The organism is Rhodococcus sp. NPDC057529 (assembly GCF_042802055.1).
Lineage (GTDB): Bacteria > Actinomycetota > Actinomycetes > Mycobacteriales > Mycobacteriaceae > Rhodococcus_F.
In genome coordinates this window covers 223,564-279,891 of the sequence record NZ_JBHVEY010000007.1, presented here as the reverse complement: position 1 = coordinate 279,891, position 56,328 = coordinate 223,564, and the positions used below count along the sequence as shown (strand labels likewise).

The 56,328-nt window shown below is 67.7% G+C and carries 53 protein-coding genes, 1 tRNA gene and 1 other RNA gene (2 of these 55 cut by a window edge); 26 read left to right on the top strand and 29 right to left on the bottom strand.

Annotated features, from left to right (window positions below; all coding sequences use genetic code 11):
• A protein-coding gene (locus tag ACFU5V_RS16310; RefSeq protein ID WP_378700562.1) for a type IV toxin-antitoxin system AbiEi family antitoxin domain-containing protein crosses the window boundary here: on the bottom strand, window positions 1–57 show its 5' end (the start). It extends 774 nt beyond the left edge of the window; the window shows 57 of its 831 coding nt (coding positions 1–57); the start codon lies at window positions 55–57; its stop codon lies beyond the left edge, outside the window.
• Window positions 58–260: 203 nt separating this feature from the next.
• On the opposite strand from ACFU5V_RS16310, the gene ACFU5V_RS16305 reads away from it, so the two are divergent.
• Complete coding sequence (locus ACFU5V_RS16305; RefSeq protein WP_378700560.1) at window positions 261–707, top strand: SRPBCC family protein; 447 nt, start codon at window positions 261–263, stop codon at window positions 705–707.
• Window positions 704–1,036 (top strand): ArsR/SmtB family transcription factor, encoded by a 333-nt coding sequence (locus ACFU5V_RS16300; RefSeq protein WP_378438071.1) that lies wholly within the window; start codon window positions 704–706, stop codon window positions 1,034–1,036. Before ACFU5V_RS16305 ends, ACFU5V_RS16300 begins: the two co-directional genes overlap by 4 nt.
• Before the next feature lie 126 nt (window positions 1,037–1,162).
• Here ACFU5V_RS16300 and ACFU5V_RS16295 read toward each other — a convergent pair whose 3' ends face one another.
• The 5 genes from ACFU5V_RS16295 to ACFU5V_RS16275 all read right to left on the bottom strand — a co-directional run bounded on the left by ACFU5V_RS16295 (window position 1,163) and on the right by ACFU5V_RS16275 (window position 4,785).
• Window positions 1,163–2,620 (bottom strand): MFS transporter, encoded by a 1,458-nt coding sequence (locus ACFU5V_RS16295; protein WP_378700558.1) that lies wholly within the window; start codon window positions 2,618–2,620, stop codon window positions 1,163–1,165.
• A gap of 84 nt (window positions 2,621–2,704) precedes the next feature.
• Window positions 2,705–3,277, bottom strand: coding sequence for a TetR family transcriptional regulator (locus tag ACFU5V_RS16290; RefSeq protein WP_378438067.1), 573 nt, complete (start codon window positions 3,275–3,277; stop codon window positions 2,705–2,707).
• A complete protein-coding gene (recR, locus tag ACFU5V_RS16285) occupies window positions 3,274–3,882 on the bottom strand; it encodes a recombination mediator RecR (protein ID WP_005248644.1) in 609 nt (202 codons plus the stop codon). The genes ACFU5V_RS16290 and recR overlap by 4 nt, the downstream gene beginning before the upstream one ends.
• A 9-nt stretch (window positions 3,883–3,891) precedes the next feature.
• Complete coding sequence (locus ACFU5V_RS16280) at window positions 3,892–4,209, bottom strand: YbaB/EbfC family nucleoid-associated protein (RefSeq protein WP_218028832.1); 318 nt, start codon at window positions 4,207–4,209, stop codon at window positions 3,892–3,894.
• A 141-nt stretch (window positions 4,210–4,350) separates the two neighbouring features.
• Entirely contained in the window at window positions 4,351–4,785 is a 435-nt protein-coding gene (locus ACFU5V_RS16275) for an SRPBCC family protein (protein WP_378438064.1), read from the bottom strand.
• A gap of 248 nt (window positions 4,786–5,033) precedes the next feature.
• Between ACFU5V_RS16275 and ACFU5V_RS16270 the strand changes: the two genes are divergently transcribed.
• Both ACFU5V_RS16270 and ACFU5V_RS16265 read left to right on the top strand, forming a co-directional pair.
• Entirely contained in the window at window positions 5,034–6,485 is a 1,452-nt protein-coding gene (locus tag ACFU5V_RS16270; protein WP_378700722.1) for an FAD-binding oxidoreductase, read from the top strand.
• Complete coding sequence (locus tag ACFU5V_RS16265; RefSeq protein ID WP_378700556.1) at window positions 6,482–7,783, top strand: class I SAM-dependent methyltransferase; 1,302 nt, start codon at window positions 6,482–6,484, stop codon at window positions 7,781–7,783. The genes ACFU5V_RS16270 and ACFU5V_RS16265 overlap by 4 nt, the downstream gene beginning before the upstream one ends.
• Window positions 7,784–7,806: 23 nt before the next feature.
• On the opposite strand, the gene ACFU5V_RS16260 is transcribed toward ACFU5V_RS16265, so the two are convergent.
• From ACFU5V_RS16260 to ACFU5V_RS16240, 5 genes are all read right to left on the bottom strand, one after another.
• A complete protein-coding gene (locus tag ACFU5V_RS16260) occupies window positions 7,807–8,856 on the bottom strand; it encodes a type IV toxin-antitoxin system AbiEi family antitoxin domain-containing protein (protein WP_378700554.1) in 1,050 nt (349 codons plus the stop codon).
• Window positions 8,857–9,010: 154 nt separating this feature from the next.
• Entirely contained in the window at window positions 9,011–11,152 is a 2,142-nt protein-coding gene (locus tag ACFU5V_RS16255; RefSeq protein WP_378700552.1) for a 3-hydroxyacyl-CoA dehydrogenase NAD-binding domain-containing protein, read from the bottom strand.
• Window positions 11,153–11,181: 29 nt separating this feature from the next.
• Entirely contained in the window at window positions 11,182–12,396 is a 1,215-nt protein-coding gene (locus tag ACFU5V_RS16250; protein WP_378700550.1) for an acetyl-CoA C-acetyltransferase, read from the bottom strand.
• A gap of 191 nt (window positions 12,397–12,587) precedes the next feature.
• Window positions 12,588–13,958 (bottom strand): MFS transporter, encoded by a 1,371-nt coding sequence (locus ACFU5V_RS16245; protein ID WP_378440943.1) that lies wholly within the window; start codon window positions 13,956–13,958, stop codon window positions 12,588–12,590.
• 143 nt (window positions 13,959–14,101) lie between these two features.
• Complete coding sequence (locus ACFU5V_RS16240; RefSeq protein WP_378700548.1) at window positions 14,102–14,914, bottom strand: hypothetical protein; 813 nt, start codon at window positions 14,912–14,914, stop codon at window positions 14,102–14,104.
• 126 nt (window positions 14,915–15,040) lie between these two features.
• On the opposite strand from ACFU5V_RS16240, the gene ACFU5V_RS16235 reads away from it, so the two are divergent.
• The gene (locus tag ACFU5V_RS16235; RefSeq protein ID WP_378700547.1) at window positions 15,041–16,009 is read left to right on the top strand and encodes a LysR family transcriptional regulator; all 969 of its coding nucleotides are present in this window, start codon (window positions 15,041–15,043) and stop codon (window positions 16,007–16,009) included.
• Window positions 16,010–16,064: 55 nt separating this feature from the next.
• Here ACFU5V_RS16235 and hutH read toward each other — a convergent pair whose 3' ends face one another.
• The 5 genes from hutH to ACFU5V_RS16210 all read right to left on the bottom strand — a co-directional run bounded on the left by hutH (window position 16,065) and on the right by ACFU5V_RS16210 (window position 23,553).
• On the bottom strand, window positions 16,065–17,612 hold the full coding sequence (hutH, locus tag ACFU5V_RS16230) for a histidine ammonia-lyase (RefSeq protein WP_378700545.1): 1,548 nt from the start codon (window positions 17,610–17,612) through the stop codon (window positions 16,065–16,067).
• 260 nt (window positions 17,613–17,872) lie between these two features.
• On the bottom strand, window positions 17,873–18,547 hold the full coding sequence (locus ACFU5V_RS16225; protein WP_378700543.1) for a response regulator: 675 nt from the start codon (window positions 18,545–18,547) through the stop codon (window positions 17,873–17,875).
• Complete coding sequence (locus tag ACFU5V_RS16220) at window positions 18,544–20,487, bottom strand: sensor histidine kinase (RefSeq protein WP_378700541.1); 1,944 nt, start codon at window positions 20,485–20,487, stop codon at window positions 18,544–18,546. The genes ACFU5V_RS16225 and ACFU5V_RS16220 overlap by 4 nt, the downstream gene beginning before the upstream one ends.
• 44 nt (window positions 20,488–20,531) lie before the next feature.
• Complete coding sequence (locus ACFU5V_RS16215; protein WP_378700539.1) at window positions 20,532–21,230, bottom strand: hypothetical protein; 699 nt, start codon at window positions 21,228–21,230, stop codon at window positions 20,532–20,534.
• Window positions 21,231–21,306: 76 nt separating this feature from the next.
• Window positions 21,307–23,553: a DNA polymerase III subunit gamma and tau gene (locus ACFU5V_RS16210; protein ID WP_378700537.1), complete on the bottom strand. Its 2,247-nt coding sequence runs from the start codon at window positions 23,551–23,553 to the stop codon at window positions 21,307–21,309.
• A gap of 210 nt (window positions 23,554–23,763) precedes the next feature.
• Here ACFU5V_RS16210 and ACFU5V_RS16205 point away from each other — a divergent pair, with 210 nt between their 5' ends.
• Complete coding sequence (locus tag ACFU5V_RS16205; RefSeq protein ID WP_378438600.1) at window positions 23,764–25,110, top strand: ammonium transporter; 1,347 nt, start codon at window positions 23,764–23,766, stop codon at window positions 25,108–25,110.
• Between the two features lie 6 nt (window positions 25,111–25,116).
• Here the strand turns inward: ACFU5V_RS16205 and ACFU5V_RS16200 are convergent, their stop codons facing one another.
• Window positions 25,117–25,710, bottom strand: a complete 594-nt coding sequence (locus ACFU5V_RS16200; protein WP_378700534.1) for an HhH-GPD-type base excision DNA repair protein — start codon at window positions 25,708–25,710, stop codon at window positions 25,117–25,119.
• A gap of 78 nt (window positions 25,711–25,788) precedes the next feature.
• Window positions 25,789–27,021: an enterochelin esterase gene (gene fes / locus ACFU5V_RS16195; RefSeq protein ID WP_378700532.1), complete on the bottom strand. Its 1,233-nt coding sequence runs from the start codon at window positions 27,019–27,021 to the stop codon at window positions 25,789–25,791.
• 74 nt (window positions 27,022–27,095) lie between these two features.
• On the opposite strand from fes, the gene fepB reads away from it, so the two are divergent.
• Both fepB and ACFU5V_RS16185 read left to right on the top strand, forming a co-directional pair.
• Window positions 27,096–28,106 carry a Fe2+-enterobactin ABC transporter substrate-binding protein gene (gene fepB / locus ACFU5V_RS16190; protein ID WP_378700530.1) on the top strand — a complete coding sequence of 337 codons (1,011 nt, stop codon included), beginning with the start codon at window positions 27,096–27,098 and terminating at the stop codon, window positions 28,104–28,106.
• An 86-nt stretch (window positions 28,107–28,192) separates the two neighbouring features.
• The gene (locus ACFU5V_RS16185; protein WP_378438593.1) at window positions 28,193–29,020 is read left to right on the top strand and encodes a DUF1206 domain-containing protein; all 828 of its coding nucleotides are present in this window, start codon (window positions 28,193–28,195) and stop codon (window positions 29,018–29,020) included.
• Between the two features lie 51 nt (window positions 29,021–29,071).
• Here ACFU5V_RS16185 and ACFU5V_RS16180 read toward each other — a convergent pair whose 3' ends face one another.
• Window positions 29,072–30,370, bottom strand: coding sequence for an aminotransferase class I/II-fold pyridoxal phosphate-dependent enzyme (locus ACFU5V_RS16180; protein ID WP_378700528.1), 1,299 nt, complete (start codon window positions 30,368–30,370; stop codon window positions 29,072–29,074).
• A 43-nt stretch (window positions 30,371–30,413) separates the two neighbouring features.
• Window positions 30,414–30,508, bottom strand: an RNA gene (gene ffs, locus ACFU5V_RS16175) — signal recognition particle sRNA small type.
• Between the two features lie 125 nt (window positions 30,509–30,633).
• On the opposite strand from ffs, the gene ACFU5V_RS16170 reads away from it, so the two are divergent.
• From ACFU5V_RS16170 to ACFU5V_RS16155, 4 genes are all read left to right on the top strand, one after another.
• A complete protein-coding gene (locus ACFU5V_RS16170) occupies window positions 30,634–31,128 on the top strand; it encodes a hypothetical protein (protein WP_378700526.1) in 495 nt (164 codons plus the stop codon).
• A gap of 59 nt (window positions 31,129–31,187) precedes the next feature.
• Window positions 31,188–31,275: transfer RNA gene (locus ACFU5V_RS16165), tRNA-Ser, on the top strand.
• Window positions 31,276–31,486: 211 nt separating this feature from the next.
• Window positions 31,487–32,446, top strand: coding sequence for an alpha/beta hydrolase (locus ACFU5V_RS16160; protein ID WP_378700524.1), 960 nt, complete (start codon window positions 31,487–31,489; stop codon window positions 32,444–32,446).
• Window positions 32,447–32,530: 84 nt separating this feature from the next.
• Window positions 32,531–33,214 (top strand): YoaK family protein, encoded by a 684-nt coding sequence (locus ACFU5V_RS16155; RefSeq protein ID WP_378700522.1) that lies wholly within the window; start codon window positions 32,531–32,533, stop codon window positions 33,212–33,214.
• Here ACFU5V_RS16155 and ACFU5V_RS16150 read toward each other — a convergent pair.
• Complete coding sequence (locus ACFU5V_RS16150; protein ID WP_378433012.1) at window positions 33,189–33,704, bottom strand: hypothetical protein; 516 nt, start codon at window positions 33,702–33,704, stop codon at window positions 33,189–33,191. The genes ACFU5V_RS16155 and ACFU5V_RS16150 overlap by 26 nt on opposite strands.
• Before the next feature lie 155 nt (window positions 33,705–33,859).
• Here ACFU5V_RS16150 and ACFU5V_RS16145 point away from each other — a divergent pair, with 155 nt between their 5' ends.
• Genes ACFU5V_RS16145 through ACFU5V_RS16135 form a run of 3 tightly spaced genes read left to right on the top strand, consistent with a single transcriptional unit; the run spans window position 33,860 to window position 36,813 of the window.
• Complete coding sequence (locus ACFU5V_RS16145; protein WP_378700520.1) at window positions 33,860–34,669, top strand: helix-turn-helix domain-containing protein; 810 nt, start codon at window positions 33,860–33,862, stop codon at window positions 34,667–34,669.
• Window positions 34,666–35,226 (top strand): TIGR03086 family metal-binding protein, encoded by a 561-nt coding sequence (locus tag ACFU5V_RS16140; RefSeq protein ID WP_378700517.1) that lies wholly within the window; start codon window positions 34,666–34,668, stop codon window positions 35,224–35,226. Before ACFU5V_RS16145 ends, ACFU5V_RS16140 begins: the two co-directional genes overlap by 4 nt.
• A 48-nt stretch (window positions 35,227–35,274) precedes the next feature.
• On the top strand, window positions 35,275–36,813 hold the full coding sequence (locus ACFU5V_RS16135; RefSeq protein ID WP_378700515.1) for a metallophosphoesterase: 1,539 nt from the start codon (window positions 35,275–35,277) through the stop codon (window positions 36,811–36,813).
• On the opposite strand, the gene ACFU5V_RS16130 is transcribed toward ACFU5V_RS16135, so the two are convergent.
• Window positions 36,797–37,384 carry a TetR/AcrR family transcriptional regulator gene (locus ACFU5V_RS16130; protein ID WP_378700513.1) on the bottom strand — a complete coding sequence of 196 codons (588 nt, stop codon included), beginning with the start codon at window positions 37,382–37,384 and terminating at the stop codon, window positions 36,797–36,799. The two genes, ACFU5V_RS16135 and ACFU5V_RS16130, sit on opposite strands and share 17 nt — an antisense overlap.
• A gap of 53 nt (window positions 37,385–37,437) precedes the next feature.
• Here ACFU5V_RS16130 and ACFU5V_RS16125 point away from each other — a divergent pair, with 53 nt between their 5' ends.
• Window positions 37,438–38,106, top strand: coding sequence for a lysophospholipid acyltransferase family protein (locus tag ACFU5V_RS16125; protein ID WP_378700511.1), 669 nt, complete (start codon window positions 37,438–37,440; stop codon window positions 38,104–38,106).
• Here the strand turns inward: ACFU5V_RS16125 and ACFU5V_RS16120 are convergent.
• Window positions 38,090–38,671, bottom strand: a complete 582-nt coding sequence (locus ACFU5V_RS16120) for a TetR/AcrR family transcriptional regulator (protein WP_378700509.1) — start codon at window positions 38,669–38,671, stop codon at window positions 38,090–38,092. The genes ACFU5V_RS16125 and ACFU5V_RS16120 overlap by 17 nt on opposite strands.
• A gap of 83 nt (window positions 38,672–38,754) precedes the next feature.
• Between ACFU5V_RS16120 and ACFU5V_RS16115 the strand changes: the two genes are divergently transcribed.
• The 3 genes from ACFU5V_RS16115 (at window position 38,755) to gluQRS (ending at window position 40,993) form a co-directional block, all read left to right on the top strand.
• Window positions 38,755–39,333 carry a dihydrofolate reductase family protein gene (locus ACFU5V_RS16115; protein ID WP_378700507.1) on the top strand — a complete coding sequence of 193 codons (579 nt, stop codon included), beginning with the start codon at window positions 38,755–38,757 and terminating at the stop codon, window positions 39,331–39,333.
• A 79-nt stretch (window positions 39,334–39,412) separates the two neighbouring features.
• Window positions 39,413–40,024 carry a TetR/AcrR family transcriptional regulator gene (locus ACFU5V_RS16110; protein WP_378433021.1) on the top strand — a complete coding sequence of 204 codons (612 nt, stop codon included), beginning with the start codon at window positions 39,413–39,415 and terminating at the stop codon, window positions 40,022–40,024.
• Between the two features lie 12 nt (window positions 40,025–40,036).
• A complete protein-coding gene (gene gluQRS, locus ACFU5V_RS16105; protein ID WP_378700505.1) occupies window positions 40,037–40,993 on the top strand; it encodes a tRNA glutamyl-Q(34) synthetase GluQRS in 957 nt (318 codons plus the stop codon).
• On the opposite strand, the gene ACFU5V_RS16100 is transcribed toward gluQRS, so the two are convergent.
• Complete coding sequence (locus ACFU5V_RS16100) at window positions 40,962–41,549, bottom strand: DUF4190 domain-containing protein (protein WP_378433044.1); 588 nt, start codon at window positions 41,547–41,549, stop codon at window positions 40,962–40,964. The genes gluQRS and ACFU5V_RS16100 overlap by 32 nt on opposite strands.
• A gap of 207 nt (window positions 41,550–41,756) precedes the next feature.
• On the opposite strand from ACFU5V_RS16100, the gene ACFU5V_RS16095 reads away from it, so the two are divergent.
• The 3 genes from ACFU5V_RS16095 (at window position 41,757) to ACFU5V_RS16085 (ending at window position 44,323) form a co-directional block, all read left to right on the top strand.
• Complete coding sequence (locus ACFU5V_RS16095) at window positions 41,757–42,764, top strand: hypothetical protein (protein ID WP_378700503.1); 1,008 nt, start codon at window positions 41,757–41,759, stop codon at window positions 42,762–42,764.
• Between the two features lie 144 nt (window positions 42,765–42,908).
• Window positions 42,909–43,478 carry an RDD family protein gene (locus ACFU5V_RS16090; protein ID WP_378700501.1) on the top strand — a complete coding sequence of 190 codons (570 nt, stop codon included), beginning with the start codon at window positions 42,909–42,911 and terminating at the stop codon, window positions 43,476–43,478.
• A gap of 116 nt (window positions 43,479–43,594) precedes the next feature.
• On the top strand, window positions 43,595–44,323 hold the full coding sequence (locus tag ACFU5V_RS16085; protein WP_005248717.1) for a queuosine precursor transporter: 729 nt from the start codon (window positions 43,595–43,597) through the stop codon (window positions 44,321–44,323).
• Between the two features lie 43 nt (window positions 44,324–44,366).
• Here the strand turns inward: ACFU5V_RS16085 and tgt are convergent, their stop codons facing one another.
• Window positions 44,367–45,611, bottom strand: coding sequence for a tRNA guanosine(34) transglycosylase Tgt (gene tgt, locus ACFU5V_RS16080; RefSeq protein WP_378433026.1), 1,245 nt, complete (start codon window positions 45,609–45,611; stop codon window positions 44,367–44,369).
• 106 nt (window positions 45,612–45,717) lie between these two features.
• Here tgt and ACFU5V_RS16075 point away from each other — a divergent pair, with 106 nt between their 5' ends.
• Window positions 45,718–47,601, top strand: a complete 1,884-nt coding sequence (locus tag ACFU5V_RS16075) for a sulfatase-like hydrolase/transferase (RefSeq protein WP_378700499.1) — start codon at window positions 45,718–45,720, stop codon at window positions 47,599–47,601.
• A 5-nt stretch (window positions 47,602–47,606) separates the two neighbouring features.
• Window positions 47,607–48,848, top strand: coding sequence for a hypothetical protein (locus ACFU5V_RS16070; protein WP_378700497.1), 1,242 nt, complete (start codon window positions 47,607–47,609; stop codon window positions 48,846–48,848).
• Window positions 48,849–48,890: 42 nt separating this feature from the next.
• Here ACFU5V_RS16070 and ACFU5V_RS16065 read toward each other — a convergent pair whose 3' ends face one another.
• The 4 genes from ACFU5V_RS16065 to ACFU5V_RS16050 form a co-directional block, all read right to left on the bottom strand.
• A complete protein-coding gene (locus tag ACFU5V_RS16065) occupies window positions 48,891–50,840 on the bottom strand; it encodes an ABC transporter ATP-binding protein (RefSeq protein WP_378700495.1) in 1,950 nt (649 codons plus the stop codon).
• Entirely contained in the window at window positions 50,837–52,570 is a 1,734-nt protein-coding gene (locus ACFU5V_RS16060) for an ABC transporter ATP-binding protein (RefSeq protein WP_378700493.1), read from the bottom strand. The genes ACFU5V_RS16065 and ACFU5V_RS16060 overlap by 4 nt, the downstream gene beginning before the upstream one ends.
• 95 nt (window positions 52,571–52,665) lie before the next feature.
• Entirely contained in the window at window positions 52,666–55,017 is a 2,352-nt protein-coding gene (locus ACFU5V_RS16055; RefSeq protein ID WP_378700491.1) for an MMPL family transporter, read from the bottom strand.
• 50 nt (window positions 55,018–55,067) lie between these two features.
• The gene (locus ACFU5V_RS16050) at window positions 55,068–55,670 is read right to left on the bottom strand and encodes a TetR/AcrR family transcriptional regulator (RefSeq protein WP_378700489.1); all 603 of its coding nucleotides are present in this window, start codon (window positions 55,668–55,670) and stop codon (window positions 55,068–55,070) included.
• Window positions 55,671–55,907: 237 nt separating this feature from the next.
• On the opposite strand from ACFU5V_RS16050, the gene ACFU5V_RS16045 reads away from it, so the two are divergent.
• Entirely contained in the window at window positions 55,908–56,072 is a 165-nt protein-coding gene (locus ACFU5V_RS16045) for a hypothetical protein (protein WP_378700487.1), read from the top strand.
• A gap of 136 nt (window positions 56,073–56,208) precedes the next feature.
• Window positions 56,209–56,328, top strand: partial view of an aromatic ring-hydroxylating dioxygenase subunit alpha gene (locus tag ACFU5V_RS16040; RefSeq protein WP_378700485.1) — the start only. The gene runs 951 nt beyond the window's last position; only the first 120 of its 1,071 coding nucleotides appear in the window; the start codon lies at window positions 56,209–56,211; its stop codon lies beyond the right edge, outside the window.

Below are 56,328 nucleotides of genomic sequence, written 5' to 3'. Positions count from 1 at the left end.
CGTGGTGACGACGCCGTCCTGGGCGTCGAGTAGTGCTTGCCAAGTGTCGTGTTCCATGCCGGAAACGGTGTCGGCCCGCCCCGACACGGATCGGTCCTGCAGACCCAGTTATCCACAGGCTGTGCATAACCCGGGTGAGTGGCAAAGCGTCACGGGGCACACTTTGCCGCTCACGTATCAGCGCAACCGGACAGTTGCATAAAGTGAGCGACATGTGCAACCATAGAGTTGCAGAAAAGCCCGCGAGGAAGGTGGCCGTCATGGACGCATCGAGCAGCATCACCCGGACCGTTGTCGTGAACGCCCCGAGATCGGCGGTGTGGGCGGCGATCACGGATCCCGACAAGATCAGTCAGTGGTTCGGGCAGCGCACGTCGCTCGATCTCAGCGTCGGCGGCGAGGCCGCGTTCACGTGGGACGAGCACGGCACCGCCCGCGCCGTCGTGACGGAGGTGGACGAACCGAACGCGTTCGGCTTCCGCTGGGCCGCCGACATCGACGCCGACCCGGTGATCGGCAACTCGACTGTGGTGCGGTTCACGCTGTCCGAGCACGCCGCAGGCACCGAACTGACGGTCGTCGAAACCGGATTCGACACCCTCGACCGCGACGTCGCCGACCAGAAGCGGGCCCGCGAGGCCAACGTCCAGGGCTGGCACGCCGAACTCGACGAACTGGTCGCGTACCTGCACGGCGTGAAGGCATGACGGTGGGCACGTATGCCGAATTGGCCTCGGTGTTCGCGGCGCTGTCCGACGAGACTCGCTGGGAGATCCTGGCCGAGCTGGGGCGATCAGACCAGTCGGCGTCGTCGCTGGCCACGCGGCTTCCGGTGTCGCGGCAGGCCATCGCGAAGCACCTGACCGCGCTGCAGGCGTGCGGGCTGGTCGAGTCGGTGAAGGTGGGCCGCGAGATCCGCTACCGCGCGCTGGGCGCCGAACTGAACAAGACGGCGCGGACGCTGGAGCGGATCGGGGCCGAGTGGGACCGTCGACTGGCGGCGATCAAGGCGATCGCGGAATCGATGGAGGAGTAAAGACCCCCAGACAGGGGTTCGGCCGGGAATGCTTCTGCATTCTCGGCCGGATCTCTGCTTCTCGAGTTTTCTCTGCTCACAGGTACATTTCCTCGATCCGCATCACTGACGATACACGCGAGTGATCTACGTCACAAGGGGTTCCATCGGACTTTTCTTCGCCCGATCGTGCCCGGGCAGGGCCAGGGACACCGTGAACACCAGGACCGCCAGCACGGCGCACACCCCGTAGGCGATCGAGAATCCGGCGGCGGACGCGACCCCGCCCACCATGCTCGCCGCCAGGACGGTCGCGACGACCGCGCTGCACGTGGTCGTGCCCATCGTCCGCAACAGCACGTTGACGCCGTTGGCCGCCGCCATCTGCGTGGACGGCACCGCCCGGACGATCAGCATCGGCAGCGTGCTGTACACCAGCGCCGTTCCGATGGCTGCGACGGCGAGCGCCGCGATCACCAGCCACAGCTCCTTGTGCGGCACGGTGTGCAGTGCGTAGCCGAGCACGAGGAAGATCGCCCCCGACAGAATCGTCACCTTGGATCCGTAGCGCTCGGACACCCGAGCGCCGACCTGCGCGAAGACGATCATCGACAGACTCGTCGGGAGCTGGCACACCGCGGCCTGGAGAATCGTCAGGCCGTAGCCGGCGTCGCCGCGGGGCGCCTGCAGCAACTGGGTGGTGATGAGCGCGTTCCCGTAGAACGAGAACCCGACGAGCAGCGCCATGACGTGGGGCAGCAGCACCGACCGACGCGCCGACACCCGCAGGTCCACGAGCGGGTTCCGGTTGCGCAGCTGCTGATATCCCCACAGCGCGAACAGGAACACCGCGGACCCGAACATGCCGAGCACCGCGGGACTTCCCCAGCCCCACGAGCTGCCCTGGGTGATCGGGACGAGCAGGCAGACGAGCGCGGCAGTGAGACCGACGGCGCCGACCCCGTCGAACCGCCCGCCCGACCGCACCTCCGACTCGCGGATGAACAGGGCGGCGGCGAGGGTGACCCCGAGCCCGATTGCCGCGACGACCCAGAAGAGGACGTGCCAGTTGGAGTATTCGGCGACGGCGGCCGCGAACGGCAGTCCGAGGGCGGTGCCGATCCCGAGCGTCGAACTCATCATGGCGATGGCGCCGTTGACCTTCTCGCGCGGCAGTTCGTCGCGGAGGATCGAGATTCCGACCGGGATGACGGCGGCGCCCGCCCCCTGCAGGCCCCGCGCGAAGATCAGGACGGCGATGTCGGACGTCACGGCGCAGATCAACGCGCCGATCGTCATGAAGGCGAACGCGACGAGAAGCATCCGCTTCTTGCCGACCATGTCGGCGAGCCTGCCGAAGATCGGGGTGATGACCGCGCCGACCAGGAGTGTGGTGGTGATCAGCCAGGACACCGCTGTCTGACTCGCGCCGGTGAACATCGGCATGCTGGGCAGGAGGGGCACCATGACTGTCTGCAGGACGGCCTGGAACACACCCGCGAACGCGAGAATCGGGAAGAGGTAACGCGATCCGTCGGCCGGCGCGGGTTGCGCGCCCGGGTGATCCGCGAGCGCCGAGAGCGGGCGGGGCAACGAGATCGTCAAATGTCACCCCTCGCGCAGCTGGTAAATGATTGTTCACCACATTAGGTGAACAATCATTTACCCCGCAAGCCGGACAATCCGCCCTCAGCCGTCGAGCAACTCCTGCACCAGCGGGGCGTAATGCGCCACCACCTCGTCGGGCGTGCCCGTCGCGTGCTCCTGCATCATCTTGCGGCGCATGACGGCGAGGCCCGTCAACATCGACATCACCAGTTCCGCGCGCAACCGGCCGTCCGGTCCGGGCAGCCGCTCCGCCAGCGTGTCGATCATCTGCGTCGAATAGTTGGCCCGCAGCTTCCGGCTGCCCTCCTCGCTCGGCCCGCTCATGAAGAGGATGTTCAGCGACAGCGGCTTGTACGGTTCGAGCGGCCGCGCGAACATCGACACCATCCGCTCACCGAGGCCGTCCAGCGGACCGCTGAACAGCACCTCCGCGGCAGAGCGGAAGTCGACGAGCGCGTCGAACAGCTGCTCCTTCGACCCGAAGTACTTGATGATCAGCGGAGCGCTGACCCCCGCGTCCTCCGCGATGTCCTTGAGCGTGATTTCTCGGTACGGGCGCGTCGCGAACGCCCGCCCCGCAGCGTCGACGATCAGCGACCGCGACTGCTCCGCCGTCCTCTTCACGGGCGCCGCCGTGCCCGGATCCGACGTCACAGCGTGCGTCTCCCCGACAACGCCCGGCCCAGCGTGAGCTCGTCGGCGAACTCGAGATCGCCGCCCATCGGCAGACCCGACGCGAGCCGGCTGACCGTGAGACCGGGGAAGTCCCGCAGCATCCGCACCAGATACGTCGCGGTGGCCTCACCCTCGGTGTTGGGGTCGGTCGCGATGATCACCTCGGAGACGTCGACGCCGTCCTCCTGATTGCCGATGCGCGCGAGCAACTCCCGGATCCGCAGCTGGTCGGGACCCACCCCGGACAGCGGATCCAGCGCACCGCCCAGAACGTGATAGCGGCCCTTGAACTCGCGGGTGCGCTCCACGGCCTGGACGTCCTTCGGCTCCTCGACCACACAGATCACCGTCCGGTCACGACGCGGATCGGCGCAGATGCGGCAGTGCTCCTTGTCGGACACCGTGCCGCACACCACGCAGAACTGGACGCCGTCACGCACCCGCTGCAGCGCGTTCTTGAGCCGGTCGATCTCCGGCGGCTCGACGCTGAGCAGGTGGAACGCGATGCGCTGCGCGCTCTTCGGCCCGACGCCGGGCAGCTTGCCCAGCTCGTCGATCAGATCCTGAACCGGACCTTCGTACACGCCGCGCCTCTAGAAACCGGGGAGGCCCGGCAGGCCGCCCCCACCGAATCCACCCGCGAGCGGACCGAGCTTCTGCGCCGCGATCTCCTGCGCCTTGCTCGACGCGTCCTCGATCGCACCGATCACGAGGTCCTGCAGAGTCTCCACGTCGTCGGGATCGACGACCTTCGGATCGATCTTCAGACCGACCACTTCACCTGTCCCCTTGACCGTCGCGGTCACGAGTCCGCCACCGGCCTGCCCGGTGACCTCGGCCTCGGCCATCTCCTGCTGCGCGGCCATCAGCTGCTGCTGCATCTGCTGTGCCTGCGCGAGGAGCTGCGACATGTCGGGTTGTCCACCTGGTTGCACTGACGTGGTCCTTTCTGCTGTTTCCCCTGCCAGCGTAGACCGTGACCGTCAGCGCGGTCCGGCGCCGACGCCGTCGTGGGACTCCCGTCGACGGCGCCGGAGCGCACGGGACCCGGATCAGCCGAGTTCGCGCTCGAGGTTCGCCAGCACCTGCCCCTGGATCTTCTTCAGACCCAGCGGGGCGAACGTCTTCTCGAAGAAGCCGCCGATGCCGCCCGCACCCTTCCACTCGGTGGTCGTGGTGACCGTCGACCCGCTGCCGCTCGGCGCGACGACCCAGGTGGTGACGAGCGACGAGTTCGCGTCCGTCTCGGTGATCGTGTTGCCCGCCACGGTGACCGTGGCCTTGATGTCGCGGGACCGCTTCTCGGTGGCCTTCAGCGTCCACTGCGCGACGGTGCCGGCGCCCTGCCCGCCCTCGAGGACGCGGTAGTCCAGGTACTGCTCCGAGAGGATGCGCGGACGCACCGTCTCGTAGTCCGTCAAAGCCGCGAGCGCCTTCTCCGGTGTGGCTGCGACGGTGATCGAACTGCTCGCGCTGACCTGGCCCACTGTTCTGACTCCTCTTGTACGATTTGTACGAAACTGCTTCCTCCTCCCATCCTGCCTTCCGTTCGCGAGTCCGGGCGATGACGTGGCAATCTATTGTGAGGTAGCTCACTTCGGCATGGCCGCGACCCGCACATTGATGAGACATTTGTGTGAATCTTGGGTCGCGCGCGCCGATATGCGTGGCTTGAACCCTCGGAGAGGGATAGCGTCAAGGTGTGGCTGCCTCTTCGGTTGAACTACTGAAAAGCATGCGGGAGGGTGGACGCCCCTTCCGTGCGCATCGCACTCTGCCCGTCACGGGAATCGACGCTCACCGCGCCGGCGTCCAGCGCCTCCTCGCGTCCTACCGTGCGATTCCCACGGACGCCACGGTGCGCCTCGCGAAGAAGACGTCCAACCTGTTCCGGGCCCGGGCACAGACCAGTGCACCCGGCCTCGACGTCTCCGGCCTCGGCGGCGTCATCTCCGTCGACCCGCAGGCCCGGACCGCGGACGTCGCCGGAATGTGCACCTACGAGGACCTGGTGGACGCCACCCTGCCGTATGGGCTGGCGCCGCTGGTGGTTCCGCAGCTCAAGACCATCACCCTCGGTGGCGCGGTCACCGGCCTCGGCATCGAGTCGACGTCGTTCCGCAGCGGGCTCCCCCACGAATCGGTCCTCGAGATCGACGTCCTCACCGGCAACGGCGACATCGTCACCGCGACACCGGAAGGCGAGAACTCCGACCTGTTCTGGGGGTTCCCCAACTCGTACGGAACCCTCGGCTACTCGACGCGTCTGCGCATCCAGCTCGAACCCGTCAAACGGTATGTGGCACTGCGGCATCTGCGTTTCGACTCACTGGACGAGCTGCAGGCGGCGATGGATCGGATCGTCACCGACCGCGTCCACGACGGCATCCCCGTCGACTACCTGGACGGCGTCGTCTTCACCGAGTCCGAGAGTTACCTGACACTGGGCCACCAGACCGACGAGGGCGGACCCGTCAGCGACTACACCGGGCAGAACATCTTCTACCGGTCCATCCAGCACAGCTCCGTGAACCACCCCAAAACGGACAAACTCACCATCCGAGACTACCTGTGGCGCTGGGACACCGACTGGTTCTGGTGCTCGCGCGCCTTCGGCGCCCAGAACCCCACCATCCGCAAGCTGTGGCCGAAGAAGCTCCTCCGCAGCAGCTTCTACTGGAAGCTCATCGCCCTCGACCACAAGTACGACATCGGCGACCGACTCGAGAAGCGCAAGGGCAACCCGCCACGGGAACGCGTCGTGCAGGACGTCGAAGTGCCCATCGAGCGCACCGCGGACTTCGTCCGGTGGTTCCTCGACGAGATCCCCATCGAACCGCTGTGGCTGTGCCCGTTGCGCTTGCGCGAACCCGCCCCCGCAGGCGCGTCGTCGCAGCGCCCCTGGCCCCTCTACCCTCTCGAACCGAAACGCACGTACGTGAACATCGGCTTCTGGTCCTCGGTACCCATCGTCCCGGGCCGGCCCGAGGGGGCGGCGAATCGGCTGATCGAAGACAAGGTCAGCGACTTCGACGGACACAAGTCCCTCTACTCCGATTCGTACTATTCACGAGAAGACTTCGAACGCCTCTACTACGGCGGCGATCGATACACGGAACTGAAAAAACGCTACGACCCCAAAACACGATTACTGGACCTTTTCTCCAAGGCGGTGCAACGTCGATGACAACCCTGAAAGCTTCACGCTCGCAAGACCACAAGCTGACCATCGCAGAGATTCTCGAAACTCTGTCCGACGGCATGCTCCCCCTGCGGTTCTCCGCCTACGACGGCAGCGCCGCCGGCCCGGAGGACGCCCCGTACGGGCTGCACCTCAAGACGACCAGGGGCACCACCTACCTGGCGACCGCCCCCGGCGACCTCGGCATGGCCCGGGCCTACGTGTCCGGCGACCTCGAGGCCCGCGGCGTTCACCCCGGCGACCCGTACGAGATCCTCCGCGTCATGGGCGACGAACTGCACTTCCGTCGACCGTCCGCTCTCACACTCGCCGCCATCACCCGCTCGCTCGGCTGGGATCTGCTGCGCCCCATCGCCCCTCCCCCGCAGGAGCACCTCCCGCGGTGGCGGCGGGTCGCGGAAGGACTGCGGCACTCCAAGTCCCGCGACGCCGAGGTCATCCACCACCACTACGACGTCTCGAACACCTTCTACGAGTACGTCCTCGGCCCCTCCATGACGTACACATGCGCGTGTTACGAGAACGCCGAGCAGACCCTCGAGGAGGCACAGGAAAACAAGTACCGCCTCGTCTTCGAGAAGCTCGGCCTCCAGCCCGGCGACCGCCTGCTCGACATCGGGTGCGGCTGGGGATCGATGGTCCGGTTCGCCGCGCGCCGCGGCGTCAAGGTCATCGGCGTCACCCTGTCCCGCGAACAGGCCGAATGGGCGCAGAAGGCCATCGCCGAAGAGGGGTTGTCCGACCTCGCCGAGGTCCGGTTCTCCGACTACCGCGACGTCCCCGAGACCGGCTTCGACGCCATCTCTTCCATCGGCCTCACCGAGCACATCGGCGTCGGCAACTACCCCGCCTACTTCGTACTGCTGCAGAGCAAACTCCGCGAAGGCGGCCGCCTCCTCAACCACTGCATCACCCGCCCCGACAACCAGAGTCAGGCCCGCGCAGGCGGATTCATCGACCGGTACGTGTTCCCCGACGGCGAACTCACCGGCTCCGGACGCATCATCTCCGAGATCCAGAACGTCGGACTCGAGGTGCGGCACGAGGAGAACCTGCGCGAACACTACGCCCTCACCCTCGCCGGATGGTGCCAGAACCTGGTCGACAACTGGGACGCCTGCGTCGAAGAGGTCGGGGAAGGCACCGCGCGCGTGTGGGGCCTCTACATGGCCGGGTCGCGGCTCGGCTTCGAACGCAACGTCGTTCAGCTGCACCAGGTCCTCGCCGTCAAGCTCGGGCCGAAGGGCGAGGCGCACGTCCCGCTCCGGCCGTGGTGGAAGTAGGCGGCTCCGCCGCCCGTGAGTGGTTAAGGAGTCTGTGCACTCCTTGACCACTCACAGGCCGGGCACGGCCTCTCGCCGGGCCTGCTCCACCCCTCCCGCACCAGCACGGTCTCCACTTCCTGGGCCACGACGCACGGATTTTTCGTCACCTCGTCGAACCCGTAGACCAGTCGCGGCCGGCCCTGCAGTTCCGCCGCGTTGTCGCGTCGGCGGTCCCGGAACGCGACCTCCGCCATGGCATGCGCGCGGCGACCGTCGAGTCGGACGATGAGCGGCACACCGTGATCGGAGTAGTCGCAGTCCTCGAAGAGGGTGCGCCCGTCCACGACCACCGGTGACTGCCGCCGCGCCCGTGGGAGCCCGTGCGCGTCCTCGACGTCGGTGGCATAGCGGTACTCGAGCACCGACTGGACGCCGTCGGCGAGCAGTCGCACCGCGTCCACGAGCGCCTTGCCGTACCGACGTGGTCGCCGCTCCTCCATGCGTCGCCGGATGTCGCGCAGTGGGATCCGGGCATTGGTCACGAGAGCGATGAGTCTCGTGAAAGCGTCCCGCGCCGTCGGTTCGGCGATCGCCACATCCAGCGCCGTGTCCGCCCTCGACGTCCGAGGCTGGTCCGTGTCTACGGCAATGTAATCGTGCGCCCGCGACCGGTGCACGATGACTCCCGGATGCACGACAGTTCCTTCCCGGTGGCACAGACTGACCGACGCGAGGCCCGCACCGACAACGGTCGGCGGCTGGGTGATAGCCGATCTTCCGTAGGGAACGGTGATGTGCACGGGGCGTGCGGGATCGACACGAATCATGTGCCATTCCTCGGCGGCAGTGTGGTGGCTGAGGACTGCGCCCTTGCCTCCGAAGAGCAACGCGGCTTCCAGTGCCATCTCCCGAGTGATCGGTCCGTTGCTCACCGAATAGACACCGTGGAGCACTGCTTGCCATCGACCGGATTCGACGCGGTGCCGAACCCTGCTGCGGGGAAACCCGAGGGCGTGGAGTTGCGTGTGGGTGATCAGGCCGAACTGCGCGTCGGCGACGTCTTTCAGGGCGGCGAATTGCGTGGAGGTCATACCGGGCACGGTCACCGAGACCCCCGACGGGTCTCGGTGTCGCACCTGGGGAAATGAATTGCCCTGTGGATAACCCACAGGTTGGGGATAACTCCACCCGTGCGTGGTTAACGAGTCCAGAGACTCCTTAACCACGCACGGGCGGCGGAGCCGCCTACGCCTTCAGCGACGCCGGCGGGGTGAAGCGCTCACCGTACTTGGCGGCGAGTTCTTCGGCGCGCTCGACGAAGCCTGCCTGGCCGCCTTCGTAGCCCTGGATGTACTGCGACACACCGCCGGTCCAGGCGGGGAAGCCGATGCCCATGATGGAGCCGATGTTGGCGTCGGCGGTGGTGAGGAGCACGCCCTCGTCGAAGCATTTCTGCGTCTCGATGGCCTCGATGAACAGCATGCGCTCGATGAGGTCCTGGAACGGGACCTCGAGTTCCTTGGAACCGAAGTTCTCCCGCAGCCCGGGCCACAGGCCGGTGCGTTTGCCGTCGGCGTAGTCGTAGAAGCCTGCGCCGCCGAGTTTGCCCTTGCGGTCGAACTTGTCGACCATCGTGTTGATGACGTCGCCTGCCGGGTCTGCGGGCAGTTCTTTGCCTTCGGCCTTCGCGGCTTCCGCGGTTTCCTTGCGGATCTTCTGCATCAGCGTCAGGTTCAGCTCGTCGGACAGCTGCAGGGGTGCCGCCGGGTAGCCGGCCTGCATGCCTGCCTGTTCGATGGTGGCGGGCTCGATGCCCTCCGCGAGCATGGCGATGGCCTCGTTGATGAACGTGCCGATGACGCGGGAGGTGAAGAAGCCGCGCGAGTCGTTGACGACGATCGGCGTCTTGCGGATGGCCTGCACGTAGTCGAAGACGCGGGCGAGGGCTTCGTCGGAGGTCTTCTCGCCGCGGATGATCTCGACGAGCGGCATCTTGTCGACGGGCGAGAAGAAGTGGATTCCGATGAAGTCCTCTTGCCGCTTCACACCCGTCGCGAGGCCGGTGATCGGCAGCGTCGACGTGTTCGAGCCGAGCAGCGCCTTCGGGTCGACGATGTCCTCGATCTCCTGGAACACCTTGTGCTTGAGGTCCTGCGACTCGAACACGGCCTCGATGACGAAGTCGACACCGGCGAAGTCGGCGGGGTCGGCGGTCGGCGTGATGCGGTCGAGCAGCGCCTTCGACTTCTCCTCGGTGGTCTTGCCGCGGGACAGCGCCTTGGCCTCGATGCCCTCGGAGTACGCCTTGCCCTTGGTGGCGGCCTCGATGGTGACGTCCTTGAGGACGACGTCGAAGCCGGCCTTCGCGGACACGTAGGCGATGCCGGCGCCCATCATTCCGGCACCGAGCACACCGACCTTCGTGATCGGGGTCTTCTCGATGCCCTCGGGGCGGGACGCGCCGGAGTTGATGGACTGCAGGTCGAAGAAGAACGCCTGGATCATGTTCTTCGCGACCTGACCGGTGACCAGCGACGTGAAGTAGCGGGCCTCGATGAGGAGCGCGTTGTCGATGTCGACCTGCGAACCCTCGACGGCGGCGGCCATGATGGCGCGCGGTGCCGGCATGGGTGCACCCTTGAGCTGCTTGCGCAGGTTCGCGGGGAACGCGGGCAGGTTCGCGGCGAACGCCGGGGTGGACGGGGTGCCGCCGGGGATCCGGTAGCCCTTCTTGTCCCACGGCTGGACGCCACCCTCGGGGTTGGCCTTGATCCACGCCTTCGCGGCGGGCACCAGCTCCTCGACCGAGGACACGACCTCGTCGACGAGTCCGACCTCCTTGGCCTGCACCGGTCCACGCTGCTGGCCCTGCAGCAGCACCTGCATGAGGGCGTTCTGCAGTCCGAGCATGCGGACGGTGCGCACGACGCCACCGCCGCCGGGCAGCAGGCCGAGGGTGACCTCGGGCAGGCCGATCTTGACGCCCTTCACGTCCGCGGCGACGCGGTGATGCGTGGCCAGGGCGATCTCGAGGCCGCCGCCGAGTGCGGCGCCGTTGATGGCGGCGACGACGGGCTTGCCGAGAGTCTCGAGGCGGCGCAGGTCCGACTTGATCGCGACGCTGTGGCTGTAGATCTCGTCGGCGTTCTCCGGGCCGACCTTGATCATGTTCTTCAGGTCGCCGCCGGCGAAGAACGTCTTCTTTCCGGACGTGATCACGACACCGGTGATGGAGTCCTTCTCGTCGACGAGGCGGTCGACGGTCGCCTTCATCGAGGAGATGTAGGCGTCGTTCATGGTGTTCGCGCCCTGGTTGGGATCGTCGATGGTGAGCACGACGATGCCGTCGGCGTCCTGCTCCCAGTTGATGATGTTCTGCTCGCTCACTGCTTCAAGTCTCCTGATGGTCCGGGCGGTCAGACGCGCTCGATGATGGTGGCGACGCCCATACCGCCGCCGATGCACAGGGTGATGAGGGCGTACCGGGCGTTCCGGCGCTCGAGCTCGTCGATCATGGTGCCGGTGATCATGGCGCCGGTGGCCCCGAGCGGGTGCCCCATGGCGATGGCACCGCCGTTGACGTTGAGCTTCTCGTCGGGGATGTTCAGGTCCTTCTGGAACTTGAGCACCACGGACGCGAACGCCTCGTTGATCTCGAACAGGTCGATGTCGTCGACGGTCAGACCGGCGGCGGCGAGCACCTTCTTCGAGGCCGGGGTGGGGCCGGTGAGCATGATCGTGGAGTCGGCACCGCTGGTGGCCGTCGCGACGACACGGGCGCGCGGGGTCAGGCTCATGTCCTTGCCCGCCTGCTCGGACCCGACGAGGACCAGTGCGGCGCCGTCGACGATGCCGGAGCTGTTGCCGCCGTGGTGGACGTGGTTGATCTTCTCGATCCAGTGGTACTTCTGCAGCGACACCGCGTCGAAGCCGCCCATCTCGCCGACGCCGGCGAACGACGGGTTGAGCCCCGCCAGGTTTTCGAGAGTGGTGCCGGGACGCATGTGCTCGTCCTGGTCGAGAACGACGAGACCGTTGATGTCCTTGACCGGGACGACGGACTTGGCGAAGTAGCCGCCGGTCCACGCCTTCGCGGCGAGGTCCTGCGAGCGGACGGCGTACGCGTCGACGTCCTCGCGGGAGAAGCCCTCGATGGTGGCGATCAGGTCGGCGCCCACACCCTGGGGGACAAAGTAGTTGTCGTAGTTGGTGGCCGGGTCGAGCGCCCACGGTCCGCCGTCGGAGCCCATCGGCACGCGGGACATCGATTCGACGCCGCCGGCGATGACCAGTTCGTCCCACCCGGACCGCACCTTCTGCGCGGCGGTGTTGACGGCCTCGAGGCCGGACGCGCAGAACCGGTTCAGCTGGACGCCGCCGACGGTGTCGGGCAGTCCGGCGTCGTTGACCGCGACGCGGGCGATGTCCATGCCCTGGTCGCCGACGGGGGTGACGACGCCGAGGACCAGATCGGAGATGCGGTCCTCGTCCAGGTCGGGGAAGCGGGCGCGGAGCTCGTCGATCAGGCCGGTGACCAGCGAGATCGGTTTGACCGAGTGCAGCGAACCGGTCTTCTTGCCGCGGCCGCGCGGGGTCCGGATGGCTTCATAAATGAATGCCTCTGTGGTCACTGTGGAGTGTTCCTTCCTTATCTGCGTCGACGCCGACCGTGCACACGGCGCTCTGCACGGGGCATACCCCGGCACATTTACCTTAGAACGTGTTGCAAAACAGGAGGAAGGACCGAAGCGATCCTGGATCGTGACCCAGGCGATCACGACCGCCGCGATCGCGGGTGCAGTCGCGGCGGTGCCGTAGCGGGTCAGGTGCAGTCTTCGAGTGCTAGGTGGGCGGTTTCGGGTGCCATCAGCAGGGAGCTGACGGCACCGACGACCAGCACAATGACCAGGCCCAGCATGGAGGCGGTGAGCCCGAACGAAGACAGCGCGATGGGTAGCAGGAATGTTCCTGCCGCGGACCCGATCCGGCTTCCACCGTTGAGGAGTCCCACCCCGGAGCCTCGGAGTTCGGTGGGGAAGAGTTCGGGCGGGTACACCTGCTCGAGATTGGAGGCACCTGACATCACGAAGGTGAAGATGATGAACGCACCGAGGACGAGGGGAAGAGGGCCATCCGGTCCGATGGCGACGACGGCAAGGCTGACGGCCATGATCAGGAACGAGGAGATCAGCAGATGTCTTCGGGACATCTTGGCGACGAACCAGAGGCCGGCGATCCCACCGAGCAGCAGGAACAGGTTGAGGAGCGCGCCGCCGAGGAACTCGCGGTCGCCGAGTCCGATCTCGAGCATCAGGATCGGCAGGAAGGTGTATATCGCGAAGTAGGGGATGACTTGGCAGTTGAAGAACAGCATCCCGAACGCGGTGTTTCTGCGATATTTGCGTCCGAAGAAGTCGCGGTAGCGGGCCGGTTCCGGCGGCTGTTCGGCGGCGATCTTCTCGACGTCGAGGAATCCGCCCAGGTAGGCGTTGGCGATCTCGCGGGCTTCGGCGAGTCGGCCCTTGCTGATCAGCCAGCGGGGGGATTCGGGGGTCCCGATCCGCAGTATCAGGACGACCAGCGCAGGGATGGTGCCGCTGGCGAGGAGCCAGCGCCACGAGTCGTCGGAGAGCTGAACGAGATAGGTGCCTGCGAAATACGCGACGACGTACCCGACGGTCCACATCACGGTCAGGGAGGCCAGCAGCCCACCCCGGAAACGGCGGGGCACGAACTCGGCCACCAATGTCGGGCCCAGCGCGTAGTCGGCGCCGACGCCGAAGCCGATGAGCAACCGGAGGACGAGCAGCGCCACGGGTCCGTCGACGAAGAACTGGGCCAGTGAGGTAACGGCGATCAGCAGAAAGTCGAGCATGTAAACGCGTCTTCGACCGAACTTGTCGCCGAGCCAGCCAAGGATGACGCTGCCGAAGAAGATGCCGATCAACATCGAGGCGCCCAGCACACCCTGCCACACCGGCCCGAGACTCATCTGCGGGGCGATTGCGGTCAGCGCGATGCCGATGCTGCCCAGTGCGTAGCCGTCGGAGAAGTTAGCCCCGAAGGTGAGTGCGGTGATCTTGACGTGAAACCGGCTGAGCGGGCCGTCGTCGGCGGTGCCGGCGGGGGGCGCTGTGGTGCCGGGCGGCGGTGAGCCGCCCACCGGTGACGAGGTGAGGTTGCTCGAGTGCATGTTCGAGGCTCCGTTCGTTCTTCCTGGTCGGTGCCCACTCGCCGCCCGGCTTCCATTGTGCTGTCTGCGATGGGCCGGGCGACGGGATGGGGGCGTTCTCTGGAATCGGGAAAGGGGAGGTGCAGGATGATCCGTGGTCGGGCTTATGCGTTACGGCCGTAGAAGAGCCCTCGGGTGAGGTCGTTCAGTTTCATATCGGCCTTCTCGCCGTATGTCAGGACCGAGTTGAGGCGGGGCTGGCTTCCGGTGGTGGGGCTGACGCGGTGCAGGGCGTTTCTGCCGTGGAAGATCGCGAGGGTCCCGGCGGCACCGGGTAGGCGGATCATGTTTTCGGTGTCGCCGTGGATGATCCGTTCGATGGTGTCGTAGTTCGGGTCTTCGGCGTTGCGCAGCCCGGGAAAGTAGTCGAAGTGTCCGCCGCCGGATGCGTCTTGGTACATGACGGTGACCGCGAACTCGCTGCGATCGAAGTGCCAGCCCAGCTCGTCACCTTCGTCGAAGATCGCGATCATGACCGCGTCGAGGGCGTCAGCGCTGCGATGAAGTTCCTCCTTCCCCAGGACCGCGGCGATGAATCGGGTGAGGTCGTCGGTCTCGTAGAGACGCCGGATCGGGGTTTCGGCCGGAATCTGGTCGTAGGCGATGGTTCGTTTGGCCGAGCGTTGCGGCATCGCCCGGGGATGGCCGGCGGGTACCTCGGTGTCGACCGGTTCGAAGTAGACGGTGTGGGTGTTGTCGGTGCGAAACGCTTTCTCCGACAGCACCTCCGCGTGGGCAACCATCCGATCGACGGCGTCGGGAACGACGAATCCGGGCAGTTGGCACACACCGGCGTTGCGAAGCTCCGTGCGGCATCGGGCCACGAAAGCGCGGCCGGTGTCGCTGTCGAGGTCGTGGATGGGATAACGGCGCAGGTCGACGATATCTGCGTACACGGGGGCGGTGGCCTGGGACATGAATCCTCCGAGTTGTCGGGGTTTGTGATGGGGGCGAATGCCTCACTCGAGAGTGTCAGCTGCGTCACATTAGGGCAATTCGCTTTGGCACTGAATTGAATAAGGAAACGTACTAATGTATTCCGTGTGAGCCGAGACCTCCACACCATCGAACTGCGTTATCTGGCAGCCCTCATCGCGGTGCACCGCGATGCCTCGTTCAGCCGTGCCGCCGAGCGTCTCGGCTATACCCAGTCCGCGGTCAGTCAGCAGATCGCCCGGCTCGAACGCGGCATCGGACACCAGTTGGTGGAGCGGCCGGGTGGTTCCCGGGCGGTGTCGCTGACTCCGGCCGGCAAGGTCCTGCTGCGGCACGCCGAAGCGATCGTCGCCCGCCTGACCAGTGCGGCCGCCGACCTCGACGCGTTGGACGACGGCACCGCGGGAACTCTGCGGATCGGCTGCTACCAGAGCGTCGGTGTGCGGATTCTGCCCCGGGTGATGCGGGAATTTCTCGCCCAGTTCCCCGGCGTGAATGTGCAGTTGGTGGAGAACGAGGACGACGGGGAACTACTCGCACAGGTCGAACGGGGGGAGCTCGACCTGAGTTTCGTCGTCGCGCCGTTGCCTCCGGGCCCGTTCGACTCGGAGGAGCTTCTCGAAGATCCGTATGTGGTTGCGGTACGGGATGATTCACCACTCGGCCGCGGTACCGGCACGGTGACCCCGAAAGATCTGGCCCGCATCCCTTTGATCAGCTACGCGCAGATCCGGGAGGCGCACCTGATCGAGAATCGGCTCGGGCACCCGGCACTGGCCGGGCAGATGGTGTTCCGGTCCAACGACAATGGCACCATTCTCGGCCTGGCAGCGGAAGGGGTGGGAGCCGCGGTGATCCCGTGGCTGTCGGTCGATCCTCATCGGGACGGTCTTCGGGTCCTGCAGATCTCCGGTGTGAGCCGGCGGATCGTGGGTATCGCCTGGCATCGTGATCGGTACCAGATCCCGGCGGCTCATGCCTTCATCGACCTCGCTCACGCAGCCGCGAACGAGGAGGAGATCCATATGCGAGCGGCGCTGGGAAACGGTGCTCCACGCAGCGGGACAAAGCAATAACGGTGGTAGGCCCGCCACGCGGGCCTACCACCGTCATCGCGACCGTCGGGACCGGTCAGAACTCCAGGCTGCCGACAACCGATTCCACCGACCTCAGGATGGTGCCGTCGTACACCAGGCGTTCGATCTGCTCGATGTCGTCACCGAAGAAGCGGTCCGCGTCCACACGGGGTGCGACCTCTCGGATCGCACGGCGTACCGCCTGGGACGCGGTGGAACCCTCTTCGGGACCGAGGAATTCGTGGGCCTGCGCCGCACACATCAGTTCGATCGCCAGCACGTAGCGGAGTTTGCCGACGATCCGGTAGGCCTTCGTCACCGCCAGGTACGCATTGCTCACCGGGTCCTCCTGATTCGCACAGGTGGGCACCGAATCGACCGACGCGGGCTGGCAGGAGGTCTTCATCTCCATGTACAACGCGGCCGCGGTGTACTGGGCGATCATGTAGCCGTTGTTCAATCCCGGACTCGGGGAGAGGAAGGCAGGCAGTCTACTGAAGTTGCTGTTGACCATGCGGTCGGTGCGGCGTTCGGATATCTTGGCAAGCACGGTGAGCGCGGTGGCCATCAGATCGGCTTGGATGCCGACGAACGTGCTGTCGAAGTTGGCGCCCATCAGGGCGATACCGTCGTCGTTCTCCGGAATGACGACCGGATTGTCGCCGACAGAGTGCAGTTCGTCCCGAACGACGTCGATCGCGTCTTTGAGTGCACGTCGTGCTCCTCCGTGGATCTGCGGGATGCCGCGCAGGCTGTAGGTGTCCTGAACGCGATAGTCGCGGTACTTGGCGACTATCGCGCTGCCCTCGAGGATTCGCCGGACATTGTGTGCGACCGCAGCCTGTTCGGGATGCTTCTTCATTGCCTGCAGACGCGGGTCGTATGCCTTGATCGTCCCCTTGAGTGCCTCGAGAGACAACGCGGCCGCGGTGTCGGCCACCGTGGCAGCGCGCGCCGCATCGTAGGCGAGGAGTACGCCGATTGCGGTCACCGAGTGGGTGCCGTTGGTCAGCGTCAGGCCTTCCTTGCAGCCCAGGGTCACCGGACTCAGGCCGAATCGCTGCAGCGCGGCTGATGCCGAAACCTCGACGTCGTCGACCAGCACGCGGCCCTCGCCGAGGAGAACCCGGGCCATGTGGGCTTCGGGGCCGAGGTAGCCGACCGAGCCGTCACCGGGCACGACCGGCGTGATCCGGTTGTTGAGCAGGTCCCGGATGAGGTAGAGCACCTCGAGGCTGGTCCCGGAATAGCCCTGCCCGAGTCCGACCAGCATCATCAACTGAATTGCCCGAACCACCTCCACCGACAGCGGCTCACCCACCGACACCGCATGCGAGAGCACGATATTGCGCTGCAGTGTCTCGGCGTCCTCCGGGGAGATCACCTCGGTGACATTGTCCCCGAAGCCGGTGGTGACGCCGTAAATCAGCCGATTCTCGGACAGAAACCGCTCGATCAACTTGCGTGATCGCCGGACCCGCTCGCCGTACGACGGCGTGAAGGTCACGCGCGCACCGAAGCGCGCCACCGCGACGAACTCCTCGATGGTTATCTCGCCGTCACCCAATGCGACGGTGGCGATTTCTTGAGCATGGATCGTCATCAGCGATCTCCTTCGGACTCCATGGATGCGACATAGCAGTCGGTGACGTTGGCGTTCCGGTGCAATTGGCCTCGAGCCAGCACCCGTCCCGAAGGTTGACACTATTTGATTAACTGCGACATCTTTATGAACATTACTAATGCATGCCATTACGCTCGACGGAGGCGCGACCGCAGGTTGGTGGCCACAACGGCTCCAGCAGGTGACCTGCAAGATCACGCCGAGATAGTCGACTACGTCCCCACCACGACCCCGGCGCCTCAGGTGTCGACGCCGAGGCCCGCGTCCCGTGCCCGGACGATGGCGGCGGGACGGTCGGGCACACCGAGCTTGGCGAGCACGTTCGACACGTGGTTGCGCACCGTCTTCGGGCTCAGCACGAGTCTGCGCGAGATGCTCGCGTTGTCGTAGCCGCGGGCGACGAGGTCGAGGACCTCCCGTTCGCGGTCGGTGAGTTCCGGAAACACCGTGGGCTCCATCCGGCGCGAGGCGGCCATGAAGCTCATCGCGCGGGCCGCGACCGCGGCGCCGAGGATCACCTCCCCGTTGGCGACCGCCCGGACGGCCCGTTCGACCTCCCCCGGATCGGCCCCCTTCACCAGGTAGCCGCGCGCCCCGGCGCGCACCGACGCGACCAGCGATTCGTCGTCCTCGTGCATCGTCACGACGAGCACCCGCAGGGCGGGGTGCCGCTCGACGAGTCGCCGGGTGGCGTCCACCCCCGAACCGTCGCCGAGTTCGAGATCCATCAGCACCACGTCGACGTCGCCGTCCACGACGTCGAGCGCCTCGGCGACGGAACTGGCCTGTACGGCCACCTCCATGCCGTCGAGCGTCGACAGCAACGCGACCATGCCCAGCCGGAACACCGGGTGGTCGTCGACGACGGCTACCCGGATGGACGAGGTGGTGGAATTCGTGGTGCCCGCGCTCATGATGCGGTCAACGGTAACCGGGCGGTCACCACCGTGCCTGTCGGACGGCCGGATTCGATGTGCAGCGTGCCGCCGAGTTCGTGCGCCCGCTCGCGCATCGACCGGGTGCCGACGCCGCCGCCCCCGGCCGGATCGAACCCGCACCCGTCGTCGTGGATGACGACCGTCAGCACCTCCGGAGCGAACGTGGCGTCGACCCGGCAGCCGTCGGCACCGCTGTGCCTGCGCGCGTTGGTGACCGCCTCGACGACGATCCCGTACGCCGCGGCGCTGATCTCCGCGCCCAGCCTCGGCGGCGGATCGGCCTGCACCCGCAGCTGGAACCCGCTGCGCGACTGGCTGGCCGCCAGTTCGTGCAGCGCCGGGACCAGTCCGAGTTCGTCGAGCACCGGCGGGAACATGCTGCGCGACAGCTGCCGGACGCCCTCCACCTGATGGTCGAGTTGCTCCTGCAGCGCGTCGATGAGTTCCGCGGCGGCGACCGGATCCGAACCGAGCAGATTCCGGGCGCCCTGCAGGCCCAGCCGGATGCCCGCCAGCGACGGCCCCAGCCCGTCGTGCAGTTCGCGGCGAATCATCTGCCGCTCCTCCAGCCGCACGGACGCCAGCCGACGCCGCGCCTCCTGCAGGTTCTCCGCCGACTGCAGCACGACGAGACCGGCCGTCACCACCGCCGACAGTTCGGTGAGCGACCGGCGGGTGCGCGCCCCCAGCGACTCCCCCGGCGGCGCCGTCACGACCATCGTCCCCAGCACCGCACCGCGGTGCACCAACTCCACCGACTCGGCATGTCCGGTCGCCGAACCCCACACCGCGGCAACCCCGCCGGCGCGCCGCACGGACACGGATTCGAGCCGCAACGCGACGCCGACGCCGGCAGCCAGACCCTCGAGGAGTTGTTCCGGCGTCTCGGCGCTGCCGAACTGCCTGCCGAGGGTGCGAACGGCCCGCGCCGGATCCTCGCCCTCGCCGTACACCAGGCGGTGCACCCGCCGCTGCAGCCACAACCGCACCGGCTGCACCGCGACGGCGACGACACCCGCCGCGACCACCTGCGCCCCCACCGAATCGCCGTCGGGCAGCAGGGCCGTCACGGCCGTCGCCACCACCACGTACAGCACCAGCAGCGCGACGGTGAGGGTGCCGGCCACCGTCGCGCGGCTGACGACCAGGTTCAGCCCCCACATGCGCTGACGCAGGATGCACACCAGGATCGCGACCGGGTAGAAGGCCTGAACCGCCAAGTGCACCAACGGGTTGAGCACCCACAGCCCCGGCAGCGACGCCGGCAGCACCAGCGGAATGTACGCGCCCGTCATCAGCCCCGTGCCGAGGCACATCCACCCGAGACCCACCCGCTCGCGGGGTGGACCGTGACGCCACCGCCACCCGCAGTCCGCGGCAGCCGCGAAACCGACCACGAGGACGGGCACGATCTGCCAGACCGCGGGGATCTCGGTGAACGTGCGGGACCAGAAGTACCAGGCCGTCGCGGCGACACCGGCGAGGACGCCGAGTTTCGCGCCGGCGCCGAGCGGATGGTCGCGGATCAGCCACGGCACGATCAGGAACAGGCTGAGCGTCCCGGGAATCCACGCCGTGTTCTGCAACGGCGACAGCACGTCGACCCACGGCAGCCCCGGACGCACGGCCGCGAGTTGCGAGTAGCTGTAGCCGAGTGCGGCGAGACCCACGCCGATCGCGGTGAGCCCCATGATGATCGGCACCGGGTGCACTCGCCGCGCGAGCACGACACCGGCCACGGTCCCGTAGACCGCCGCCCCGACGACGTCGACCAGGAAGAACAGCTGATTCGAATCGATGCCCGGATCGGCCCGGACGAACGCCACCACCGACAGCACGACCAGGATCCACGCGGACACCGCCATGACGGCAGCGGGTACGGGCGCACCGCCCGCACCTGCCGACCCCTCGGTCATCGGAGTGTCCTTCTGCTTCGCCATGGTGCGAACGAGTATCTCCCCTACTCGCGCGCGGTGTCGGCGAAAGCGAACCCGATCGCGCTCACCAGCACCCACAGCGGCCCGGTGAACCCCGCGAGATACTGCAGCGGTGAGACGCCGATGACGGCGGTCACCAGTCCCAGCACCAGGCTGACCCAGCCGATCCACCGCGGTCCCGCGTGCCCGCGGAGCAACGCGACGGCCACCACCAGCGCGCTGACCCCCGCGCCCGCCCACAGCCACGGAATGGTGCCCATCCAGTGGCCGCCGACCACCGCGAACTCCGGCACCAGCCGGCTCGTGTCACCGAGTCCGAACACCAGCTCGGTGGTCAGCCCGGTCCCCAGCAGGCACGCCGCCGATGTCAGGACCAGCCCGAACGCCGCGACCGAGGGCAGGATGCTCTCGGCGGGCAACGCTGCCCGCAGCCGCTGGGACAGCCCGGCGGCGAAGACGAGGATCAGCAGCGCCGCGGTCATGATCGCCACGTGCATCACCAGGATTCCGGTGCGCTGTCCGGCGAGACCGTTCATGATCGCGACCGCGTCACCGGCCGCCGCCTCCACGTACACGGCGTCGACCGACATGCTCGCCTGGATGCCGACGATTCCGGCCACGCCGGCGACGACCCCGACGTACGCCCACCACCGGCCGCTTCGCGGCCGCGCGGTCGCCGGGACCTCGTTCTGCACGCCGTCTGGAACATTCACTGTGCTCATGAGACGACGATCGGGCACCCGGCGTCCCGGGCACCAGGGGCGGATGTCCCGATGTGGCGGGACCGCGCCGTCCGGTTCAGCCTTCGAGCTTCTTGGCCCCGAGCATGTCCTTGAGCAGTTCGAACGCCACATCCTCGGGGTCGCGGCGAGTCGCGGGGTCGGCGGGTTCCGCCGCCTCCTTGAACATTTCTTCTTCGTCCTCGGGTGTGGAGACGGGCGGCGTCGACGCCGAAGCCTCGTAGTCGATCGGCCCGGGATCGTCCGGGTAGTCCGGTGCCTCCGGCGGCGGAATGTCGTCGTCCGGTTCGGACGACGGACGTGCCTGCGCCGCACCCGGACCGGCATCGGTGCTCCGTGCGTCGGACTGCTGCTGAGGCGGGCGCTGCGCAGCCCGCTCCTGGCTGGGCCGGGAGAACCGGGGTGCGCCTGCCGGCTTCGTCGGCGCCGCAGCGGCCTTCGCGACCGGTGGGGGCGGCGCCGTCGGGGCACCGGCCTGATACTCCACTTCCCAGGTGCCGCCGAACATCTCGGACAGCACCTCGGTGATCACCTGGGCGTTGTGCGGGGACGCGATCCGAGCGCCGAGGTTGGGGACCGGGTGCGCCAGGATCAGGCGGTTGCCCTGCACGTCGTGCACCGTCGCGGCCGACAACATCGCGGGCAGGATCTTGTTCCGCTGGCTCACCTTCTCGCGCAGCGAATTCCAGGCTTCCCGCAGTGCGGCGGCATCCGGACCGGCCGATGCGGCGGGTGCCGCCTCCACCTCGGGTTCGGGAGTCGGCTCGGGTTCCGGTTCGGGAGTCGGCTCGGGTTCGGGCTCAGGCTCGGGCTCGGGCTCAGGCTCAGGCTCGGGCTCGGGCTCGGGCTCAGGCGCGGGCTCGGGCTCGGGCGTCGGCGCGGGCACCGGCGTCGGCTCCGGAACGGGTGTCGGTTCGGGCTGCGGCGTCGGCTCCGGTTCGGGAACGGGGGCAGGCGCGGGCTCCGGAACCGGCTTCGGCATCGGTTCGGGTTCCGGCTCGGGCGGCGGCGGCACGGTGGCGGCCGCGGCCTGGCGCATCGACGGTCGCTGGAACCTCGGCTCCGGTTCCGGTTCGGCGGGCCGTTGCGGCGCGCGATCCGGTGCTGCCGCGGGCCGCTCGGCTACGGCGGCGACCGGCGCGGAGCCTGCGGGCGGAAGTCCGCGCTCGACGCGTTCGAGTCGCTGCAGCACGGCCGACTCCGCATCGGAGGCCGAGGGCAACAGCATCCGGGCGCACATCACTTCGAGCAGCAGTCGCGGGGCGGTGGCGCCGCGCATCTCACCCAGCCCGGCGTGCATCACCTCGGCGAAGCGGGTGAGCGTCGCGGGACCGATCCGCTGGACCTGGGCGCGCATGTGCTCGAGCACGTCGCCGGGAGCGTCCACCAGGCCGCGTTCGGCGGCGTCGGGGACGGCCTGCATCAGGATGAGGTCGCGCAGGCGCTCGAGCAGGTCGACGGCGAAGCGGCGCGGATCGTGCCCGGCGTCCATGACGCGGTCGACCGTCCCGAACAGCGCGGCACCGTCGCCGGCGGCGAGCGCGTCCACGGCGTCATCGATCAGCGCGACGTCGGTGACGCCGAGCAGCGCGAGGGCGCGCGGGTAGGTGACGCCCTCGTCGCCTGCGCCGGCGAGGAGCTGGTCGAGGATGCTCAGCGAGTCACGCGGGGACCCGCCGCCGGCGCGGATGACCAGCGGATATACCGGGTCGGCGACCGGCACACTCTCCTGCAGGCAGATCTTCTCCAGCAACCCGCGCATCGTCGCAGGCGCGAGCAGCCGGAACGGGTAGTGATGGGTGCGCGAACGGATGGTCGGCAGCACCTTCTCGGGTTCGGTGGTGGCGAAGATGAAGATGAGGTGCTCCGGCGGCTCCTCCACGATCTTGAGGAGGGCGTTGAAACCCGCCGTGGTGACCATGTGGGCCTCGTCCACGATGAACACCCGGTACCGGGACTCGGCGGGCGCGTAGAACGCGCGGTCACGCAGCTCACGGGTGTCGTCGACGCCACCGTGGCTGGCGGCGTCTAGTTCGGTGACGTCGAGGTTGCCCGACCCGCCGGGGCCGAGCGCCACGCACGAGGGGCACTGACCGCACGGCGTCGAGGTCGGGCCCTCCACGCAGTTCAGCGATCGGGCGAGGATGCGGGCAGACGACGTCTTGCCACAGCCGCGGGGACCGGAGAACAGATACGCGTGGTTGATCCGTCCGGCGTCGAGAGCAGTGCTCAGTGGTTCGGTGACGTGCTCCTGCCCCACCACCTCGGCGAAGGATGCGGGTCGGTACTTCCGGTACAGGGCCACGCGGAAAGACTACCGGCGGTCCCCGACAGTCCGGCCCGGGTGGTCGAAGCGCCTGCTCGGCGCCCGCTCGGGGCCCTACTCACAGGCAGAAGTCCGGACCTGACCGGATTGCGTAACACGTTCGCAACGCATCGGCATCACGGTCGAAACGGCCCGCGGCCATCGTGAATTTCCGCACCGGGTTTCGTCCGGGTGTGTGAGGAGAATGTCGTGCCTGCAATCGACGCCGGAGCAACCGCCTGGCTTCTGATCAGTACCGCGCTGGTCCTGCTGATGACCCCGGGGCTCGCCCTGTTCTACGGCGGAATGGTCCGCTCCACCGGCGTACTGAACATGATCATGATGAGCTTCGTGTCGATCGCGCTCGTCACGGTCGCCTGGCTGGTGGCCGGGTACTCCCTCATCTTCGGCGACGACATCGGCGGCGGACTGATCGGCGGGCTCGAGCACCTGGGGATGGCGGGCATCGACCCGACCACCGTCCACGGGCAGGTCCCCGAGATCCTGTTCGCCACGTTCCAGCTGACATTCGCGATCATCACCGCCGCGCTGATCAGCGGTGCGATCGCCGACCGGGCCAAGTTCTCGGCCTGGATGATCTTCGTGCCCGTCTGGGCCCTCGTCGTCTACGCACCCGTCGCGCACTGGGTGTGGAACCCGCAGGGCTGGATCGCGCAGTTCGGCGCCCTCGACTACGCGGGCGGACTGGTCGTCGAGATCGTGTCCGGCGCGTCGGGTCTGGCGTTGGCCCTGGTCCTGGGCCCGCGGCTCGGATTCAAGTCCGAGTCGATGCGCCCCCACAACCTTCCGCTGGTGCTGCTCGGTGTCGGCCTGCTCTGGTTCGGCTGGTTCGGTTTCAACGCCGGTTCCGCGCTCGCCGCCGACGGCACCGCCGCCGCGATCTTCCTGAACACCCTCGTCGCCGGGTGCACCGGTCTGCTCGGCTGGCTCCTCGTCGAGCAGAAGCGCGACGGTCACCCGACGACGTTCGGTGCGGCGTCCGGTGTCGTCGCCGGGCTGGTCGCGATCACCCCGTCGTGCGGCACCGTGAGCATGGTCGGCGCGGTGATCGTCGGCGCGGTCGCCGGTGTGGTCTGCTCGTTCGCCGTCGGCTGGAAGTTCCGGCTCGGATACGACGACTCGCTCGACGTCGTGGGAGTCCACCTGATGGGCGGCATCGTCGGCACGATCCTGATCGGACTGCTGGCCACCGAGGTGATGACGGGCGGAGCCGAAGGCCTGCTGTACGGGGGCGGGTTCGCGCAACTCGGCAAGCAGGTGCTGGCCGTGGTGGTCGTCGCCCTCTACGCGTTCGGCGTGACATATGGGCTGGGCAAGCTGATCGACCGGATCTTCGGGTTCCGGGTCAGCGCCGAGGACGAGTCCTCCGGCATCGACCTGGCGCTGCACGCCGAGTCCGCGTACGAACACGGCGTGCTCGGGCACGGACCCATCGGCGGCGGCCAGGGCAACAGCGTCTTCCCGTGGATGCACGAGGCCGAACGCAGGCGGCAACTCGACGCGGAACGGAAGCAGAACCGAGACGATACGGAGTAGCGGCGGCTACTTCTTCTTCGCTGCCGCCGCCTTCTTCGCGTCGGCCTTCGCGGCCTTCTTGAACTCGCGGACCTCGTGGAGACTCTTGTCGTCCACGACGTCGGCGATCGAACGCCGGGACCCTTCGGTGCCGTAGTCGCCTGCCGCTTCGCGCCAGCCCTTCGGCTCGACTCCGACCTGCTTGCCGAGCAGCGCCAGGAAGATGCGTGCCTTCTGGTCGCCGTACCCCGGCAGCGCCTTCAACCGTTTCAGCACTTCTTTGCCGTCGGGGTCGCCGTTCGTCCACAACGCCTCGACGCTGCCGTCGTAGTTCTCGACGAGGAACGCGCACAACGACTGGATGCGGGTGGCCATCGATCCGGGGAACCGGTGGACGGCGGGGGTCTGCGAGCAGACGGCCGCGAACGCTTCCGGATCCATCTCCGCGATGCGGTGCACCTCGAGGCCGCCGATCCGGTCGTCGAGTTTCTTGGGGCCCGCGAACGCCGTCTCCATCGGAACCTGCTGATCGAGCAGCATCCCGATGAGCAACGCCAGCGGGTCACTCGCGAGGAGTGCGTCGGCGTCCGGATCCCCTACCAGGTTCAGCGTGCGTGCCATGGTTCGATCCTGCCATCCCGCGGTGGGGCGGGTACGCCCTTCACGGCGACGCGCGGTCTATTCACAGAGTTATCCACATCACTGCATTACCGGTGCGTAACCCAGCATCGAGGCCACGCCGGCGACGAGTCCGTCACGCCAGTGCAGCGCGTCGTGACCCCCGCAGAACTCGCGGTACCGCACGTCGTGGCCGGTGCCGGCGAGCAGGTCTCGGACTTCGCGGTTGGGTTCGACGAGCATCCATTCGAGCGCCCCGACCTCCAGGCTGAACCGACTGCGCGACGGGGCGGCGGCGCGGACGCAGTCCTGGAACGGGACTCCCGGCCCGGATCCCGGCCACCAGAACGACCCGGACAGGCTGACGGCGCACCCGAAGACGTCCGGCGCCGTCAGCGCGAGGTGGCAGGCCGTCAATCCGCCCAGGCTGCAGCCGGCCACGATCGTCGACGCCGGGTCGTCGGTGACGGCCCGGTCCCGCCGCAGCCACGGGAGCAGTTCGCCGGTGAGACCCGCGGCGAACGCGGGGCTGCAGCCCAGTTCCTCGGATCGCAGCCCGGGCCCGACGCTGTCGACCATCACGACGAGCGGAACCCGGTGACCGGCAGGTCCGAGCGCGTCGACGGCACCCGCGATCGGCAGGTCGACCGCCCACGTCCGGCCGTCGAGCAGCACCACCACCGGACGGGATCCGGCGGCGAGTCCGGGTGGTTCGTAGACCCACACCGACCGTGGTGTCCCCGACAGCGTGAACGTCGTCTCGTGGAGTTCGCCGCGGCCGGGCCGGTCCGTCCACCAGCGCTGCGCGGGCGCCGCGGGCATCACCCCCTCGGAGCAGTCACCTGCCTGTGCCGCTCGGGTGGGCAGTGAGTTGAACGGGTCGAACCGTGCGCCGGCGAGTACGTTCCGCCACCACTGCCAGCCCGGGGTGCCGTCGCCGGGACGGGTCAGTGGTTCCGTCCGGGGAATGAATCGGTAGGCGCCACGCCAGTTCTCGGGCACCTCGATCGACAGCGACCACAGGTCGGTGCCGGGGAGCCGCGACAGCGCGGCCCGTTCCGGCCGGGAGCGGTCGGTGATTCCGTTGGCGTCGAGGTAGACGTGCCGCGTGCGCGACCCGCGTTCGCCGCCCTCGGGGTCCCGCCAGCAGAACGTCGCGATCACGCAGCCGCGGTCGGCCCCGTCCCGTTCGACGAGGGGGCTGCCCGCTGCGGCGAGGCGGTCCCAGAACGCCGGGACGGCGTCGGGTGCCAGGTCGTCGATCGCCCGTGTGCGCACGACGCGGCGCTCCGGTCCGGGCACCCGTTTCAGCATCCATCCCCCATTCGACCGTAGGTAAGGCTAGCCTAAGTCGCATTCCTTACCCGTGCGAAAGAGAGTCCCCAACCGTGAAACTTCGTCGCTCACTGGCAACCGTCGCTGTCCTGGCCGTCGGGATCGGCGCGGCCGCGTGCTCGTCCGATCCCGCCACCGAGACCGCGGCCACCGGCGCCGCCGCCGCGTCCGACCAGAGCTGGCCCCGCACCGTCACCGACGAGACCGGCAGCGTCACGATCGACCACGAACCCGAGCGGATCGTGTCCACCAGCGTCACCCTCACCGGCTCACTGCTCGCCCTCGACGCGCCCCTGATCGGCACCGGCGCCCAGCGACCGAGCGACGTGACCGACGAGAACGGCCTGTTCACGCAGTGGGCGGATATCGCCGACGAACGCGGCGTCGAGTCGCTCTACCAGGGCGAACCCAACGTCGAGAAGATCACAGCCGCCGACCCGGACCTCATCTTCGTGTCCGCCACGGGCGGCGACTCGGCCGTCGATCAGGTGGACACGCTGCGGCAGATCGCGCCCGTCGTGGTGCTCCGTTACGACGACAAGTCGTGGCAGGACCTCAGCGGGCAGATCGCCGCGGCCATCGGGGCCGAGCAGCAGGCCGACGCGCTCGTCGCGAAGTTCGACCGGCAGCTCGACGACGCCAGGTCGGCGCTCGGCGACAAGGTCGCCGCGGCGAACCCGGTGAACGTGCTCGCCTACAACTCGCCCGAGGAGTCGCGGATCTTCACCGCCGAATCGGCGCAGGGCATACTGCTCGAACGCCTCGGATTCTCGCTCGCCGAGCTGCCCGCCGACATCAGTTCCGCCGACAAGGGCATCATGGCAGGCCGCAAGGACGTCGTGCCCGCCGGGCAGGAGAACCTGCCGCGGGCGGTGCCGGGCAACACCACGTTCATCGTGATCGGTGAATCAGAGGACGTCGACAGGCTTCTCGCGGATCCGACCTTGCAGCAGACGCCGTCCGTCGAGAAGAAGCAGGTGATCGCGCTCGGGAAGGACAGTTTCCGCCTCGACTACTACAGCGCCACCAACCTGATCGACCGGGTCACGAACGCAGTGCGATAGCGCCCGGTCCGTGTCGGCGCGGCCCGGACCGGGTACCTCTACGTCACGGGACTCCGGTCCATTCCCACGATACCGAAGGACATCCGATGGCCCAGAACGAAACGAATCGAGCCAGCGGGATGAGCCGTGCCGTGGACAGGGCAACCGACAGCACCACTTTCGAGCGGGTCGCGCGGGCGGGCCACGTGATGAGCGGTTTCGTCCACCTGCTGATCGCGTACATCATCGTTCAGCTGGCGTTCGGCAGCGGCGGCAACGCCGATCAGTCCGGGGCCCTCGGCACGCTGGCCGCCGAGCCCGGCGGCCGGTTCGCGTTGTGGGTGGCGATGGTCGCGTTCATCGCGATGGCGTTGTGGCGGCTCGCCGAGACAGTTCTCGGCCCGCACGCCACCGAGCAGTCCGACGACGACACGTCGCTGCTCGACCGGGCGAAAGCGTTCGGCCTGGCCGTCGTCTACTTCGCGTTCGCGTTCTCGGCCTACCAGTTCGCGAGTGGCGGCGGGAAATCGAGCGGTCAGCAGAACGCCGGAATGAGTGCACGCCTCATGGAATCCGGGGGCGGCAAGATCCTGCTCGTGGTGGTGGGTCTCGTCGCCATCGCGATCGGCGGGTACCACGTCTACAAGGGCGCGTCGAAGAATTTCCTGGACGACCTGAAGGGCACCCCGTCGAAACTCGTCGAGCCCCTCGGAGTGGTCGGCTACGTGGCCAAGGGCCTCGTCATCGCGGGTGCGGGCCTGCTGGTGATCGTGGCGGTCGTCAACGCCGATCCGTCCAAGGCCACCGGCCTCGACGGCGCGGTGAAAACCCTGGGCTCGGCGCCGTTCGGGCAGTTCCTCCTGGTCCTCGCCGCACTGGGTATCGCCGCGTACGGGCTGTACAGCTTCGTGATGGCGCGCTACGCCAGGATGTAGAGACACGTCCGGCCGCTCACCCGGCGAGGGTGAGCGGCCGGACGTCGGCTACTAGGACTTCGGCAGGTTCAGGCGTGATTCGGTGGCGGCGAGCAGCACGCACGTCGCGACACCGTTCATCGACTTGTCCAGATCCTCCATCGAGGGGAAGCTCGGCGCGAGCCGGATGTTCTTGTCTTCCGGGTCGATTCCGTACGGGAACGCCGATCCTGCGGCGGTGAGCGCGATCCCCGCGTCCTTCGCCAGGGCGATGACGCGCTTCGCGGTGCCCTCGATGACGTCCAGGCTGATGAAGTACCCGCCCTTCGGCTCCGTCCACGACGCCACCTTCGACGCCCCGAGACGGTCCTCGAGGATCTTCAGGACGAGCGCGAACTTCGGCGCCAGGATCTCGCGGTGCTTCTCCATGTGGGCGCGGACACCGTCGGCGTCACCGAAGAACCGCAGGTGACGCAGCTGGTTCAGCTTGTCCGGGCCGATGCTCTTCTTGCCGAGGAACTTCTGGTACCAGGCCAGGTTCGCGGTGGAGGAACCGAAGAAGCTGACGCCCGCACCGGCGAACGTGATCTTCGACGTCGACGCGAACACGAGCGGCCGGTTGGGGTGACCCGCCTCCGCGGCCATCCCGAGGATGTCCAGCGACGGCGCCGTCTCGCCGACCAGCGGATGCACCGCGTAGGCGTTGTCCCAGAACAGCCGGAAGTCGGGGGCGGCGGCCGGCATCGACGCCAGCGCCCGCGTGACCTCTTCCGAGTACACCGCGCCCGTGGGGTTGGAGTAGTTGGGAACGGCCCACAGACCCTTGATCTGCGGATCGTTCGCGACGAGTTCGGAAATGACGCCGACGTCGGGGCCGTCCGGGCGCATCGGCACCGGGATCATCTCGATGCCGTAGGTCTCGGTGATCCCGAAGTGCCGGTCGTAGCCGGGTGCCGGGCACAGGAACTTGATCTTCTCCTCCTGCGCCCAGGGGCGCGGGGAGTCGGGGGTGCCGTGCAGCAGGGCGAACACGACGTTGTCGTGCATGATCTCGAGGCTGGCGTTGTTGCCGGCGAGCAGGTTCTCGACGGGGATGCCGAGCAGTTCACCGAAGATGGCGCGCAGTTCCGGCAGACCGGTGAGCCCGCCGTAGTTGCGGGTGTCGGTGCCGTTGCCGTCGCGGAAGTCGCCGTCACCGGGCAGCGTCAGCAGCGCCGCCGACAGATCCAGTTGCTCGGGCGAGGGCTTCCCGCGGGTGAGGTCGAGAGTGAGCTTCTCCGTCTTCAGCTGCGCGTAGCTCGCAGTCTGGCGCTCATGCTCCGAAAGTAGTTCCTCATGGCTCATCAACCCGATCTGGGTCTGGTTGGTCATCAGGAGCGGCCTCTCACCGACGTCGTGGGTCGGGTATGCGAAAGATAGGGGACCCCGCGCACCCGGCAGAGCCCGTTGACCCTTGCTGCCTTCCGGCCCTGGGGGAGTTCACAGGATGCGCGCCGCGCGGGATCCACCACAGAGTGTAGACGGCCCCGTGCCAGTACCGGGATCCACCCCGGCCGGGCGTCGACGCCGCACGTCAGACCACGTCCAGTGCTACGGTCGCCCCCGCATTCGGCCACCGTCGGCAAAGGATCGGGATGAAACTCAGAAGGACAGCACACGCAGCGGCCCTCGCCGTCGTCATCGCAGCACTGTCGGCGTGCGGTGGGAGCAGCGAAGACGCGGCCACGTCCGATGCGGTCGGCTGGGACGCGGCCGAGCCGTGCTCGCTCGCGGACGACGCGACGCTCGCACCGCTCCTGACGGCAGGCGCCGGCGAGGGCACCGCCACCGACAGCCCGGAACGTCGCGCGTGCACGTGGGGCAAACCCGAGGCGCTCAACACTGTGACCGTCACCACCACGAGCGCGCCGGAACCGGTCGATCCGCTGCGGACGATCGCCGTCGGCGGACTCGAGGGCCGGGCGCTCGCCGAGAGCAAGTACCAGTGCATCCTCGAGGTCACCACCGACGCGGGCACCCTGTCGATCGAGACGAAATTCGGTCTGGACGCCACCGGGAACCCGGACACGTCCTGCGACCGGTCCGTGCCCCTCGCCGAGCACGCCCTCGGACAGCTGAAGTGGGCGTAGAACCGGCGGCCACCTGGTCGTTTAACGGTGAGCCGTCGTCGTTGGGTATGCTCCTCCACGGAGGATTCGCCTAGTGGCCTATGGCGCTCGCCTGGAACGCGGGTTGGGTTAACGCCCTCAGGGGTTCAAATCCCCTATCCTCCGCCACAGGAACCCCTGTGAACCGCCGAAAAGTGGTTCGCAGGGGTTTCTTGCATCCCCGGGCACACCGGCGCCGCCGCCCCCGGAGCGCCCGCCTGCAGACCAGTCCGCACCGAGAATCCCAGGCCACGACGGGCACAACCCGTTATCTCCCTGTTATCGTCTCCGGTGCAGCGTTCGCTGTGCAGTGTCTGGTACGAGATAGAAGGACATTCGGATGGCGATACGTCGCACCCGCGCGCTGATCGTGGGCCTGGTCGCAGTGTTGGCATCGGGCCTCGTGTCCGTACTGGCCGGAACCGGCATCGCGCATGCCGACTCGGCCCTGATCTCGGTGTACTCACCGTCGATGGACAAGGACATTCCCGTCAAGGTGCTCAAGGCCGCGGGTGGCGGTCCCGCGCCGACGCTGTACCTGCTCGACGGTCTGCGCGCGCCGGACGACAACAACGGCTGGCTGATCGAGACCGACGTGGAGAATTTCTTCGCCGGCAAGCACGTCAACGTGGTCATCCCGTTCGGCGGCGGCGGCACCTTCTACTCCGACTGGCTGCGCGACGACCCGAAGCTGGGCCGCGTGAAGTGGGAGACCTTCCTGACCAAGGAGCTGCCCCCGGTGATGGCTTCGCAGTTCGGCAGTGACGGCGTGAACAACGCGGTCGCCGGTCTGTCGATGAGCGGCACCTCCGCGTTGAACCTCGCCACTCACCACCCCGACTTCTACAAGGCCGTCGCCTCCTACAGCGGGTACCCGACGGCCAGCTCGCCCGGCTTCGCGCAGGGCATCCAGGTTTCTGTCGCCCAGATGGGCGGCAACGCGCTGAACATGTGGGGCTTCTGGCCGTCGGCGACGTGGCTCCGCAACGACCCGCTGCTCAACGTCGGCGCGCTGCGCGGCAAGTCCGTCTACATCTCGTCCGGTGCCGGTTCGGCTGCCGGAGATCCCACGGTCGACCCGGACAGCAAATCGTTCGACCCGGTGAAGTTCTCGCAGACGGTTCCCCTCGAGACCGCCTCGGGTCTGAGCAGCAGGTCCTTCGTCCCCGCGGCGAAGGCCGCGGGCGCCAACGTGCAGACGCACATCGCCGACGAGGGCCTGCACACGTGGAACTACTGGCAGGACCGCCTGCACGAGTCCTGGGCCAGCACGATCGCGCCCGCCCTCGGCACGTCCTAGTCGAGGCGTTCCGATCGCCTGAACTCCGCCACAGCGGCCCCCGATCTCCGGATCGGGGGCCGCTGTCGTTCACCGCGGTGTTGGATGTGTGATGTGCCGATCGACGACAGCAGGCAGATGCTCGCGCTGGCGGTGGTGTTGTCCGCGCTGGCCGGCTACGTCGACGCGCTCGGATTCATCACGCTCGGCGGGTTCTTCGTCGCGTTCATGAGCGGCAATCTCACCCGGTTCAGTGTCGGATTCGCGGACGGGGCGTGGGCGCATGCGCTGACGGCCGCCGCGGTGATCGGCACGTTCGTCCTCGGCTGCGCCCTGGGCGCCGTGGTCGTGCACCTGTCCGATCGCCGGCGGCTGCCCGTCCGGACGACGGTGCTCGCCGTCGTGTCCGGGCTGCTGATCGCAGGCGCCGTCGCCGCGACCGTCGGGGCGAGCACCGTCGCCGTCGGCGCGATGCTTCTCGCCATGGGCGCCGAGAACTCCTTCTTCCAGAAGGACGGCGAGGTCACCATCGGCCTCACCTACATGACGGGCGCCCTCGTGAAGATGGGTCACCGGCTGGCCGCGGCACTGTTCGGCGGGCCGCGGTGGGCGTGGTTACGACATTTCGCGCTGTGGGCGGGCCTCGTGGCAGGAGCGGTGACGGGCGCTCTCGCGCACCACTGGATCGGGCTGGACGCCCTGTGGTTCGCCGCCGTGCTGTCCGCGGCGCTGACCGTCACCGTGCACCTGCGGATCGACCGCGCTACTCGCCGCCCGCAGTTGTCGTGACGGGGTTGCCTGCGGAGTCGAGGGTCCACCACACGCTGCCGACGGCCTGCCCGTAGGCGTCACCGGGTTCGTTGTCGTCCTTGTACCGGTACACGGGTCGGCCGTTCACGGTGAGCTGATGGGTGCCGTCCGCCGCGGGGATGGTGTCGATGACGACTTCCTGCAGCCCCTGCACCGTCGGGTTCTCGGTGACGGAGGTGACCGGCGGCCACGACTGCAGGCACGTGTCGCGGCACGAACTGGCACCGGAGCCGACCTCGTCGTTGTCGTACACGTAGACCGTCATCCCGCCTTCGTCGACCATCACCTCGCCGAGCGTCGTCGGTCCCATCTTCAGGACGGGTGTTCCGGGCGCGGCGGGTGGGGACGTCGGCGTCGGGGACACCGGGGCGTTGCCGCCCGTGTCGCCGGAATCGGTGCTGTCGTAGGCGCAACTCGAGAAGGTCAGGCTGACGGCGGCGATCGCTGCCAGCGCCCATGTTCGTCTCATGGAGTCCTCGTTCTCTGTGACGGCGAAGTGGCGGGCCTCCGGGGAACCTCTGCGGACCCGTGCATACAGTTCACCTCGAGTTGCGTGCCGGTGCGGGCACTTCGGGCGATGTGACGGGCCCGCACGTGTCGGTATCGGTGATTAGGCTCCCGGGCATGGGCTGGTACACGCCGACCTCGCCGTCGCCCGACCTCGCCGGCACCCTGGTGTGCGGGTGGTCCGCGCGCACGCAGGGCGAGCATCTGCTGGTGCCGGACGCGTGCATGGACGTCCTGTGGATCCGGGGCGTGGGGATCCGGGTGTGCGGTCCCGAGACCACGGCCTGGTCGTTCACGCTGCCGCCGGGCACCGAGTCCGTCGGTGTCCGTTTCCGTCCCGGTGCCGCCTCGCATCTGATGCGGACGTCGGCGGCCGAGGTCCGCGACATCCGCGTCGGCCTCGGCGACGTACTCGGGTCCGCGTGGGAACGGACACTGACCGACCGGCTCGACAACGCGTCCGGCTGCGCGGAACGAATCGCCCTGTTCGAGAAGGCCGTGCGCGCGTGGCGGAACCGCGGACCGGACGCCGACCCGCTGATCGGCACCGTGCGGCAGGCCCTGGCCCGGCAGTCGTGGAACGTCGGTGCGCTCGCCGACGCCGCCTCCGTCACGGAACGGCAACTGCAGCGGCGATGCAACGACGCGTTCGGATACGGTCCGGCGACGCTCCGCGGAATCCTGCGGCTGCAACGGTTCATGGCGCTGGCGCAGTCGGGGGCGCGGACCGGGCTCGCCGACCTGGCCGCGACCGCCGGCTACAGCGACCAGGCGCACCTGTCGCGGGAATGCCGGCGGATCTCCTCGCTGACCCCGTCCGGCCTGCTCGCCAGCGAGGCCCCCGACTGGCACGGGACGGGTTCCGTCGTCGATGTCGGAAATGTTCAAGCCGGCGGGCGCCGGACGGGAGAAGAATCGGCAGCATGACCTCGACAACCGAAACCCCCGCAGCCCACTACCGCGACCTCGCCGCGAAGTTCACGAAGCGAGTCGAATCCGTGCCCGCCGCACGCTGGGACGACGCGTCTCCGTGTGACGGCTGGACGGCCCGCGACGTCGTGCGGCACGTGATCGACACGCAGCGCTACATCGTCACCGTCGTCGATCTGGAACTGCCGGAGCCACCGTCCGTCGACGACGACCCGGTTGCCGCGTGGGCGGCGACGCGCGACGGCATGCAGGAGATCCTGGACGACCCGGCCCAGGCGGGCCGCGAGTACGACGGGCATTTCGGCCGCACGACCCTCGGGAAGACAGTCGACAACTTCTACTGCTTCGACCTGGTGGTGCACGGCTGGGACCTCGCGCGGGCCACCGGCCTCGACGAGACCATCCCCGCCGACGACCTGACCTGGGTGGGTGGTGTGGCCGAGCAACTGGGCGACAACATCCGCACGGCCGGAGTGTGCGGCCCCGCCGTGGACGTCCCCGCGGACGCCGACGAGCAGACCCGGGTGCTGGCCTTCCTCGGCCGCAAGGCCTGACGGTCCTTCCACCTCACTCCTGCCCGGCCGCGCTTGTAACCTCGAGTCATGAGCGTCCCGGGCAGGATTGCCGCGCTGACGGCGGTGTCACTGGCCGCTGCGCTGCTCGGCGGTGACGTGGTCGCGGTGGCCGATCCCGAACCCCGGGGCGCCTTCGGACTGCCCGCGCGTGGGCTCACCCTCTCTGCATCTCTCGCATCCGCGGTCATGTTTTCCGGGACCACCGACGATGCCACCCCTTCCCAGCGGGTTCCGGGTGCGGAGTCCGACGGCACGTCGGCCACCAGCCACGGCTTCGGCGAGTACCCGTACATGCGGTACGAGGTGCAGTTCGGCCCGGACAGCGCCGGCGGCGACGTCACCTGGCAGGGACGCTCGGTCAATCTCGACGACCTCGCGATGCACGTCTGGGACGAGGAGACGCAGAGTTGGGGTGAGCCGGTCGCGACGGCGCAGCCGTCCGAGCCGGGCGGTCCGGTCACCCTGACCACCCGGATCGAAAATGAGGACGCCGCGCAGATCCTCGTCATCGACAGCCCTCGCCGGGACCGCGGTTTCCGCGAGGCGAACGCGATCGCCGATAAGCAGTTCGCCGACCCGGACACGTACGACTTCGCGCTGCAGCACATCTCCGACACCCAGTACGTGTCCCGGGACCGGCCCGAAGTGTATTTCGACATGACCCGCTGGACCGCGGAGAACGCCGCCGAACGCAAGATCGCGTATTCGATGCACACCGGCGACCTCGTCCAGAGCTGGATACGTCCGGGGGCGCCCGAGTCCCGCGCGCGCCCCGAGTTCGAGGTGGCGGACCGGGCGATGGCGACGCTCGAGGACGCCGGAATCCCGTACGGGGTCCTGCCCGGCAACCACGACAACCTGTGGAACGTGGGCGGACGGCTGATTCCCGGCGAGCACGAGAAGAACCATGCCCTCTACAACGAGTTCTTCGGTCCGTGGCGGTTCCGCGACCAGCCGTACTGGGGTGAATCCGTCACGGACACGGACAATTCGGCGCACTACGACCTGCTCGACATCGCCGGCGCGAAATTCCTGATGCTCTACATCGGCTACAACCCGCCCGAGCACGTGCTGCAGTGGGCGGAGGACGTGCTCGCCGCCCACCCGGACCGCAACGTGGTGATCGGCAGCCACTATTACCTGGACGAGGACGGCTCGCTGCGGATGAGCGGGTTCGGCGACATCGGCACCAGTGCGGGACAGCAGATCTGGAACCGGCTCGTCGTCCCGTTCGACACGGTGTTCCTGGTCCTCGCGGGACACGTCGACGGGCAGACGACGGTCACCGACCGGAAGGTGGGCGACACCGACCGGAAGGTCGTGGAGTTGCTTGCCGACTACCAGTACTTCACGGTGAACGGCCTCCGCGAGACCGGGTTCCAGCGACTGCTGCAGTTCGACGTCGACGGCGGATCCCTCGCGGTCACGACGCACTCCCCCACCCTGGACAGCTTCCGGGTGGAGGACTTCGATCCGCAGCGCCGTTACGTGCCGGGTGACGGCGACTTCGTCACCGACGTGGAATTGCGGGCCGACCTGCCGCGCGCCGTCATCCCCGTGCCCTGAGATGGAGGTCGATCAACTGCGCGACGAATCCGTCCGGGTCGACGTCGCCGGCGATCACGTCGATGCTGCGGGTGGCGCGGAGGGTCGAAACCCCGTGCAGTTGGGTCCACAGGTTCAGCGCGACCACGTGCGGGTCTGCGGCGCCGGCGTCTGCGGCGAGCGCGGCGACCGTCTCGAACAGGGGTTTCGTGTGCTGCCGCAGGTCCTCGCCCGAGCCCTCGAGCAGGTCGTGGCGGAACATCAATTCGAACAGGGTGCGGTGGGTGTGCGCGAAGGAGAGGTACCGGTGCGCGGTCTGCCGCAGTCGCGCGACCGGGTCCGTCTCGGACGCGATCGCCGACCGGAGTTCTGCGGACAGGTCGGCGAACCCCGACGCGGCGATCGCGGCGAGCAGCGCCTTGTGCGTCGGGAAGTACCGCCGCGGCGCACCGTGCGAGACCCCCGCGTGCCGGGCGACGGCGCGCAGCCCGACGGCGTCGATGCCGCCCTCGTCCAGTAGTTCGCGGCCGCAGTCGATCAACCGCACGCGCAGGGGTTGCTCTTCACCACTCATGTAGACAGTGTCTAGCATGGAGTGCGTAGACACTGTCTACTTATTGTCGGAGCGCGAGTCAGGAGTTCACCGTGTGGTACTGGATCTTCAAGTACGTGCTGATCGGACCGGTGCTGCGGATCCTCGGGCGGCCCACGATCTCCGGCGCACACCACATCCCGGAGTCGGGCCCGGTGATCCTGGCGAGCAACCACCTCACCGTCGTCGACTCGTTCTTCCTCGTCCTGATGGTGCGCAGGCGGATCACGTTCGTGGCCAAGAACGAGTACTTCACCGAGGGCGGCGTGAAGGGGAGGGCGAAGCGCTGGTTCTTCACCGCCGCCGGCCAGGTGCCGATCGACCGCTCCGGGGCCTCCGCCGCAGAATCCGCCCTCGAGACCGCGCGGAAGATCCTGGACGACGGCAAGGTCTGGGGCATCTACCCCGAGGGCACCCGGTCGCCCGACGGCCGGCTCCACAAGGGCAAGACCGGCATCGCGAGGGTCGCGCTCGCCACCGGCGCCCCGGTGGTGCCGATCGCGATGCACGGCACCCGGCGGATCAACCCCGCCGGATCGAGGATGTGGCGGTTCGGCACGGTGACGGTGACCGTCGGTGAGCCGCTCAACTTCTCCCGATTCGCCGCACTCCGCGACAACCGGCACGTCGTCCGGGCCGCGACGGACGAACTGATGCATGCCCTCATGACGCTGTCGGGCCAGGAGTACGTGGACGACTACGCGCTCAGGCGTCCGGCGTAGCGACGGCGCGCGTCACCAGGTCGGCGATGAGCCGCTCGACGTCGACGCCCTCGAGCACCCCGGGCAGCGTCAGATGCTCGACGATGAGCGCATTCATCGCGAGGTAGAGCATCAGCACGGTGCCGCGGTCGCCGGGCAGTCCCGAGTCGAGGTGAAACCCGATGTCGCGCTCCAGGTTGCCGGAGATGGTGCGCGTCAACGTGGCGCGCAACTCGGGCCGGCGGACCGCTTCGAGCCGCAACTCCTGCAACGCGAGGTAGCCCGTCCGGTCGCCGGTGATCCTGCCGAACAGTCCCTGCATGTACTCGATCGCGAGGTCGAGATTCTGCGGCTTGCGGGCACTGTCCTCGATTTCGGAGGGGTCGGGGCCCATCCGCTCGTGGATCCGCTTACCGACCTGGTCGAACAGGTCGTCGCGGCTGGCGAAGTAGTTGGACGCCGTCCCCTTGGGAACGTTCGCCTCGACGTCGACGGCACGGAAGGTGAGGCCGCGCGCACCTTCTCGCGCGAGCACCTCGATCGCCGCGTTCACGAGAGCCGCGCGTCGTTCCGGATTCTGCGCCATCGACACTCCTCGAAAAAAGAACTTGCAACCACTTCGGTCATAGTACTACAAATGGAGTAGTTACCAACTGCGGGAGGGCTCACATGCGAAAACTGGTCTACTACGTCGCCACCACCATCGACGGATTCATCGCCGGCGCCGACGGTTCGGACCCCAGCGGCACCGTCTTCGAACTCGAGGGCGATCACATGCCCGCGATGATCGCCGAGTACCCCGAAACGGTCCCCACCCATGTGCGGGCAGCGATGGGAATCGATGCCCCCAACCGGCATTTCGACACCCTCCTCATGGGCCGCGCCAGCTACCAGCCCGCACTCGACCTCGGCGTGACCAGCCCGTACCCGCATCTGCGGCAGTACGTGTTCTCGACGACGATCACCGAGTCGCCCGACCCGGACGTCGAGATCGTCTCGGGCGATCCGATCGAGAAGGTGCGCCAACTCAAGCAGGAGGACGGCAAGGACATCTGGCTGTGCGGCGGCGGGAAACTTGCCGCCGCGGTGCAACCCGAGGTCGACGAACTCCGGATCAAGCTCAACCCCGTGGCGATCGGCACCGGCATTCCGCTGTTCGACGGCGAATTCGACCCGCAGCGGTTCCGGCTGACGTCGACCCGCGCATTCGAGAGCGGGATGATCTTCCTGACGTACGTCCGCCGATAGCCGGATTCACACCCGCCACTCGAGGCGACACGGGCACCTGACGCATGTATTGATTCAATACGTCAGTAATGTTCGAGGCATGCGCGAACGCCGGTACTCGTCCACCAGCCCCGAACACCTGGCCGCGGCCCTGTTCGACGTCGCCGCCGAGTCGGGCCTCGAGGGCGCCAGCGTGCGCGAGGTCGCCAAGAGGGCGGGTGTGTCCATCGGCGCCGTGCAGCACCACTTCTCCACCAAGGACGAGATGTTCGCGTTCGCGCTTCGCACCCTCGTCGACACACTGCTCACCCGGCTGGCGGACATCGACCGCGGCGGCGACCCCGCCCAGGCCCTGTTCGCCGCGATGTCGCAGTTGCTTCCCCTCGACGAGTCCCGGTCGCGGGAGGCGCACGTCAGGGCGGCATTCGCCGTCCGGGCGGCCACCTCCCCGTCGCTCGCCGAGATCCGGCGCACCACCCTGTTCACCATCCGCACCGGACTGTCCGCGGTGCTCATCGGGATCGGCACCCCGGAGGCGGAAACCCGTGCGGCGCTTCTCCTCGCCACCGTCGACGGCCTCGCCCTCGAAGCGCTCGGCAGTCCGGACCTGTACCCGGCCGAGTACCTCGAGCACGCCCTGCACGTCCAGATCGGCATGATTCTGCAGGGCGCCGACGTCCTGCCGTCGTCGTCGATCGAACTGGCCAGCTGACTCCTCGGTCCGATGTCTCCTCCGTCCGGTCAGCATGCCCCCCTGCCCCGTCACCCCGACGGCGCGGGACGGTTCGCGCCCAGCCCGTCCGGCGACCTGCACCTCGGCAACCTGCGGACGGCCGTGCTGGCGTGGCTGTTCGCCCGGTCCACCGGCCGCCGGTTCCTCCTGCGGGTCGAGGACCTCGACCGTGTCCGCGACGGTGCCCGGGACCGACAACTGGCCGACCTCGCGGAACTCGGTCTCGACTGGGACGGCGACGTCGTGTCGCAGTCACACCGACTGCCGCGGTACGACGCCGCCATCGCCGAACTCCACGCCGCCGGCCGCACGTACGAGTGCTTCTGCACGAGAAGAGAAATCCTGAAGGCGGCGTCGGCCCCGCACGCACCCCAGGGCGCCTACCCGGGGACCTGCCGCAACCTGACGCCGGGCGAGCGTGCCGACCGGCTCGCCGGCGGGCGACCACCGGCCCTGCGACTGCGCGCCGACGTCACGTCGTTCACCATCGACGACGTCCTGCACGGAAACTACTCCGGGATGGTCGACGACCTCGTGCTGCGGCGCGGCGACGGAACACCCGCCTACAACCTGGCGGTCGTCGTCGACGACGCCGCCCAGGGGATCGACCAGGTGGTGCGCGGCGACGACCTGCTGTCGTCGGCGCCCCGCCAGGCGTACCTCGCGGGACTGCTCGGGCTCACCGCCCCCGCCTACGCACACGTCGCGCTCGCACTCAACGAGGACGGCAAACGGCTCGCGAAACGCGACGGCGCCGTCACCCTCACCGACCAGAAAGCGTTGGGACGCACACCGAGCGACGTCCTCGGGGTGCTGGCGGCGTCACTCGGGCTCGCGGAACCGGGCGAGGTCGTGGATCTCGGGACCCTCCTCGCCCGGTTCGACCCGGCCCGCCTGCACCGCGAACCGTGGGTCGTCAGGCCCCCGACGCCGCCGCGATCAGCATGATCACGAAGAACAGGATCCACCCGACGACGTAGGCGCCGCCGATGGCGATCCCGGCGATCGCGAGCCCACGACCCTCCTGACCGGACTGCTTGATCTGGCCCAGCGCCACGATGCCGAGGATGATGCCGACGATGGAGCCGACACCGTAGAAGCAACCGCCGACGATCGACGTGATCAGCGACGCGATCGCGAGACCGTTCGTCCCCCGCGACTGCGGGTAGGGCGCGCCGTACGGGCTCGGGGCGCCGTACTGCGGGGCGGGGCCACCGTATTGGCCCGCCGCCCCGTACTGATCTGGTGCGCCGCCGTACTGGTTGGGGGCGCCGCCGTACTGATTCGGGGTGCCGTACTGATTCGGGGCGGCATACGGGTTCGGCGTCCCATACTGCTGCTGTTGGGGCGCCCCGTACTGGTCGCCGCCGTACTGATTCGGCGCGGCATACGGATTCGGAGACGTCCCGTACGCGCCCGGCTGCTGATAGTCGGGGTACTTCTCGGTGGGCGCCGAATAGGTGGGATAACCGGATTCGTCGACCCCGTATCCGTCGCGCGGCAACGGCGGCACCTCGCCGTAAGTGGGCGGTGTCTGCCCGTTGTACGGATTCGAATCGTCCGATCCCCCAGAATTAGTCACGATAACCAGCGTAAAGCATCAAAACCGCAGGAGAAGAAGCAGACCAAAGGGAGGCGGGTAAAGGATTGTCCACGTAGTGTTTATTCGCACTGTCACGCGCGAGCATTCAACTCTTGCTGAGGGGATCACATGACGACTGGTGGATACGACCCTAACGACAAACCCGAAGGTGGTGACCAGGGCGGATACCCTCCGCGGGGCAATCCTCCACCGCCGCCCGGCGGATATCCGCCGCCCCAGGGGAATTACCCGCCGCCGCCGCAGGGACCGCCGCCGGGCGGATATCCGCCACCGCCGCCCGGCGGAAACTATCCCCCTCCGCCCGGTGGAAACTACCCGCCGCCCCCCGGTAATTACCCACCGCCGCCGCAAGGACCCCCGCCCGGCGGTAATTACCCGCCGCCGCAGGGAAATTACCCGCCCCCTCCGCAGGGACCGCCGCCCGGCGGATATCCGCCGCCCCCGCCGATGTCGGATTACGGCGCCCCCGGGCAGACGCCGGGACAGTTCTCGGTGGGTGACGCGATCGGCTACGGCTGGAACAAGTTCAAGGACAACGCGCTCATCTGGATCGGCATCCTGCTGATCGCGGCCGTCATCCAGGTGGTGCTGAACCTCGTCTTCGGCGGCTTCAGCACGTCGTCCGACATGAGTGCGGCGTTCTCGGTGTGGCGCATCATCGGCTCGATCGTCACCACCATCGTCGGTTACCTGATCAACGCGGCGCTCGTGCGGGGCGCACTGCACGAGGTGGACGGCAACAAGCCGGCGTTCGGATCGTTCTTCCAGTTCACCAATGTCGGTGCGATCATCATCGCCAGCGTCATCATCGGTGTCGCCTCCATCATCGGTTTCTTCCTGCTCATCATCCCGGGTCTGATCGTCGTCTTCCTGACCTGGTGGACGCTGCAGTTCGTCATCGATCAGAACGAGGACGCGATCACCGGCATCAAGTCGAGTTTCCGCACGATCTCGCAGAACGTCGGACCGGTGCTGCTGCTGGCCCTGGCCCTCGTCGGCATCAACATCGTCGGTGCACTCCTCTGCGGCGTCGGACTTCTCGTCTCGATCCCGATCACGATCATCGCGTCGACCTACGCGTACCGCGTGCTCACCGGCCGTTACGTCGCGGCCTGACCGTTCGCTCGCCACGGGTGAGCGTGCTCCGCCCCTCCGGGCAGGAAGCACGCTCACCCGTTTTGCTACTCCCGTCACTCGAGTCACTCCCACCCCTTGCGTAAGGTGCTCAGGCGTCATCCGAGACGATTCGAGGGGGAACACATGACTACTGGCGGATTCGATCCCAACCAGGGACGGCAGCAGTTCGGCGCACCGCCGCAGTTCGATTCGGCGCAGCAATCCGGCACCCAGCCGTTCGCGCAGCCCGACTTCGGGTTCAACCCGTCCCGGCCGGGCGAACTCCTTCCCCGCCTGGGCGCGCGGGTGATCGACGGCCTGATCGTCGGCATTCCGACGGCCGTGGTCACCATCGTCATCTCGCTGGTGCTGGGCACCTTCCTGGGCAGTGCCCTGGGTGCGATCCTCACCGCGGCCGCTGCCGTGGGCTACTTCGTGTTCCTCGAGACGACGCGGGGCCAGACCGTCGGCAAGCAGGTTCTCGGTCTGCGCGTCGAGGGCCCGAACGGCGGACTGTCCACCCAGCAGCAGTCGCTGACCAGGAACGGCTTCTACATCCTCGCCGCGCTCGGCGGGTTCCCGTTCCTCGGGTTCCTGTTCGGACTGGTCGGTTTCGTCGCGGCGATCGTCATCGCCGTGACGATCAACGGCAGCCCCACCAAGCAGGGCAAGCACGACGAACTGGCAGGCGGCACGCGCGTCGTCCAGGGTTAGCCCGGCACGGCCCACCGCGCGGGTGAACGTACCTTTCGTCGCCTCAGATCGGACAAAAGGTACGTTCACCCGTTCCTGATTCGCGCCTCTCCACCCGCAGGTGCTTGGATTGCGGCGTGACAGCCTCAGATCAGCAGACCAAACCAGACGACCACGCGACGTTCGCGCACGTCAGCCGCGGGTACTACCCCACGTTCGTCGCCCTCTTCACGGCGACGCTGCTGATCTCGAATATCTGCGCGACGAAAGGCGTCGCATTCTTCGCCGACTCGTCGCTCACCATCGGCCCGCTGCAGATCCTGCCGGTCATCACCGACGGCGGTTTCTTCCTGTTCCCGCTGGCCTACATCCTCGGCGACGTGCTCAGCGAGGTGTACGGGTTCAAGTCCACGCGACGCGCGATCTACCTGGGCTTCGGTGCCCTGATCCTGGCCGCGTTCTGCTTCTGGCTGCTCATCGAACTGCCGTCCGCCGACTTCTACGAGAACCAGGAGGCGCTGCGGTCGGTCGTCGGCGTCTACCCGCGACTGCTGCTCGCCGGGCTGGCCGGCTACCTCGTCGGGCAGATGCTGAACTCGGTGACGCTGGTCCTCATCAAGGAGCGGACCAAAGAGAAGCACCTGTGGGCGCGCCTCATCGGCTCCACCATCGTCGGTGAGTTCGCCGACACCCTGATCTTCTGCTCCATCGCGGCCGGCGCGATCGGCATCAGCACGTGGAGCGATTTCGTCAACTACGTGATCGTCGGATTCCTGTGGAAGACCCTCGTCGAGGTGCTGGTCATGCCGATCACGTACCGCGTCATCGCGTACGTGAAGAAGCGCGAACCCACCTACCAGCTCTGACCCCCACGTGAGTGGGAAAGCGTCCCCGGGGACTCTTTCCCACTCACGTGCGGTAGAAGCGGCCCAGCGTCTCGGCCTTGAACTCCGCGAAGTAGCCGCCCTCGATGCTGGCACGGATCTGATCGACCAACCGCACCGTGAAGCGTTCGTTGTGAATCGTGCACAACGTGGACGCCAGCATTTCCTTCGCCTTGAACAGGTGGTGGATGTAGGCGCTGGTGTAGTTGGCGCACGTGTAGCAGTCGCAGTTCTCGTCGATCGGGGTGAAATCACGCCGGAAGCGGCTGGTGTTGATGTTGAACCGGCCGTCCGGGTGGTAGATCGCAGCGTTGCGCGCGACCCGCGACGGATTCACGCAGTCGAACGTGTCGGCCCCGTTCTCGATGGCCACGAAGAAGTCGTCCGGCTCGCTGATGCCGAGCATGTGCCGCGGCTTGTGCTCGGGAAGTTCCTCGTTGCACCAGCGGACGATGGTGCCCAGGTTCTGCTTCTCCAGCGCCCCGCCGATGCCGTACCCGTCGAAACCGCGGCCGCTCTCCCCGGTGATCGACTCGAGCCCCCGGCACGCCTGCCGCCGCAGGTCCTCGTACTGCGCGCCCTGGACCACCCCGAACAGCGCCTGGTACGGACGGTGTGAGCGTTCGGCGGTGAGCTTCTCGTGCTCGGCGATGCAGCGCACCGCCCACGCCTGCGTCCGCTCCACCGACTGCTCCTGGTAGCCGCGGGTGTTCAGCAGCGTCGTGAGCTCGTCGAACGCGAACATGATGTCGGCGCCGAGTTGATGCTGGATCTGCATCGACACCTCGGGGGTGAACCGGTGCCGCGACCCGTCCAGGTGCGATTTGAACGTGACGCCGTCGTCGTCGACGGTCGCGAGGCGTTCCTTACCCTTCGCGATGACGTCGTCGGAGCGCACCCCGACCGCTTCCATCGCGAGGACCTTCTTGAATCCGACGCCCAGCGACATCACCTGGAATCCGCCGCTGTCGGTGAACGTCGGGCCGTCCCAGTTCATGAACTTGCCCAGCCCGCCGGCCTCGTCCACGATGTCCGGGCCCGGCTGCAGGTACAGGTGGTACGCGTTGGCGAGCAGCGACTGCGCGCCCAGGTCCTTCATGCTCTCCGGCAGCACCGCCTTGACGGTGGCTTTGGTGCCGACGGCCACGAACGACGGCGTCGCGATGTCGCCGTGCGGGGTGTGAATGGTTCCGGTTCGGCCGAGCTGTCCGTCGAGTCGGGTGCCGACGGTGAAGAACGGATCGGGCGGGGTCGGGACTACGGCGTTCACGGGTGTATCCAATCACGCGCGCCATTTCCGGCGACACATCACTACTTCGTTCGAAAGTGGGTACAGAGAGTGAGACGATCCCATCCCCTCGACCGGAGGAACCGCCATGAGCGACGAGAAGACCGGCCATCGGATCGACAGGCGAACGTTTCTCTCGGGTGCCGCGGTCGCGGGCGGGGTGACCGTGATGTCCGGCCTCTTCGACCGCCGGGCGGACGCGTCGGAGCAACCGCTGCGCCGCCAGCCGAACAACTACGTGCAGCCCAACATCGTGTTCATCGTCGTCGACGAGATGCGGTTTCCCCAGGTCTTTCCGGCCGGGATCACCACTCCGGATCAGTTCCTGCAACGGTTCATGCCCAACCTCTACAGGCTGTGGGCGCCGGGGGTGAAGTTCACGCAGCACTACACGGCCGGGGTGGCGTGCAGCCCCGGCCGCGCGTGTTTCGTCACCGGGCTGTACCCGTTGCAGAACTGGATGCTGCAGACCCGGACCGGCAATCGGGCCTCCCCCGTCCCGTCCCCGGCGATGGGACGGGAGTTCCCGACGTACGGCAAACTGCTGCGGCAGGCGGGGTACGTCACACCGTATGTCGGGAAGTGGCATCTGTCGCCGTCGCCGGACGAGGATTCGGGGCTCGCCCCCGGCTACCTCGAGGAGTACGGGTTCGACGGCCTGACGATGCCCGACATCATCGGATTGAACGGTGAGGGTTTCGAATTCGACGGGCACATCGCCGACCAGGCCGCGGCATGGTTGTCGACGCGCAAACCCTCCGACGGCCCGTTCTGCCTCACGGCGAGCTTCGTCAACCCGCACGACCAGCAGTTCTTCTGGGCCGGAACGGAAGCGGAACGCTACCAGTCGCTGTACGCGAACAACGTTCCCCCGCTCAGCCCCGCCCGGACGTGGTCGGTGACCACCGGTGAGAGCGACCCGCCGCGGCTGGGCTACCCGTCCGTGCCGCCCAACTGGGAACCCGAGAAGGCGCTGCAGTCGAAACCGAGCACCCAGGTGTTCGCGCGGGAGTTCCAGGCCCTGGTGTGGGGCGGCGTCACCGACGACGTCCAGAACCTGTCGAACTACTACCTGCAGCCGTACGGTCAGGGCACCGACCCCGACCGGCACATCGCGTTCGCGCCGTACACGTACTGGGAACGGGCACTCGACAGTTACACCAACGTGCTGTCGATGGTCGATCACCACATCGGCACGGTGATCGACTCGCTGCCGGAGGACGTCGCGGCGAACACCGTCTTCGTCATGACGTCGGATCACGGCGAATACGCCGGGGCGCACGGCTTCGTCGCCGGCAAGCTGTCCACCGCCTACGACGAGGCGTTCCACATCCCACTGATCGTCGCCGACCCGACCGGGCGGTTCACCGGCGACACCGACACCCCACGCGGCCAGCTCACGTCGAGCGTCGACGTGGTGCCGCTGCTCGCGACGCTCGGCCACGGCGACCGGAACTGGATGTCGGGGGACCTGTTCGCGACGTACGCCGAACGCGTCGACCTCCTGCCGCTGCTGCGGAGCAACGCCGCGGCGGGACGCGACCACGTCCTCCTCGCCACCAACGAGCATGCACCGCAGGGGATCAACTGGAACAATTCCCCCACCCACATCTACGTGCTGCGCACCCCCGAGGCGAAGGTCGCGGTGTATTCGAAGTGGCTGGGGCCCACCGCCTACGTCGACCCGGCGTCGTTCCAGTACGAGTTCTACGACTACGCCACCGAACGCGGTCGGGCGGAACTCGACAACACCTTCGATCACGACCCGCGCGGTCCGGCCATGGCCGCCCAGCTGATGACCCAGTATCTGCCGACGCAGCTCGCCGCGCCGCTGCCGCCGGCGTTCGCTCAGCAGAGCGCGGACGCGATGGCCCGGTATCTCACCTACATCCAGGTGATCAACCGGTACACCCCCGGCCAGATCGACCGCGAGGGCATCGACAAGTTGACCGCGTTCGGGGAGGTGTTCTGACGGACATGGCCGGGAAAATCGTTGCCGCCGTGCTGGTTCTGCTGATGTGGTCGGGCGGGGCCTCCCTCGCCTCCGCGGCCCCGCCGCCGACGGCGCAGTGCGCGTGGCAGTTCATGTCCAACTCAACGGTGCTGAATGTCGCGTTCCCTGATGCCAACGCGACGTACTGGGTTCTGCCCTACGCGTTGGCATCCGGCGACACCATCGAACTGAGCGGCACCTACCCGGCCGCCCGCTACTTCTCGCTCAACACGTACGGCACCAACTTCGACACGGTCGACACGTTGCGCGACAACCAGATCGGGCCCGACCCGGGCAGCGGAAACCCGTTCACCGACGCCTCGGCAGATTCCCTGCCTCCCGCGCAGAAGCGCTGGCACGCCACGGTCGTGACCGGTCCGGCCGACCACGCGCGCAACCAGATTCAGGCCCTCCCCACCGGGACCGGCGCGCAGTCGGTACCCGTCGGCTTCCTCATCATCCGGGTGTACGTGCCCGACGATCCGGCATCACCGACCGGTGGCGTCCCACTGCCCGACGTGACGCTGACGTCCGGCGGTCGAACGTCGCCGGTGCCGACGTGCGGATCCGAGTTCGACCCGTCCGCCTACGACAACGGCCCGCTCGGGCAGGTCGCGGAGGCCGGATTCGATCAGATCATCGCCGGCGCCGCGTCCGGCGCGTTCCCCGGCAACGTGCCGGAGGCGACGTTCGTGAACCCCGCGAGCACGTCCGGCCTGTTCCCCAACGGCGACAACAAGTACGTCGGAGCGGGGCTGACGTATCAGCCCGGACGCATCGTCGTCGTGCAGGGCCGGGCACCCACCTTCCCCGACACCCGTGCGGGACAACCCGTCACGGCACCCGGCCGCCAGGTGCGGTACTGGTCGATGTGCCAGAACGACCAGCTGACGCCGTACCCCGTCGTCGCGTGCGCCGCCGACTTCCAGACCCGCACCGACAGCAACGGCAACTACACGTACGTCGTCGCCGCACCGCAGGACGTCCCCGCCCGCGCCGCAGCCGACCCGACCGTCACCGTCATCCCCTGGGGCTCCACCGACGTCGCGAAGAAGGTGCTCTTCCTGCGGTACATGCTGCCGTCCGACGCCTTCTACCCGCAGTCGGTGCAGGCGTCGCAGAACGATCACACCGACCCCGCCACCACGATGGGTCCGTACTACCCGCGCTCCGCCTACTGCGACACCGCCACCTTCGAGGCCGGGGGAAGCACTGCGTGCCTGTGAGTACTTGTTAACCGCCCGTGGTTAACAAGTACTCACGGGTGGCTACGCACTGACGAACTGGCTGTTGTACAGGCGGTAGTACGCGCCGCGGGTGAGGAGCAGGTCCTCGTGGCTGCCCTGCTCGACGATGCGACCGTCCTCCATGACGACGATGAGGTCGGCGTCGCGGATGGTCGACAACCGGTGTGCGATCACGAAACTCGTGCGATCGCTGCGCAGGACTGCCGTCGCGTGCTGGACGAGCAGTTCGGTGCGGGTGTCGACGGAACTGGTCGCCTCGTCGAGGATCAGGATCGACGGTTGCGAGATGAACGCGCGGGCGATCGTGATCAGCTGCTTCTCGCCGGCGCTGATGTTGCTGCCCTCTTCGTCGATGACGGTGTCGTAGCCGTCGGGCAGCGAGTGGACGAACCGGTCGACGTAGCTGATCCGCGCAGCTGCGTGGATCTCGTCCTCGGTGGCGTCGGGGCGTCCGTACGCGATGTTGTCGCGGATGGTGCCGCCGAACAGCCACGCGTCCTGGAGGACCATGCCGATGCGGGACCGCAGGTCGTCGCGCGACATGGCGGCGATGTCGACGCCGTCGAGGAGGATGCTGCCGCCGTCGAGTTCGTAGAACCGCAGGATGAGGTTGACGAGGGTGGTCTTGCCCGCGCCGGTGGGTCCGACGATGGCGACCATCTGGCCGGGTTCGGCGACCAGCGAGAGGTTCTCGATCAGCGGCTTGTCGGGTGAGTAGCCGAACGAGACGTCCGAGAACTCCACCCGGCCCGAGACCTCGGCCGGGTTGGGTGCGTCGGCGGGGTCCGGGTCTTCCTCGTCCTCGTCGAGGATGGCGAACACCCGCTCGGCGGACGCCACCCCCGACTGCATGAGGTTGACCATGGCCCCGATCTGGGTGAGGGGCTGGGTGAACTGGCGGGAGTACTGGATGAAGGCCTGCACGTCGCCGAGGCTCATGGTGCCGGACGCCACCCGCATGCCGCCGAGGACGGCGATGGCGACGAAGTTGAGGTTTCCGAGGAACATGATCGCGGGCATGATCAAGCCCGAGATGAACTGGGCCCGGTAGCTGGCCTGGTAGAGCGCCTCGTTCTGCTCCTCGAACCGGGCCTCCACCTCGCGGCCGCGGCCGAACACGGTGACCAGTTCGTGGCCCGTGTACGCCTCTTCCACGTGCGAGTTGAGTTCGCCGGTCGACTTCCACTGCGACACGAAGTGCGTCTTGGACCGTTTCGCGATCTGCGCCGTCACCAGGATCGACAGCGGCACCGTCAGCACGGCGATCAGCGCGAGCAGCGGCGAGATGACGATCATCATCACGAGGATGCCGATCACCGTCATCGCCGACACGATCAGCTGGCTCATCGTCTGCTGCAGCGACTGCGAGACGTTGTCGATGTCGTTGGTTACCCGGCTGAGCAGGTCGCCGCGGGAGTGGGAGTCGAAGTACCGCAGCGGAAGTCGGTGGATCTTCCGTTCGACCTCGGCGCGCAGGTTCTTCACGACGCCCTGCACGACGATGTTCAGCAGGAAACCCGACAGCCACATGAACACCGACGACCCCAGGTACAGGGCCAGCACGATCGCCAGCACCCGGCCGAGTGCCGTGAAGTCGATACCCACGCCGGGGACGACGGCCATGCCGGACACCATGTCGGCGAACGTGTTCTGACCGTCGGCCCGCAGCGCGGCGACGGCCTGCTCCTTCGACATTCCGGCGGGCAACTGGGCGCCGATGATGCCGTCGAAGATCAGGTTCGTGCCCTGGCCGAGCATGCGCGGCGCGATCGACGTGAGCACCACCGACACGGCGGCGACGAGGAAAACGACGCCGACGGCGATGCGGTGGGGACGCAGCCGACGCAGCAGCCGCTTGGTGGACGGCCACAGATCGTGCGGCTTGGACCCCGGGGCTCCCGGAGCGACCGGCCCCGGAATACGCGGGCCGACGGGCCTTTCGGCGGTGGTGGTGGTTGCGCGATCGCTCATAGTGCTTCCTGGACCGATCGTTGGGATTCGACGATCTCGACGTAACACGGACACGTCTCGAGCAGTTCGTCGTGGGTTCCGATTCCGACGACCGCGCCGTCCTCGAGGACCACGATCTGCTCGGCCTCGACGATCGTCGAGACACGCTGGGCGACGACGATGACGCACGCGTCCGAGGTCTCGGGTTTGAGTGCGGCACGCAGCCGGGCGTCGGTGCTGAGGTCCAGGGCGGAGAACGAGTCGTCGAACAGGTAGATCGACGGACGACGCACCAGCGCCCGCGCGATGGCGAGCCGCTGCCGCTGACCGCCGGAGACGGTCGTGCCGCCCTGCGCGACCGGGGTGTCGAGGCCCTCCGGCATGGCGCGCACGAAATCGGCGGCCTGTGCGATCTCCAGCGCCCGCCACAGTTCCTCGTCGGTGGCGTCGGGTTTGCCGTACCGCAGGTTGGTGGCGACGGTGCCCGAGAACAGGTAGGGCCGTTGCGGGACGAGTCCGATGCCTGCCCGCAGGACGTCCAGGTCGATGCGGCGCACATCCGTATCGGACACGGTGACAGCACCCGACGTGGCGTCGATGAGGCGCGGGATCAGCGACAGCAGCGTCGTCTTGCCGGAGCCGGTGCCGCCGATGATCGCGGTGGTTTTGCCGGGTTCGGCGCGGAAACTGATGTCGCGCAGGACGGGCTCGTCGGCGCCGGGGAACTTGAACTGGGCGTCGCGCAGTTCCACCACGCCGGGGTTCTGCAGCACGGTGATCGGATCGACCGGCGGCACGACGGTGGAATCCGTGCCGAGCACCTCGCCGATGCGTTCGGCGCAGACGGTGGCGCGGGGCGCCATCATCGCGATGAACGACGCCATCATCACCGACATCAGGATCTGCATGATGTAGCTGAGCATCGCGGTGAGCGAGCCGACCTGCATGGTGCCGCTGTTGATTTCGTGACCGCCGAACCAGATGACGGCGACGCTGGTGACGTTCGCGATCACCATCACGAGCGGGAACATCACCGCCGTCAGCCTGCCGACGCGCAGGGCGGTCTGGGTGAGCTGCTCGTTGGCGTCGCCGAACCGCTGCATTTCGGAGCGCTCGCGGACGAACGCCCGCACCACGCGGATGCCGGTGATCTGCTCACGCAGCACCCGGTTGACCCCGTCGATGCGGGTCTGCATCTCCCGGAACGCGGGCACCATCCGCGAGATCACGAAACCCATGGACAGCGCGAGCACCGGCACGGTGACCGCCAGGATCCAGGCGAGCCCGGCGTCCTCCCGAATCGACATCACGACGCCGCCGACGCACATGATCGGGGCCATCACGAGGATCGTGCAGCTCATCACGACCAGCATCTGCACCTGCTGCACGTCGTTGGTGTTGCGGGTGATCAGCGACGGCGCGCCGAAACGGCCGAACTCCCGGGACGAGAAACTCCCCACCTGATGCATGACGGCGCGGCGCACGTCGCGTCCGAAACCCATTGCGGCACGGGCACCGAAGTACACCGAACCGATCGAGCAGATGATCTGCACGACGGTGACGAGCAGCATCATGACGCCCGTGGACAGGATGTACGCCGTGTCGCCCTTGGTGACGCCGTTGTCGATGAGGTCGGCGTTCAGGCTGGGAAGGTACAGCGCTGCCGCGGTCGCGACGAGCTGGAACAGCACGACCGCCGCTAGCTCCCGCTTGTACGGGCGGAGGTACGTGGTGAGCAGGGCATTCAACATGGGCAGCAGCGATCCTGGCGGGTCATCATTATGTCCGAAGGTTACCAACAGAAGGGCCTGCGGCCTTGTGAGTGGTTGACGAGTCCAGAAACTCCTCAACCACTCACGGGCGCGAAGCGCCTGTCCGCGTCGTGCAGGACCTTCTTCAGCTTCTCGCCCTCGATGTCGACGTTGGGCAGGATCTTGTCCAGCCACTTCGGCAGCCACCAGGCCTTGTCGCCGAGCAGTGCCATCACCGACGGGATGATCACCATGCGCACGATGAAGGCGTCGAAGAACACGGCGGCCGCGAGGGCGAAGCCGATCGACTTGATGAACGAGTTCGGTTCGGCGATGAAGGCCGCGAACACCGAGATCATGATGACCGCGGCGGCGCTGACCACCCGGGCACCGTGGTTGAAGCCGACGGTGACGGCCTGTTTCGCGGTCGCGCCGTGCACGTATTCCTCCCGCATCCGGGTCACCAGGAACACCTGGTAGTCCATCGCGAGTCCGAACACGACACCGATCAGGAAGATCGGCATGAAGCTGACGATCGGCTGCGGGTTGGAGATGATGCCGCCCCAGCCTTCCTGGAACACCGCGACCGTGGCACCGAACGTGGCCGCGACGCTGAGGAGGAAGCCGAGCGTGGCGGTCAGCGGCACGAGCAGCGAACGGAACACGAGCAGCAGCAGGAGGAAGGCCAGGCCCACGACCACCGCGAGATACGGGATCAGCGCGTCCTGCAGCGTGTCCGACACATCGCCTTCGAGCGCGGTCTGCCCGGTGACGCCGTAGTTGACGCCGATCGAGTCGTGCAGGTCGGCCTCCGCGCCGCGGATGTTGCTCACCAGATCCATCGTGGCCGGATCGCTGGGCGCGCTGCTCGGCGTGACCAGGATCTGCGCGGTGTCGCCGGCCTTGTTGACACCGACGACCTGCGCGTTCGACACGTCGTCCTGTGCGGTGATGGTCTTCACGACCTCACCGAACGCCTCCGACGGCGTTCCGGTGGTGACGTCCTTGGCGTCGACGACGACGAGCAGCGGCCCGTTCTTGCCGGGGCCGAAGCCCTCGCTGACGAGGTCGTACGCCTGCCGAGAGCTGGTGGCGGGGTCGCCGGTGCCCTCGCTGGGCAGGGCCAGGCTCAGGCCGGTCGCGGGGACGGCGAGCGCCCCGAGCACCACGACGCCGGCGATCAGCGGAATCGCGGGTCTGCGGACCACGGCGCTGATGTACCGCAGGGCGAGGCTCGGCTTGCCCTCGTCGTCCTCGAGGTCGCGACTGGTGAGGAACGGGATCTTGCCTGCGAACGCCTTCTTCCCGAACAACCCGAGGATCGCGGGCAGGAGCGTCAGGGCGATCGAGACGGCGATGAACACCGTGAACGCGGCGGCCGCACCCATGTCGGACAGGAACGGAATCCCGACGACGCGCAGCGCGATCAGCGCGATGATGACCGTGAGACCGGCGAACACCACGGCGGAGCCGGCGGTGCCGACGGCGCGTCCGGCCGCCTCCGAGCGGTCGTCCGTGAGGGTGAGTTCGTGCCGGAACCGGGACACGATGAACAGCGAGTAGTCGATCGCGACGGCGAGGCCGATCATGATGGCCAGCGTGGGTGTCATCGAGCTGAGGTCGGTGAAGCCGGTGGCGACGGTGATGCCGAGGCTGCCGATCATGATGCCGATGATCGCGGTGATCAACGGCAGACCCGCGGCCACCAGAGAACCGAACGTCAGCGCGAGCACGACAGCGGCCACGCCGATGCCGACGAGTTCGGTGGAGCCGCCGGGCGGCTCGGCTTCGTTGGCGGCGGACCCGCTGATCTCGACGGTCAGTCCGGCGTTGCGGCCGGCGTCGGCAGCGGCCGAGATCTGGTCGCGCAGGGCCTGATCCACGTCGCCCATGCCACCCGTGAACGGCACCTCGACGTAGCCGACGGTCTTGTCCGCGTTCAGCGGCGACAGCGCCTGCGCGTTAGCGACGGCGTCCGCTTCGCTGATTCCCTTGTCGGCCGCCGTCGATTTCGCCATCTCGACGAGCTGCTCGTTCGCTGTGACCGGGTTGACCAGTGCCTTCGCGGCTTCGGCGCCCGAGGCGGTGGCGGGATCGACTTTGGCGGCGTCCTGGACCTGTTCGATTCCGCGCACCTTGGCGAGCACCGCGTCCATCGCCTGCTGACTCTGCTCGCTCTCGAGGGTCTGCCCCTCGGGGGCGGCGAACACGTAGCGCGCGCTGACGGCGTTCATCGGGTCGCTGCCCGCGGCCTCGGGGAAGCGTTCGGCCATCAGGTCCTGCGCCTGCTGCGCGGGGGTGCCCGGAATGGAGAACGAGTCCTTGGTGGGCCCGGACAGCGTTGCCGCCCCGACACCCATGAGGACCAGGATCACCAACCAGACGCTGAGGACCGCGCCTTTTCGCCTGTAGGCGAATCTGCCGATCCGATAGAGATAGGTGGCCACGAGAGGCTCCTTCTGAGTCGGTGGAAAGAAGGGTGGTTCGGGGCAGCCGATTACGGCTGCGGGATGCCCTGACGGAGTTGACGAATGGCGTCGCGGACGAGTTCTTCGGGCCCACTGGCGCCGGACTTGCCGCTCATCCACAGATCGAGCGACGCCTTGCACGCCGATCCGACCGCCAGGTGCAGCAGGTTGGGGTAGAGGTCGGTGTCGATGTCCGTGCCCGTGCGTTCGGCGATCACCTCACCGACCAGGCGGGTGACGCGCAGGTGCACTTCGAGTTTCTTCGCGAGCAGCGCGGGGCTGGTCTCGACGAGTTCCATCATCACCGCGGTCTCTTCGAGCGGTTTCGCGGGATCGGTGACGATCTGGACCACCACGTGCTCGAGCGAATCCCAGATCGGCTCGTCCTCGGGGCGGGCGCGGAGCAGGTCCACCCAGTCGTGGACGGACTGCTCGAAGTGCGCGAGGACCGCCTCTTCCTTGCTGGAGAAGTAGTTGTGGAACGTCCGGGTGGAGACCCCCGCCTCGGACGCGATGGCGTCGGCGGTGACGCATTCGATGCCCAGCGCACGGGCCAGGCGTGCGGCGGCGCCGCTGAGGGCTGCGCGGGTGGCGGCCTTCTTGCGGTCCCGCAGTCCGATTTCCGAAATCACTACTCCGAGGGTACAGAACTTGCAGAGCTCTGCAAATTTGCGTAAGAGCGCAATTTTCATGTTCTTGCCCACAATCCGCGCGGCACTGTGTCGGGGATCACCGCGGCGTTACGGTGGACCCATGTCCGATCCGACGGCGCCGCTCTCGTTCCGGGCGGACGAGATCGACCGCGCCGCCCTGGACCAACTCGCGTCCGTTCTCGACGTCCAGGCCGCGCGCCCGGGAATCCGGCGGATGTGACCGGTCCCCTCGTCCAGATGATGACCGCCTCCGCGGTCGCGGAGGGAGCGATCACCGCCGCGCAGCGCGACGACCTCCTGGACCAGCTGAATGCCGCCGCCCGCAGCGGCGACTTCCACATGTCGGTGACGATGTTCGCCTATCTCGTTCGCAAGCCCTGACGAAATCCTTCCGGCATTCGGAAACCGAGTGTGGTGGATCACCTCCGGTGCCGCACAGTGGTGGGGACGACGCCGTCGCCTCTTCGAGTCCGGCGTCACGAATCACGCAGCAGCCCAGCATATTCCGGAGGCACTCATGTCCACGATCGCCCGCAACCAGTGGTACGTCGCAGCCTACGGCCGCGAGGTCGGACGCGAACTGTTCTCGCGCACGATCTGCGAGGAGCCGATCCTGTTCTGGCGCACCGAGGCCGGC

Excerpts from the sequence above, each read along its gene's own strand:
- ACFU5V_RS16305 (WP_378700560.1), top strand. The coding sequence starts at position 261 with ATGGACGCATCGAGCAGCATCACCCGGACCGTTGTCGTGAACGCCCCG.
- ACFU5V_RS16300 (WP_378438071.1), top strand. The coding sequence starts at position 704 with ATGACGGTGGGCACGTATGCCGAATTGGCCTCGGTGTTCGCGGCGCTG.
- ACFU5V_RS16280 (WP_218028832.1), bottom strand. The coding sequence starts at position 4,209 with ATGTCGCAGCTCCTCGCGCAGGCACAGCAGATGCAGCAGCAGCTGATG.
- ACFU5V_RS16270 (WP_378700722.1), top strand. The coding sequence starts at position 5,034 with ATGCGGGAGGGTGGACGCCCCTTCCGTGCGCATCGCACTCTGCCCGTC.
- ACFU5V_RS16265 (WP_378700556.1), top strand. The coding sequence starts at position 6,482 with ATGACAACCCTGAAAGCTTCACGCTCGCAAGACCACAAGCTGACCATC.
- ACFU5V_RS16260 (WP_378700554.1), bottom strand. The coding sequence starts at position 8,856 with ATGACCTCCACGCAATTCGCCGCCCTGAAAGACGTCGCCGACGCGCAG.
- ACFU5V_RS16245 (WP_378440943.1), bottom strand. The coding sequence starts at position 13,958 with ATGCACTCGAGCAACCTCACCTCGTCACCGGTGGGCGGCTCACCGCCG.
- ACFU5V_RS16240 (WP_378700548.1), bottom strand. The coding sequence starts at position 14,914 with ATGTCCCAGGCCACCGCCCCCGTGTACGCAGATATCGTCGACCTGCGC.
- hutH (WP_378700545.1), bottom strand. The coding sequence starts at position 17,612 with ATGACGATCCATGCTCAAGAAATCGCCACCGTCGCATTGGGTGACGGC.
- ACFU5V_RS16225 (WP_378700543.1), bottom strand. The coding sequence starts at position 18,547 with ATGAGCGCGGGCACCACGAATTCCACCACCTCGTCCATCCGGGTAGCC.
- ACFU5V_RS16220 (WP_378700541.1), bottom strand. The coding sequence starts at position 20,487 with ATGACCGAGGGGTCGGCAGGTGCGGGCGGTGCGCCCGTACCCGCTGCC.
- ACFU5V_RS16215 (WP_378700539.1), bottom strand. The coding sequence starts at position 21,230 with ATGAGCACAGTGAATGTTCCAGACGGCGTGCAGAACGAGGTCCCGGCG.
- ACFU5V_RS16200 (WP_378700534.1), bottom strand. The coding sequence starts at position 25,710 with ATGGCACGCACGCTGAACCTGGTAGGGGATCCGGACGCCGACGCACTC.
- fes (WP_378700532.1), bottom strand. The coding sequence starts at position 27,021 with ATGCTGAAACGGGTGCCCGGACCGGAGCGCCGCGTCGTGCGCACACGG.
- ACFU5V_RS16185 (WP_378438593.1), top strand. The coding sequence starts at position 28,193 with ATGGCCCAGAACGAAACGAATCGAGCCAGCGGGATGAGCCGTGCCGTG.
- ACFU5V_RS16180 (WP_378700528.1), bottom strand. The coding sequence starts at position 30,370 with ATGACCAACCAGACCCAGATCGGGTTGATGAGCCATGAGGAACTACTT.
- ACFU5V_RS16170 (WP_378700526.1), top strand. The coding sequence starts at position 30,634 with ATGAAACTCAGAAGGACAGCACACGCAGCGGCCCTCGCCGTCGTCATC.
- ACFU5V_RS16160 (WP_378700524.1), top strand. The coding sequence starts at position 31,487 with ATGGCGATACGTCGCACCCGCGCGCTGATCGTGGGCCTGGTCGCAGTG.
- ACFU5V_RS16155 (WP_378700522.1), top strand. The coding sequence starts at position 32,531 with ATGTGTGATGTGCCGATCGACGACAGCAGGCAGATGCTCGCGCTGGCG.
- ACFU5V_RS16150 (WP_378433012.1), bottom strand. The coding sequence starts at position 33,704 with ATGAGACGAACATGGGCGCTGGCAGCGATCGCCGCCGTCAGCCTGACC.
- ACFU5V_RS16145 (WP_378700520.1), top strand. The coding sequence starts at position 33,860 with ATGGGCTGGTACACGCCGACCTCGCCGTCGCCCGACCTCGCCGGCACC.
- ACFU5V_RS16140 (WP_378700517.1), top strand. The coding sequence starts at position 34,666 with ATGACCTCGACAACCGAAACCCCCGCAGCCCACTACCGCGACCTCGCC.
- ACFU5V_RS16135 (WP_378700515.1), top strand. The coding sequence starts at position 35,275 with ATGAGCGTCCCGGGCAGGATTGCCGCGCTGACGGCGGTGTCACTGGCC.
- ACFU5V_RS16130 (WP_378700513.1), bottom strand. The coding sequence starts at position 37,384 with ATGCTAGACACTGTCTACATGAGTGGTGAAGAGCAACCCCTGCGCGTG.
- ACFU5V_RS16120 (WP_378700509.1), bottom strand. The coding sequence starts at position 38,671 with ATGGCGCAGAATCCGGAACGACGCGCGGCTCTCGTGAACGCGGCGATC.
- ACFU5V_RS16115 (WP_378700507.1), top strand. The coding sequence starts at position 38,755 with ATGCGAAAACTGGTCTACTACGTCGCCACCACCATCGACGGATTCATC.
- ACFU5V_RS16110 (WP_378433021.1), top strand. The coding sequence starts at position 39,413 with ATGCGCGAACGCCGGTACTCGTCCACCAGCCCCGAACACCTGGCCGCG.
- gluQRS (WP_378700505.1), top strand. The coding sequence starts at position 40,037 with ATGTCTCCTCCGTCCGGTCAGCATGCCCCCCTGCCCCGTCACCCCGAC.
- ACFU5V_RS16095 (WP_378700503.1), top strand. The coding sequence starts at position 41,757 with ATGACGACTGGTGGATACGACCCTAACGACAAACCCGAAGGTGGTGAC.
- ACFU5V_RS16090 (WP_378700501.1), top strand. The coding sequence starts at position 42,909 with ATGACTACTGGCGGATTCGATCCCAACCAGGGACGGCAGCAGTTCGGC.
- ACFU5V_RS16075 (WP_378700499.1), top strand. The coding sequence starts at position 45,718 with ATGAGCGACGAGAAGACCGGCCATCGGATCGACAGGCGAACGTTTCTC.
- ACFU5V_RS16070 (WP_378700497.1), top strand. The coding sequence starts at position 47,607 with ATGGCCGGGAAAATCGTTGCCGCCGTGCTGGTTCTGCTGATGTGGTCG.
- ACFU5V_RS16065 (WP_378700495.1), bottom strand. The coding sequence starts at position 50,840 with ATGAGCGATCGCGCAACCACCACCACCGCCGAAAGGCCCGTCGGCCCG.
- ACFU5V_RS16060 (WP_378700493.1), bottom strand. The coding sequence starts at position 52,570 with ATGTTGAATGCCCTGCTCACCACGTACCTCCGCCCGTACAAGCGGGAG.